Here is a 57,671-nt window from a genome sequence, read left to right on the forward strand (position 1 = left end):
GGTAGGTGGAGGCGCCCAGGGGGTGGGGGTCGATGCGGATGGTGCGGAACGCTGGGAAGATTTCCCGGCCTTCGCGTTGGATGCTGATTAGTGGCGTGCCGGTCCAGGCTTCAGCCTGGGTGGGGAGCAGGCTCGGGTGTTCTGGCGCTTCCACGCCTGCACCAAGGATCTGGGCTTTTTGAGCGCGAAGGAGTGAGTTCTTCGCGGGCGAGGGCAGCGTGCCCCCCTCCACCGTGTCCGCGTTGCCGCGCGTAGGGGTGCCAGCGTGACGGCCCAATAGGGACGAGAGGAATGCTGGTCCCCAGTAGCTGATGACCGGCAAACCATCACTTGGGCAGGACAGGACGAGGCTCGTTGCGGGGCGAGCGCTGGTCGCATCTGACGTGTGCGTGAGGTGGAGGGTGGAGGGGAGCATGTTCGCCTCTACTTGTTTAGTGGGTGTGTACTCGTCGTGTGAAGGCGCCTACTGCTGCGAGCAGACCTGCTGCCGTCAGAAGAATCGTCAGATCACTGCCGGTTTTTGCCAGGGATGGGGCGTTCGTGGACGAGGCCTTTGCTGGGTCTTGCCCTGCGCCCGGCGCCATTTTCTGGGGCGTCTTGTGGGGTGTTTTCTGGGCCGAATCTGGCGTGGTCTGTCCCTGTGAGGAGTGGTCGCCCTGTTTGGCGTTATTCGATGGCCCTTGACCGTTGGTCCCCGGCTTATTGGGCGAAGGAGTGTTGGGCTTGGAACCATCCTTCCCAGAACCGTCCTGGCCGGAACCGTTTTGCCCGGGATTATCTGGCTTGGGTTTACTCTGTCCGGGGTTATCCGGCTTGGGTTTACCCTGTCCGGGGTTGTCGGGCTTTGGTGTGTTTTGATCGTCCTGAGGTGGTGCCGGAGGAGCGGGGATCTCACACTGAAGGACAGTCACCTTCGCCAACTGGATGTCGGTGGCAGGAATTGCCGGTTTCGATGCTGCCTGCGCGCCACGCGGGATCCTGGGGAACACAACCTTGATGTACTTGGTGTCTGCAGGCAGGTCGTAAGCGTCAAAGGTGGTGCGGGCGTAACCGGGGTGGGGGTCGATGAAGTTATCCACGACCTTCATCGGCGCGGGTGTCCATGTGGTGCCATCTGGAGAACTCATCAGGCTGAAGTCGATCATTCCGGGGAAGTTGTCTCGGATGGAATAACCGCGGGTAATCCACCCGCCGTAGGAGTTGCTCACCTGGCTGGTTTTGCCGGGAATTGTTTGGTAGTAGGTCGTCAGGTGAACGTCCTTGGCGGTCGGCACTTCGTACACGAGGTATTGGGGGCCTTCAGCGTTATCTGCTACGGCAAGTCGGCTGTCTTCGTATCGAGGTTGGCCTCCGTAGAAGAAGTTGTTCTTGTTTTCGTAGTTGGCGCTGCCGCGGCTGAGGAATCGCAGTCCTTCTGAGCGTTCGGTGGGACGCAGGGTGTAGCTGTTTGTTGGGGCCTTTGGATCGAGGTCATCGAAGCGTACCTGAGGTTGGTCGGCGCGCTGATAGACGCGCACCCAGTCCACGAGGTAGCTGCTGTTTTGCTTGGTTTCTTGTTTGCGGTAGTCGACGTCTCCAACCCAGCCGTCTCCCACCTGGGTTTCAAGGATGGGGAACATGGGGCGGGTATGCATACCGTCAACGTTCTTGCCCTGCTCTGAGGTGAAGACTTTCTTTCCGTCGATGTACCAGGTGATTGCTTGGGGGTCCCATTCGACTTCGTAGACGTGGAAGTCTTGGCTCCATGCGACGGGGGAGAAGTTTTCTTGGCCGTGTGCGCTCTTGCTGACGCCAAGGACGCCGTAGTGGTTGGTGGTCCAGGCTCCCCAGGGGTTTTGTCCGAGGTATTCGAGGACGTCAATCTCGTCGTGTCCGGTTTCGTCTTGGGCGAGCATCCAGATGGCGGGCCAGATGCCCTTGGAGTCATTGACCTTTGCTCGGACGGCCATGCGCCCAAATTGGAAGGAGTATTTGTTCTTGGATTCCACGCGTCCCGATGACCACGTCACTTTGTGTGGGGGCGTGGCGGCATCGTACTGATCCCAGCCGACAGCGTCGATGAGCGCTTGTGTGCTGGGGTAGTTTGTTGAGGTGATGGACAGGTAGGAGCCGTCATTGTCTTTGTGGATGCTAACGGCGTCGCGGTTGTAGATGGCGGCGTGGTTCCACATCTTGTCGATGATGTTCCACTTGCTTTCGTCGACTGCGTCTCCGTTGAACTCGTCTTGCCATACGAGGGTGTCGTAGGCGCTGGTTGGGGGCGTGTACTCGGGTGCGCTTTCGTTAAAGTCGAGGCCTTCAGCCCAGATTTCCACTTCTTTGTACTTGGTGGGTTCGCCGTTGCTCTTATTGATGGTGAAGCGAATCGTGCGGCCGGTGATCTTTTGACCATCAAGAGTGATTTCGATGGGGTCGTTGCCGACCTGGATGTTACGTTGGCGGTAGATCTCGCGGCCGTTTCTTTGAGAACCTGCGGAGCGCACGTCAACGGCGATGCTGTCGTAGTGTCCGGGTTCTAGAGCGAGCACCACTCGTTTGATGGTGTAGGAATTGCGGTATTCAAACTGCAGCCACCGTTCCCCGAGGCTGTTATGGACGGCGTAGTTGTCGTCGATTTTTCCATCGCTGATGGCTGAGATATTCGTTGGGGTGAGGCCGTAGACGTAGGGGGTGTGCCCCAGGGCGATGTTGCGGCTTTCCGCGCGGGGAGGCAGTGTTTCTCCGTCCTTGGGGGTTGCCATGACTTCGATTTCTCGGAAGGCAACACCATTGGAGTACCCCGACCAGTTTCCGTTGAAGTTTCGGATGAAGTGGCCCTTTTGCCAGATGCGGACGTACCGGGCTGAGACCTTCCCTCCTTGAGGAAGGATGGTTTGGGGGGCCAGGTGGGTGGCCTGGGTTTCCTCGAAGTCAGCAGTATCCGAGATGACGGTAGGGTTGTCGAATGTGGGGGTGTCCGCTACCTCAACTTTGACGTTTTTAAAGGTTGATCCTGCGGCTTGGTAGCCGTTGTGGTGAAGGAGGATGCGTCCGATTTCGCGGGATTCTCCCAGATCGTATTGCAGGTAGACGTCATTCCAGGTGTCGAATCCGTTGTTATTGGCAGGGTTGCCGCTTTCGGCGCCTGCGAGGATCTTGGTGACGTTTGCGTCTTCACCGCTGTTGTTGGGGGTGAATCCTGTGTCTCCGTCTGTGGCAAAGTGCGGGTCTTTGATGGTGACGCGTGGGATGGTTGGATCGGCGCTTTCGTGTGTGAGGGTGGCATTCGAGGTTGGAGTGCGCCCTAGAAGCACGTTGATGAGCTGTGGCTCGTCGGCGTGTGCGGCGGGAGTAAGGAGGGGCATGATCAATGCCGTAGCGGCACATGCTGCCACATATTCTCGCCTGAGTGTGAACATGGTTTTCCTTTTGTCAGTGGGACAACGTTGTCCAGGTGTCCGCTGTAGCGGCATACCCTGAGCACAATGCTGTGGGGGCACAGTACTGTGGGTGCAAAATACCGTGGGGTGGTGAGGAGAAACATCGTCTTTCACCACTCTAGAGGTGACTTGGGAAGGATACCACGCCGCCTGCCACCATCCGCAAGTACTCCTTTTATTTTCCCGGAAATTCAGCGATTTTCGTGTTTGTGATTGACGTGGGAACGTTCCCATGAGTAACCTGTACTCCAATCTCACTTGGAGCCGTTGACGAATCGCACGATCCGACAATGACGTCACATGAGACATCCAATGACACACAGGCAGCGCACCCGCGCAGCACAACACCCTTCAAGGAGGAAGGCATGGCACGTTCACGAATTCTCTCGACCTCTGGTGCCCTCATGGTGGCAACAGCCCTCATGCTGGGCGCCTGCACCAACCCGGCAGCCAACGATTCGGCTACAGACACAGGGAGTTCCTCCGAACCAACCGTCAGCGGCGAATACTGGCCAGCCGCAACCGACAAGCTCGACGGCGTTGAACTGACCCTGTGGGCCGCTCAGACCTCCAACAAGATCCCCGCCAAGGTCGTCGAAGCCTTCCAGGCCGCCACCGGCGCCAAGGTCAAGGTCGACACCATCCCCGACAACTACGAGTCCAACGTCCAAACCAAGATCGCCACCGGCGACACCCCCGACATCATGTTCTGGCAGCCCGCCACCTCCACCCTTGCTGGCTTCGTTGCTCAGGACAAGCTCCAGAACCTCAAAGACATGCCGTGGATGGATGACTACGCGGACGGCATCGCCGATGCTGGTGGCAGCTACAACGGCGAACGCTACGCAGCACTCATCTCCTCCCCCGACGTGGAGGGCATCTACTACAACAAGAAGGTCTTCGAGGCTGCTGGCATCACTGAACTGCCGAAGAACTGGGCGGAGTTCATCGCCACCGCCGAAAAGATCAAGGCTGCTAATGTTCCCGGCGTGGCCTCTCCCCTCTTTGAGATGGCTGGCGACCAGTGGGGCACCCAGTGGGCCGTGAACGTTCAGCTCGCAGAAGCCGCCAAGGACGGCCTGTGGGACCGCATCAACACCGGCAAGGATTCCTTCGAAGGCGAGGACATCCTCGGGGCCATCAAGGAATACAAGTCCATGTTCGACAAGGGCCTGTACAACGCTGACGCCGGGTCGGCCACCTTCGATGATCAAACCAGCGCCCTGTGGGAAGGCAAGACAGCCATGATCATCCAGGCCAACGGCGCTTTCGGCCCCATTGCCGCCCTGGCCAATAATGACAAGAAAGCCCTGGACGAGACCATCGGCTTCTTCCCGATCTCCAAGGAAGGCAATATCGGCACCTCGATCCCCCAGCAGACCGGCGGCATCGTCCTATTCGCAACCGGTGACGCTACCCGCGAGGCCGCAGCCCGCCAGTTCCTCCACTTCTGGATGACCGACGGCTACGCCGAGTTCGTCAAGGACCAGAACATCGTCTCGGTCCTCAAGTCCGTCCCCTCCCCCGACTCCGTACCCCAGGCTCTGCTCGACTCGGCAGCATCCCTGGCCAACGCTGAAGGCTCCATGCAGTCCCAGGCCATCGCCAACCCTGACCTGTACCTCAACCTGGCCAATATGGTCAACGGCACGATGACCCCCGAGGAAGCAGCCAAGGCTACCCAGGATCAATTCGCTGAACTCGCCAAGGCCCAGGGCGCCGAAGGCTTCTGATACACCCGTTGGACGAGGGCGGGTGGTGAACCACCCACATTCACCACCCGCCCGAACCACATCAACGCACCCGGGCTCACGCCCACCCCCCTCCCCGCAAAGCTGCGGAAACACCTCGGCCTCGTCAAACCTGCGCACAACCCACAAAGGAGCGAGTATGAGCGTCACACCAACGAACGCCGGCCGCCTAAGGATGGAGTCGCAAAACTACCCGCTGCACTACCTCCTCCCGGCCGCCGCCATGCTGCTGGTCTTTTTCTTCGTCCCCACGGTGATGAACTTTATTTACGCCTTCACCGACTGGTCCGCATTCAAAAAAACCATCGCATTCAACGGCCTGGATAACATCTACTCGCTCTTCTCCTCCGGCGCCCTCCTGACCGACATTCGCATCACCATCACCTACGCGATCCTCGTCGCCGTCTTCCAAAACATCTTCGGCCTCGCCCTAGCCGTCCTCTTCGAGGAAGACACCACCCTCAACCGCCTGGGCCGCACCCTCTTCTTCATCCCGGTCATCATGTCGGCCCTGGCTGCTGGCTACATCTGGCAAGCCGTCCTCAAGACCGACGGCGTATTCAACCAGATCCTCAGCTATATCGTCGGCTACGACGTCGCCCTCCAATGGCTCGGCTCAACCACATGGACCCTCGTCATCATCGCCATGATCCACGCCTGGAAATGGATGGGCTTCTCCATGCTCACCTACCTGGCGGGCCTGAAAACCATTGACCACGAGATCCTCGAGGCCGCCGCCATGGACGGGGCCTCCCGCACCGCCACCTTCTGGCGCATTAAGTTCCCCCTCCTCGCCCCGGCCCTCACCTTCAATATCGCCACCGCCCTGCTGGGCTCCATGAACTCCTTCGACATCGTCCAGTCGCTCACAAATGGTGGCCCCGGTGGCTCCACGGAAATCCTCAACCTCTTCATCTGGCGCACCTTCGGTAAGGGCCTCTACGCCCAATCCACCACCATGAGCCTGGTGCTGTTCCTACTGGTCATGATCATGGCAATCCCCCTGATTACCGTGCTTCGTCGCAGGGAGAAGAAGATCCTATGATGTCCACACCAACAACCCTGGTATCCCGCGTTCGCTCAGCGCTGCCCTCTCGCTCCGCAGCAGGACGAGGCCGTCGCCCCGCCCCCACTGTCAGCATCGTCGGCAGCCAACGCTCCCTCAGCTCACGGATTCTTCACGCTATCCTCGTCGTTTTCGTCATTGTCACCCTGCTGGGTATCCCCCTGTGGATGGCGGTCATTACCGCCGGCAAGAGCCAGGCCGAGGCCGTCATCCCCGACCTCACCCTCCCCTCCGAATGGCATTTCCTGGAGAACTTCTCCACCGTCATCGTTGAAGGAAAAATGTGGAAGGCCCTGATCGGAAGCCTCCTGGTGACCGTGCCTTCGGTCTTTATCGCACTGCTGTTTGGCGCGATGGCCTCGTGGATTCTCGCCAGGCGCTCCTCACGTAAAGTCGCCGTCTTGTACTCGGTGATGATCTCTGGCCTGATCCTGCCGCCCTCAGTGGTAACCATCATGATGCTGCTACGCATGATGGGACTGGCGGGCACCGCAATCGGCATGATCTGCGTGTACGTGGGCATCTACCTGTCCATCGTCATCTTCTTCATCACCGGCTTCGTACGCACCATCCCCGTCTCCCTCGAAGAGTCGGCACGCATCGACGGAGCCCGGCCGCTGACCGTGTTCTTCACGATCATCTTCCCGCTGCTGCGCCCCACTCTGGCCTCAGCCACCATCCTCATTGTGCTCTACATCTGGAATGACGTGTTCTACGCGCTGTTCATCCTCTCGGGCAAGATGAGCACCCTGCCGCTGAACCTGTACAACGTCGCCAGCGCCGGCCTGTACCTGAACAACTGGCACCTGATCTTCGCCTACATCATCTTGATGACAATCCCGCTGCTGGTGATCTTCATCCTCGGTCAGCGCCGCATCATTTCAGGTATTACCGGCGGCGCAGTGAAGTAAGGTAACTCTGATACGCTCGCACCGAAGCTAGAGGGTTGAAGCTGGGCTGGCGCCACGTGCAGGAGGTGAAGCTGCGCTCCCCAGCTCATCCCACTACCCCACCACTCCCGCCGAACCTCGAACCCGGCCCTGCGGGTGACCTCGCCAGTCCCACCACCCCAATCCCCAACACCATACCGGCACCGCACACCCCAAGGAGACCCCGATGACACCATCCCGCGGGAAACGCCCCCCGGTCATCTCCGATGTGGCCGCATGCGCAGGCGTATCCGTGTCCACCGTGTCCCGCTACCTCAACGGGTCCAGCCACCTCAGCCCCGAAAGCGCCGAAAAAATCGCGCGTGCCATCGAACTGCTCGGATACCGACCAAACCTCGTCGCACGCGGACTCAAACGCTCCTCCATGCAAACCATCGCCGTGCTCTCAACCAACACAACCCTGCTGGGGTCTGCCGTGACCATCCAGGGCATCGAAGATGAGGCGCGCGCCCGAGGCTATTCGGTGATGATCTCTAAATTGGATCAGACCTCCCCCGCTGAAGTGCAAAAAGTGGTGGACACGGTGGTCGCCCTCAACCCCAGCGGCGTCATCGTCCTCAAGTACGATGCCACCGCCCAACGGGCACTCCACATGCTGTCGGCCGACCTGCCAACGGTTACCATCGGTGGGGCTGCAGAGGAAGCACGCGATCAGGTCTCCCTGTGCGAACGCGAAGGCGGGCAGGTGATGACGGAATACCTGTTGTCCCTTGGGCATGCTACGGTCCACCACATCGGGGTGCCGGTGCGCTCCGAAGGGACAAGCCGCACGGACGGCTGGGAGGCGGCCCTTCACGCGCGGGACCTGGCGGTGCCGCCGCCTCTGATCTGCGGGTGGGAGCCCTCTGCCGCCCGCCTGCTGGGTCGGGAATTGGCGGCCCGCGAGGACGTCAGTGCTGTGTTTGCCGGTAATGACGAGCTTGCTATGGGGCTGATCAGAGGGCTTCGCGAGGCAGGGCGCCCGGTGCCGGGGAGCGTGAGCGTCGTCGGCTTTGACGACCATCCTTTGGCAGATATCTGGGAGCCGGGTTTGACGACGTACCGTCAAGATTTTGCGGCTGCGGGCCGCGCTGCAGTGGAGTTGATGGTGAGCAGGGTTGAGGGACGCCAGAAGTCCGAGGAGCTGGCGCCGCGCCTGAGGGAAATTCGCGGTGTGCTGGTCGCTCGCGAATCTGCGCAGGCGCCCTCGAGTGCTGCAACGCCCTAAGGGTGGGGACGTGGCCGCAGCATGGAGGTTGAAGGTGTCGCGGCATGCATTAAGGATTTCGTGTGGCGAGAATTCCCTCGTGCGAAGGCCTTTAACATCAGTAGACTATTGCTTGCATTCGACTCACAAGAAATGAGGCTTCATCGTGTCTACTCCCTACATGCCTGAAGGTCAGGGTTACCCCCAGCAACCCAGCTACGCCGCGTCCGCCCTTGAGGTCGACACCCTTCGTTCGAACTCCACCATTGTTCTTGTTCTGGGCGTACTCGGCCTGGTTCTTATTGGCTGGTTTGGTTCCATTCCAGCGTGGATCTGGGGCAACTCGATCCTGAAGAAGGCTGAAGCTGCGGGCATTCCCGCAGATGTGGTTTCCAGTGCCCGTATCGGCAAGATTCTTGGCATCATCGGCACTGTCGTTGGCCTGGTTCTTCTGGTGCTCGTGTTCCTGTTCTTCGGAGCAATCATGGCTGCCGTGATGAGCGGACAGATTCCTACGAACTGACCAAGCACCTTCACTGTGCGGCCTCATCACCGCCGGGTGAAGACACAATCAGGGGGTGCGGCGCGTGTGCCGCACCCCCTGATTCTTCCCTGAGTGGCGGTTACATGGGGAGGACGGCGGCATATCCTTGTGTCATCCGCTTTTCGTTAAAGGACGTCATGATGTCAACCCCAAACCCGCAATTTGAAAATGACCCAAATGTGGGTCAGCCGCAATTCCAGCAGCAGGCACAACCCTCAGATCAGCCATATGATGCTGGCGCACAGCCTTACACAAGTGCTTCTCCCTACGATCAACAGCAGGGCTACGGATACCAGCAGGGATATGCCGGTGGCTACGCGCAGCAGGGTACTTATGCTCAGCAGAGCTATGGCTATGGCGCTCAGCAACCCTACGGCGCAGGTCTTGTTCCCAAGTCGAAGATTGCCGCTGGCCTGCTCGGCATTTTCCTGGGCGCTTTTGGTGCGCATAACTTCTACCTGGGTTTCTCCACGAAGGCAGTCATTCAGCTGCTTTTGACCATTCTCTCCTTCGGCACACTGATGTGGGTCTCGGGGATTTGGGGCCTCGTTGAGGGCATTCTTATTCTCACTTCGCAGCCTGGTACTCAGTGGCACCGCGATGCCCGCGGTGTAGAGCTGACCGACTGATCACTGCTCTGAACTCGGGGGGTGCGGCGCGTGTGCCGCACCCCCTTGTCGTATCACCCTGATTCCTTAAATCCTTTACAGTCTCATGCCCTGTAACACCCAGTGTTTTCAGCTGGCCGTCCCCTTTGCGGGAGGCCACTTGTCGCACACCGCCGCGCCCCAGCCGTGATGACGCCCGGATTTCGGGGTTTCCTCTGGCAGATTCACGGCAGCGATCATGGCGTTCCTGGGCTGCACTCACGGCTTTCCTGGGATGCGTTCATGGCTCTTCTCGCCCAGGGGGCTCCCAGCTGTGAGCCCAAACCTCCTCCACCTCTCCAAGGCCCCTTTTTGCGTTGAACGCACATGCGGGAACCCTCACCCTGAAAAACCAGCCCTTTGCCCGGCAAGCTAGGCTTGTTCTATGACTCCGCGCCCTCACTCTGCCTCCTCCGGTAATGTCCGCCGCCCCTCTCGCCCGAAGCAACGCCACTCGGGCAGCGACCAGGACCTCATCAATGAGGCAATCCGTATTGATTCTCGGCCCTACGGTTTCTACGGTGACCTGCTCGGAGACTGGGATTACGGAGATTTCATTCTCCACATTGACCGCATCCAGGCCGACCCTTACGCCCCGCCTTCAGCACTGCGCGTAACGGCATCGACCTCGGCCATGGGCCTGCCAGAATATGCCTTGAGCACCGCCGATCAACGCACGGCCACCGCCGATTACCTCGTGCGCGCATTCTCGAAGGCTATCGCCCGCAACTGCCCCTCACGCGCACTCCAGGTTGCTCGCACCGGCCAGGAGATTCTCGAACGCAGCGCCTGCACGGTTACCCCTCAGCATGTGGAGATCCGCTTCCAGCTTCAGCTTCCGGCGCGCGGGCGCACCATCATGGGGCGTGAAGCTGGGCGCCTGTTTGATGTTGACCTGCCTGACACCGTCATGGATACCCTCGACTTCGTGTCTGAGGAAGCCGCCGATCACCTGGCTGGTTTGACCGCTCACGTCCACGCGTATGAGGATTACCGCGCACTCTCTCAGTCTCTGACAGAACAGCAGTGGGTGGCTTTCGTGGCTGATGGTGCTGTGCTGGCCCGCCGCTCTGGAGTGTCTGAGCTGCCTCTCACGGATGCTGTACCGTTTGAGAGTCCTGAGTCCCTCACCGCGAGCGTCACCCTACCCCACGCTGGGACTGTGCGCGGTATGGCAATCCCTCCGGGCGTGACCGTGATTGCCGGTGGCGGCTACCACGGTAAATCCACGCTGCTCAATGCGATCCAACGCGGTGTCTACGCCCACGTTCCCGGGGATGGACGCGAGCTGGTTGCCACCACCGAGGCTGCCATGAAGATTCGTGCCGCTGACGGCCGTGCGGTCACCGCCGTGGATGTCTCCGCCTTCATCTCCCACCTGCCGGGAGGGGCGGACACTTCCCGTTTCAGTACGGAGAATGCCTCAGGATCAACCTCGCAGGCGGCTTCGATAATGGAGGCGGTTGAGGCTGGCTCTCCCTTGCTACTGCTAGACGAGGACACCTCGGCGACGAATCTACTGATCCGCGATACTCGTATGCGCGCACTCATTGCCGCCGAGAAGGAGCCCATCACCCCGCTAGTGGATCGAATTGGCGCGCTCTTTGCTGAGCGCGCCGTGTCCACCATCCTGGTCATGGGCGGCTCCGGTGACTACCTGGATGTGGCCGACACGGTGCTCATGTTGGATGAGTACCACTGCCTGGATGTCACCGCGCGTGCACGTTCCATCAGCACCGAGCTCCCCCGGGAACTCACCGCCCTGTCTGACTTCCCAGCCTCGCCTGGGCGCGTGCCCGTGCGCTCGCGTGGCGGCGGCGACAAGCCTAAGACGAAGGCCTCCGGCCTGGACACGATCATCATTGATAAGACCACTGTCGACGTGTCCGACATTGAGCAGATCGTTGATTCTGGTCAAACCGAGGCGATCGCCTGGATGCTGCGCGGCCTGCTCGAGGAATACGCTGACGCGCGCACTCCCCTGGCAGAACTGCTGGTGCGACTGGAACGCACCGTGAATTCTGAAGGCTTGGATGCGGTGATCAAGTTTGGTGCGCGCCCCTACCCAGCGTTTTTGGTGCGCCCGCGGCCGGTGGATTTGGCGGCGGCGATTAACCGTTATCGGGTCCTGAAGATCGCATGATCCCACAGAGCACGCATTTGTGGCGCGCAGGCTCATGCGCTCCCAGGTGTGCGCCCAGACGAAAACCTGTGTTCAGGCGCCTGTTTTGCCGCTGGGCGCACACCTCGGCGCCCGCGCTCCGCGCGCGGGCGCCTTCGCCCCGCCTAGTCCTCACACCCAACTGTGTCTTCAAGAGGCAAGTCTTCGCCTTCGACGGGAAGCCCTAGCCACCCCACGCGCTCCCGCATGTGATCCCAGGCCAGAATAGATGTCCTCGATGCCAGATCTCGCCTGGGCGCACACCTGGGCGCCTGCCCATCCCCCGCCTGCCCATCCCCCGCCTGCCCCATCTCGGCATCGGCACCCATCTCGACACCAGCCCCTCCCACCGCCCAAGTGCTGGCGCGCCCCGGCTCTCCCTCAAAGCCCTGAGCTTCAGAATTCCTGTCCCCCATCGCGCCACCGGCATATTTGGGGGAGCGATCAGGGCATCCCCCCATAGATCGCCACCACCCCCGCAACTGATGATGGTTATATGAATAGTTCACCCAGCATTGTCAGTCTGCGAGACCTCACCAAGATCTACGGTGAGGGTGACACCCGCGTTGTCGCCCTGGACTCCGTCAACGTCGACTTTGGCCGCGGCCAGTTCACCGCCATCATGGGCCCTTCAGGCTCAGGCAAGTCCACCATGCTCCACATGCTCGCAGGCCTTGACCACCCGACCTCAGGTACGGTCAGCATCGAAAACCAGGTCATCACCTCCCTCAAGGATGACGCCCTCACCACTGTGCGCCGTGATCGCATTGGCTTCGTCTTCCAAAGCTTCAACCTGGTCCCCACCCTCAACGCTCGCGACAACATCACCCTGCCCCTGCGCCTGGCAGGCAGGAAGGTTGACGAGGAATGGTTCAACGGCATTGTCTCCATCCTCGGTCTGAGTGACCGCCTCACCCACCGCCCCTCCGAACTCTCCGGCGGCCAGCAACAGCGCGTGGCTGTCGCTCGCGCCCTCGTGTCCAAGCCTGCGGTGATCGTCGCCGACGAACCTACCGGCAACCTCGACTCTCACTCCTCCCGCGAAGTCCTGAGCCTGCTGCGCCAATCCGTTGATGAGCTCGGGCAAAGCGTCATTATGGTTACTCACGATGGGGCCTCGGCCAGTATTGCCGACCGTGTGCTCGTTGTCCGCGACGGCCAGATCGTTGCCGACCTGGATGCCCCCTCTGAGGCATCCATTGCGGAGGCCCTCCGATGAGTGCCACCACTGACTTGATTGCGGCGAATGTGCGCAGCCACGCGCGCCGCTATGTCGCCACCGGTATTGCTGTGGCGATCTCTATGGCCTTCGTGTTGGTTTCCCTGTCGCTGACCTCAGCCCTGACCACGGTTCTGAGCCGGTCGATCACCGCCCAGTATCAGGGCGCTGCGGCTCTGGTGGGCGTTGATCGCACCATCGAATCCGATGAGCCCTTGGTCTTGAGTGACCTTCGCCCTGAGATCGAAAAGACTCCCGGCGTCGGCGCGATCGCTCCTATGAGCTTCAACTTCTACGAGTTCCACAAGGACTCCCAGCGTTCCCAGCGTCGGGTCTCCGCTGTCCTGCCTGACCCCTTCTTCCGCCCTACCCTGCGTGAAGGGGAGCTACCCACAACAAACAGTCAGGTGGCGATCGATGCTCAGCTCGCCGAGACTCTCAATCTTGCTGTGGGTGACACCGTTGATGTGCGCTCCGCGTACTCTTCTGACCGCTACCAGCAGGTGACCGTCACCGGCGTCGTGACGAGCCCCCTGTCGGCCATGCCTACTTCCTATGCGACTGAGTCCGCAATCAGTGCGGTCGTCGGCGAAGGAAGCCCCTTTGGCTACCTTGTGGCGCTGGACGCACAGGAGGGCGCTGCCACCCCTGAACAGCAAGAAGCCCTCGTCGCTGCCCTCAACAAGGCCCTGCCCGAGCACCCCGCCTTGGATATCAGCACCGGCGATCACGCCCGCGAGGAAGCCCTCAACTCCGCCAAACTGGACGCGGCTACCACCCAGGCGATCATTATGGTCTTCCCGGTGATCGCGATGGCCGTCGCACTCATTGTCGTCTCGACGACCTTCCAAGTGGTCCTCCACCAGCGCAAACGTGAGCTCGCCCTCCTGCGCACCTTGGGGGCCCGCTCCTCGCAAGTTCGCCGCATTATCATCGCCGAAACCCTGGTGGTTGGCCTCGTTGCTTCGCTCGTCGCTGTCCTCGTTGGCGCGGGACTGACGGCGGTTGGCCTGTGGGCGACCGGTTTAGCCTCGTCCTTCCTGGACGCGATCGGGATGATCTCCACCGCCAACGTGGGGATCACGCTGGCGCTCGGCACGCTGCTGACGCTGCTGGTGGGCGTGCGCCCCGCCCTCGGCGTTGCGCGCATCTCACCGATGGCTGCCCTGTCCCCCATTGACGAGGCCGCCGCCGTTTCTTCGCGCGCCTCGTGGGTGAAGTTCATCCTGGGTGGCCTGCTGACCGTCGGCGCGGGCGCGGGCATGTACATGGGTGTCCTGGCCGACTCCGAGAGCACGCGTTTTGGCCTCCTGCTGGGGGCTTCGGTGGTGGGCCTGGTTGGTTTCCTGGTGTTTATCAGCCCGCTGATGCCCGCCCTGACCCGCTCCTTTGGCTTGATGGGCCGCTCGATTGTGGGCACGATGGCGCGCGAAAACACGACGCGCAACCCCGGCCGCACCGCCGCGACGGGCGTCGCCATTGTCATTGGCGTGACTCTGGTGTCGACGATGCTGGTGGGCGCCTCCTCCCTGCGTGCGACCTTGGATGGCGAGGTTGACGCCCGCCGTCCGTTGGACTTGACCGTGCAGGTTCGCGAGGGTGAGCTGCCGTCTTCTGTGCGTTCGGCTGTGCCTGGTATTGCGGGCGTTGAGGCCAGCGTTGAGGGCTTGGCCTCGATGGGAGTGGTTGTTGAGTCGAGCATGCCGGAGGCGCAGCGCGCTGGGGCTGTGCGGTTGGGGATTGTTGGCCAGCCGGATCTGAATGTTGTGTCGCACTCGCCGATCACTCTGCTGGATGATGACAAGGTGCTGTTGCAGGATACTTTCGGTGTGGATGCCGGGACGGCGATGACCGTGTGTGTCGGTGATGAGTTGCAGTCCTGTGGCGAGTTCACGGCTGTCTTGTCTGAGACCACTCCCTATGCGGCGGTGATCAGCGAGAAGTCTCTGCTGGAGCTGGCTCCTGATGCTGTGGTTGACAGGGTGCATGTCAAGCTTGCTGAGGGCGCTGACGCGACTCAGGTTCAAAGCGACCTGGCCACCTTGGATGAGACGCTGCTGGTTGAGGGCGCTGCTCTTGAGCGCCAGATGTACACGCGCATGATCAACATTGCCTTGGGTATGGTCGTGGCGCTGCTGGGCGTGTCGGTGCTGGTGTCCCTGGTGGGCGTGACCAACACGCTGTCCTTGTCGGTCCGCGAGCGCACCCGCGAGAATGGCCTGCTGCGAGCTCTTGGTTTGAGCCGCAGGCAGATGCGCCGCATGCTGGCGTGGGAGGCGGTGTTTATTGCCGTGACGGCGACGCTGATTGGCTTGGTGCTTGGCGTGTTCTTCGGCTGGATTGGCATGTTGGCCTTGCCGGTGCAGGTGGAGACGCTCGTGATTGAGGTGCCGTGGCTGCAGCTTGCGGGCGTTGTGCTGGTGTCGGTGCTGTCGGCTGTGGTGGCCGCATGGTTGCCGGGGCGCCGGGCTGCGAGGACGTCGCCGGTGGTGGCCTTGGCTGATCAGTGACCTTGGTGGGGGTGAGGTGAGGGGAGGAGAGGCGTGCCTCTCCTCCCCTCACCGTGTCTCGGTCATGGTCGTCTGTTCTTCCCCTGTCCTGTCTTGGCCTCGCTCTGCCCTTCCCTGGCCTTCCTTCGCTTGTCTGGCCTTCCTTCGCTTCCTTGGCCTTCCTTCGCTTCTCTGGCCCGGCCTCATTCTTCGCTTGCTACAACTCCGTTCCTTGAGTCATGTGGCGTATTCGTACATCCTTTTGAGTTTCCAGAGGATCTGAAGAAGGTTGAGGCTTTAAGACAGGACGGGCGGCATCCGCGTCCTGAACGTCCTATGTCGCTGTTGAGACCTCTTGACAGCAGTATGTGGAACTATTGAGATAGCGTCGGGGTGGCACCAAGGTGAGGCATGTTCCTTGTGCTGCGGGGAATTAGACCTCAGACAGTACGGCTGGAGTCTCAGAACGAGGACTTTCCACCTGCGGCGCCGACACAGCGACACTGACACAACGACACGGGCACGGCGACAGTGACACGGGTAAAGAGAGTGAGCAGGTGATGAGCAATTTTGAATTTACTGCCCTTGGTACCTCCAGCTTCCTTCCTACGAAAACCCGTAACCACAACGGTTACCATCTGGCCTGGCAGGGGAAAGGGATCCTCTTCGATTGCGGCGAGGGCACGCAACGTCAGCTCACTTTCGCTGGGCTTGGTGTTCACAGCGTCCATGTCATTGCCCTGACTCACCTGCATGGGGATCATTGCCTTGGCCTTCCGGGAGTGTTGCAGCGGATTTCTTTGGAACAACCGCCGCATCCGGTGGTGGTGACCTTCCCGGCTGAGAGCCAGGAATATGTGGAGCGCTTGCACCATGCGAGCATCTATTACGACCAGGCGGAAGTCATCTACCGTCCGATTGAGCCCTCCGAGGAACCACAGGTGATCCTCTCTACCCCGCAGTTTGTCCTTTCTGCCGCACCCTTGAATCACCGGGTTCCTGCGGTTGGATACCGCGTGGAAGAACCTCCGGGGATCAGCTTTGACGGGCATGCCTTGGCCGAACGCGGCATTCGCGGGCCTCTGGTTGGCCAGCTGAAACGTGATGGCCGTATTGAGGTTGACGGCCGGATCACCACCCTGGAAGAGGTCTCCCGCCCACGCAAGGGGCGCTCTATGGCTTTCATTATGGATACTCGCCCATGCCGGGGCGCTGAGCTGCTTGCCCGCGACGTTGATCTGATGGTGATGGAAGCAACCTACGCCAATGACTGCGCTGCCCTGGCTGAGGAATACGGCCACTCCACGGCAGAGCAGGCTGCCCGCGTCGCAGTTGCGGCCAAAGCAAAAACCTTAGCCCTCACCCACTTTTCAACGCGTTACCCCAACACGGATGCGCATCTTGCGCAGGCCTGTGCCATTCACCCAAACGTGGTGGCGCTGTCGGATTTGGATCGAGTGCCGGTCGGGTTGCCTCAACGGGACAGTGCCTAGACATCCACACATGCCGCCCTGCCCTGCAAGGCGGCGATGTGCGGCATGACATCACTACGCTCAGTCCTCAGCCCCCACGGTATGCAGTTGCAGCCCCTCGGCTCCGGCGTGTGAGCCCAGGCCAATCTGGGGCCCTCAGAGCTGTTCACACGCCTGGATGCACACGCGGGAGCCTAGACTTTCCCCATGACTATTGACCCCACTGTTTCCACCCCGCCCATTGCAGCGCGCCGCCTGGGAACCCGCGTGCGCGACATTCACGGCGACTACTTCGACGACCCTTGGGATTGGCTGCGAGAGAAAGACAATCCTGAAGTCATTGCCCACCTCAATGCCGAAAACGCCTGGACCGACCATGTGTGCGCCCCCACCCTGGACCTGCAGCGCTCCCTGGTCGCCGAATTCAAGGCCTACACCACAGAGACCGATGTTTCGGTGCCCCTACGCGAAGGTGACTACTGGTACTACCGCCGCACTCAGGAGGGCCAGTCCTACGCCACCCACCATCGCCTTCACATGTCCCAGTGTGAGGCCTCCGGCGACAACGCAGACCTGCCTCCCGTCCTCACCCCCGGCCAGCCTCACCCCGGCGAGGAACTGCTGGTGGACGAGAACGCTTACGCCAAAGGCCAGGAGTTCTTCCGTCTCGCCACCCTCACCCCCAGCCCTGATGGGCAGCTCATCGCCTGGGCCCGCGACTTCTCGGGCGATGAACGCTGGACCTGGGTCATCCAAACCCCTGACGGCACCATCGTCGATGAAACGGTGACCGACACCGGCTACGGCCTGGCCTGGTCGGCTGACTCCTCAGCCTTTATCTACACGCGCCTGGATGAGGCGTGGCGCCAGTGCGAACTGTGGGTTCACCGCGTCGGCACCGACCCCAGCGAGGATCGCCTGCTGCTCTCCGAACCCGACGAGGCCTTCGACCTGTGGTTTGCCCCCTCCCGCGACCCCCGGTGGGTGGCGATCCACTCGACCTCCCCCACAACGGGTGAAGCCTGGCTGTGGTCCGCTCACGCGCCACTCACCGCCCCTGTGCCGGTGACCGGCCGCGAGCAGGGCGTCCTTGTGGGCTGCGAGCCCGCAGGCGACCACCTGCTCATCGTCCACTCGCGCTCCAGCCGCGAAGGCTCCGTGGCGGCCGCCCCCATCCCTGCCGACCTCGCGGCGCGCATGGCTGGCGAGGGCGCAGCGGTGGCCTCGTCAGCCATCAACACCACCCTCCCCGCCACCCCGATTGCGCCGCCCTCAACGTGGGTGAGCGTGCGGGAGCCTCGTGAGGGGGAACGGATTGCCGAGGTCGAAGCCTTCGCGTCCTTCATGCTGGTCACCATGCGTTCGGGGTCGCTCACCCAGGTCGCCTGCCACCAGCGCGCCACCAGGGCGGGCGCGGAGCCTGTGCCTGGCGGCGACCTGGAGGGCCTGTGGGATGAGGGTCGTTTCGTTGAGGTCGAATCCCCCGTCCGCACCCTCATTACCGGAGGTGGCGGTCGTTTTGAGGACACCTCCTTCACCATTGAGCATCAGAGCGTCACCGTGCCGCCCACCGCCGAACGCGTTGAGGTGGGCTCTTTTGAGCGCAGGGTGCTCAAGCGGCTTGAGGTGCCCGGATGGGATCCGGCACAGTTCGTGGAGGAGCGCGTGTGGGTGCCCTCGCGGGATAGTCGGGTGCAGATTCCGGTCACGCTGATCCGCCACCGCGACACCCTGCCCGACGGCACGAATGCCGGGTGGATTCACGGCTACGGCTCCTACGAGATCAGCTTCGACGCGGAGTTCGACATCCTGCGCCTACCGGCCTTGCAGCGCGGCATGGTGCACGCGATTGCTCATATTCGAGGCGGCGGCGAAATGGGCCGCGCCTGGTACGAGGACGGGAAGGAACTGGTGAAGGTCAATACCTTCACGGACTTCATTGATGTTGCTCAGTGGCTGCAGGCCTCGGGCTGGGTGGCTGAGGATCGTCTGATTGCTGAGGGCCGTTCGGCCGGTGGCCTATTGATGGGTGCGGTGACGAATATGGCGCCGCAGACCTTCCGCGCGGTGTTGGCGGGCGTGCCTTTTGTAGATGCGCTGACGACCATCCTGGACGCCTCGCTGCCGTTGACTGTGGGCGAGTGGGAGGAATGGGGGAATCCCATTGAGTCGGCGCAGGTGTATGCGTTGATGCGCTCCTACACGCCCTATGAGAATGTGGCCGAGGGCGTGGTGCACCCGGCGATTATGGCCACAACATCCTTGAATGACACGCGCGTGTACTACGTGGAACCCGCCAAGTGGGTGCAGCGCTTGCGTGAGGTGAGCGCCTCGGATCAGGAGGAGCGCCCGATTGTGCTGCGTACGGAGATGGTCGCCGGGCATGGTGGTCGTTCGGGCCGTTACGGCCGGTGGGAGGCCCGCGCTGAGGAGTTTGCCTTCGTCATGTCTCAGGTGGGGGTCACCGCGTAAGTGTTCCCAGGGAAAGAGGGCGCGGCGTTCCGTGTGGGATGCCGCGCCCTTCTTTTGTCTGCTGCGGCTCCCAGGTGTGCATCCAAGAGATGAAGCGCGGTAAAGGTGCGTGTCATGTCGTGGCGTCACAGGTGGGAGCCACAGGCGTCAGGATCGAGAGGGCAAGGAGGACTCACGGGGGTCAGAGGGGCAAGCGGAGCGCACTGCTGTAACCCTCCCACTGCGTTCACAGGTAGCCCCGCCTACACCTAACAGCTTGGGTTGACCACAGGTCGACGGCCCTCCGCATGCAGCGTCCGCTCTTTGCTCTGCACATCTGGCGACACCGCACTCCTGCCTGCCTCCGGACAAGAAAATCAGTCTCCGGACATAAAAAGGTGGCGGGGCGTGAAAGTGAATTTCACGCCCCGCCACCTGGACGCCTTGCACCGTCAGCGAGAAGCTATTGCGCCTCCTCAGCGCGGAGTGCCTCTAGTTTCCGCGACGGGGACCGGGGCCGGTCAGGCCTGGCACCGTCAACTTGGATCCAGTCAGGCTGGATCCAGTCAGGGGCCAGTCAGCCCGATACCAGTCAGGGGCCAGTCAGCCCGATACCAGTCAGGGGCGAGCCAGGCCCGGCTCCAGTCGGCATTTCAGCGGCGGCGGGTGCGCACCATCATGATGCCACCGATCACCATGAGCGCACCGGCCCCAGCGAGCATGCCTGCATCTACACCGGTATTGGCAAGTGCGCCCTGCTTGGTGTAGCCCTTCGGGGCGACGCCTGCCTGAGGCTTGCCTTCGGGCTGAGGCTTGTTCCCGGGGGCGGGAGCAGTGCCAGAGTTGTCCCCGGGTTGGGTGCCGCCGGGGGTGTTGCCTCCAGGGTTGTTACCTCCGGGGGTGTTGCCGCCGGGTGCGGGGTCCGTGGTCGGCGGCACGGGAAGGACAGGGGCGCCCAGGGGAGTGTCGTCACATGCGTCGCCGATGCCGTCCTTGTCGGTGTCGATCTGTTCGGGGTTGCGGTCGGCAGGGCAGTTGTCCTGCGCGTCGTCAATGAGGTCGCCATCCTTGGTGACGGTCACCTCGACGGTGCCGACGGCGGTGCGCCCGAACTTGTCGGTGACACGCACGGCCACATTACCGGTGAAGGGTGCTGTGTAGCGGTGTCCCTGCAGGGGGTTTGCTGCCTCGCCTGCGGGAACTTCGGAGGTGAGGTCGTAGGCGCCATCCCCGTCGACATCCCATTCGTACTTCATGAGGCTTCCCTCGGCTGCGAAGGAGCCGGAGGCATCGAGGACGAACTCTTCACCGACAGCGAGCACGTCAACGCTGCTGATGCGTGCCGTGGGCGGATCCACGATGAGCGGGCGCACGGTTTCGAGGGCGGTGACGTGTCCGCCTGTGGTGTGGGACAGGTTGGTTAGTGCGGGGCTGGTTTCGTTGTCGGGGTCGAGGACGAGGATTTCTGCGGTGTTCGCGGTGAATGCGTCCTGAGCGAGCGCTGCCCAGTCAAGGGCGTTGTTTGCGTCATTGTCGGCCAGTTCGCCATCGCCGAGAAGGAGCACTCGCTTGCGTGCGCCTGCGGTGAAGGGCATGGCGATAGCCTTTTTGAGGGCGTTGTAGACGGCGGGACCGCCAGCTTCGCCGTTCGCTTCGAGGCCATCAACCAGAGCGAGGAAGGCGTCGCGGTCGGCGGTGAACTCGCTGAGAACCATGACTTCTTCCAGGGGTGCTGCTGGGGCAGGCTGCGCGTTTTCAGCGGGCTTGTCGGCATTGCCAGCAGTGTTGGTATCGCTGGTGACGGTGGCGTCTGCGGCGGTGTCGGTGGCCCCCGGTGCACCGGGAGCCGGAGTGTCGTTGGTGTTGCCACTTGCAGCATCGCCGGACACAACAAGAGGTGTACCTACGAGGTCGTCAGTCTCATCGCTTTCCTCGGTGGAGGTCACGGTTGCTTCTGCCTCGGCGGGTTGTGCTGCTTCTTCACGGTCTTCTGCGGTAGTTGCCGAGCGGAATGCGCTTACCGAGCGGAAACCGGCAACCGTGCGAGGAACGGGTGCTGCGTTCGCTGCGGGCGCTTCTGCTTCTGCGGGGGCTGCTGGAGTTGCACCTGGCGTTGCTTCGGGGGTCACAGCGCCGGGGGTGACATCTGCTCCAGGAGTGCCTTCAGCACCAGGGGTTGCTTCCGCGCCGGGGGTAGTTTCCGCGCCGGGTGCGGGTGCAGGCGGCGCTACGGGCAGATCGCGGAAGGTCACGAGGGAGAAGCGTGCTTCCTTTCCGGCATCGGTAGCGGTGCGGGTGGCCTCGTCAACGACGCGGCGGATCTGCTTCTTGATCTGGTCGAGTTTTTCAGCGGTGGCCGTGGAGGTTTCGACGACGAAGACAATGTCCGAATCGCGCTTGGGGTTGCGCACGGAACGCACGTTGCTGGGAATGCCGATCTTCTGCTGGAGAAGGTTGGCGATTTCCGCGTGGCCGGTGATATTGGGGTGATACCAGGAGGAGTAGTCAGCTCCACCAAAGATCAACCCGAGAATACTCTGCTCCTTGGAGGTAACGGTGCCGTCATGCCCAGCCTTTCCTTCATCTTCAAGGAACTCATTCAGCCAACGAAGAGGATTGCGGGTATCCTGATCCGGGTCTGGTTCATGACCGGCAAAGTGAATCTCTGTCGGCACAAAGGTGACCTTCACCGTGTTGGCAGAATCGGCGTTCCACGTATCAACAAGCTTTTGTTGCTCTTGCGTAGCAAACATGCCGAACTCGCGAATCTTCTGGGCAGCAGGGAAAGTCTCTTTCCTCTTCTTCAGACTCCAGTCCTTATCCATACTGAGTAGCGGGTAGCCCACGAGGATAATCTGCGCATCCGACTCGAGTTTAGCCTGGGCAGCTTTGAGAACTTTCACGATGTTTTCGCGTGTTTCCGGGAAGGTTGTTTCAGCGAACGTCATCGCTTTTTTGCACGCGTCATAACCCGAGAGATACTTAGCGAAACAGCCCTTCACGATCTCTTCGAACTTGATGTCATTACCGCCGATGGTCAGCATGACGACATCCGTGGTTGGGTCAAGTGCTGGAATCTGCTTCTCAAGGACATTCTTCGTCACTGCACCTGATGCCGCCAGGTTATGCACGGTGGTATGCACACCTTGGGAGTTGAGCCAGTTGACGTAGGTGTGGCCCCAGTTGCGGGTGGAGCGATATGAACCCTTTGGGCCGTAGTAGGCTCCTGCGCCATTGCCGGCGGTGTAGGAGTCTCCGATGAGGGTGACTGTCAGGTACTTGCCGCTGTCGTCGGCGTGTGCGGGGAGGGAGAAGGTGCCCATCGCGGTAGCGACGGCTGCCAGCCCTGCCAGAAACTTCGTCGTTGTCTTGAACATGCGCACCATGCTAAAGGGCAAATTCATGCTCCTTTGACACGCTGTAAGGATTTGAAGACTCTGGTTCAGAAGTGAGTGATTTTTCTTTTCTGATCAGGTCATTTTTCAAGAATCGCGAGCGTGGGGGAGGATGCCTGCGGCATGGTTGATGACGGTCAAGAAGGCGGGAGGCGAAGGCAATTCTGACCATAAGTGCAGTATTGATGATGACATAGGGAAGCACCACCACTATCCTGCATGGCCTGTATTTTCCTACGAAAACCTTGACTTGCGGGCCTACAGGTAGAAAATCCTCACGCGCTTGAGATGTCCGATCGGCCCGCTTCCTTCGACCACTTGCGCGGGAGCATCAGAGACTGTCATAAATAATTGAAAACCCTGATGATCGCGCATTTGCGCACACCACTCAACACTTTGCGCACAGTTTTCCTCAATGCTCCAGCCCTGGTCCTCAGCCATCATTTTCAGTGGATCCGACGCATTCGCGGCAGCATCGACAAAGACACTGAACTCAATGTAGGCAGGCTCAGGCTTACTCATGACGCCACCATTGGGACGTTGCGCGCGATCAACAAGACCACCGGGAAGCTCTTCAGCAGTTCGGACAATAGGAAGATCCCAGAGTGCGGCCACATCATCGGGCGTCCCCCAGTAATTCTTGTCGCGTCCCCACTCCCACACGCCATAGCCCGCGCCCAGGGCGACGGCAGTAACAACAGCCACCACCAGTAGCTTCATTCGAGACTTTGGCACAGCTTCTCCTGGTCATCGGTCTGTGGATCAACGTCCGTCTAGTACATCACTGTTTCGACGGTGCTGCTTGTTCAACGCAAGACCCCTGCCTTCTGTTGCCCTGCGAGGCGGCGTTCGGGCACGCAGGATCTGGCGGAGAAAGAGCCTGCTCCCAGGTGTGCGCCCAAGGATTCTTTGTCCGGGCTGCACGCCCGCGTGTGCTGGGCGCACACGCGGGCGCCAGGCTCGACCGTTACCATGTCACTCATGACAATTCGGGCAGCGGTAGACGGTTCAGCTCTGGGAAATCCCGGCCCCGCCGGTTGGGCGTGGGTCGTATCCCCCACCTGCTGGGATGCGGGCGGCTGGGATCATGGCACCAATAACCTGGGGGAACTCACTGCCGTTCTTGAACTTCTGCGGGCCACGGAATCTGCAGGCCTCGCGGGCGAACCGTTACATGTCCTTGCTGATTCCCAGTACGCCATTAATGTCATTACCAAGTGGATGCACGGATGGAAGAAAAAGGGCTGGGTCAAAACCGATAAGAAACCCATCGCCAACCTTGAGGTCATTCAAGAGATTGACCGCCTCATTGCGGGGCGGCAAGTGACCTTCGAGTGGGTACGTGGACACACCGGCCACCCGATGAATGAACGTGCTGATGATTTGGCTCGCAGCGCGGCAGAGACGCATCAGAAGGGCGGCGTTGCGTCGGGCGGTCCGGGTTTTAGTGGCGCCTCCGCCCCAAATGACGCCTCCTCCCCAAATTGCGGTGCTCACATGACAGATCAGACAGGGTTCGAGGAGTCTTCGACTTCCACCCCTTCCTCACTGGCCCCGTCAACACCCCCCACTTCCACCGCGACCACTTCCGCCGCCGATATGGGCGCCCGGGTGTGCATCCAAGACGATTCTGCTGATTTTGAGGCTCCAGATGCCCTGGACTCACAGCCGGGCGCCCTCATCCCGGCTACCTCCAGCCCCAGCGCGCTCCCATGCCTTACCCGCAGCGAGGTGCTCGCCGCCCAAAAGGCCATCATCACCGCCTGGACAAGCGCCCTCCCCGATGAGGTCACCCCCTGGCTCGCCCCCGGCTTCGAGCGCATCTGGCCCAATGGCTCGGTCACTGACACCTTCTACGGGCCTTGCCCCCCTCATCTCAGTGTCAGCCGGATTCATACACGCACCGCTGGCTCCACTATGATCACCCGCTTTGAGCTGAGCTGGGGCACAGGCCGCTCTGTGGAGACCGGCCTGTGGATTCCCGGCGAGGATGGCCCTCGTCTGCTCCACCATCAATCCACGATCGTCTCGTCAGCTCCCCACTCTGCTGGGGCAGCTGATTCGTCTCCAGGGGATCGCTGACCTCCATGGCTTCCTCCTTCGCTGCGGATCTGCGCTCAGCTATTCGCGTCTCGTCACCCGCTGGCCTTGGCCTCTTCCCCCTTGGGGTCGCACTCGGGCTGCTCGTGATCCAGGCTGGCCTACCCTGGTGGGTGACGCCCGCCCTGTCGATTGCCGCGTATGCGGGTTCGGCCGAGTTCATTCTTGTTGGCCTGATGACGGCCGGGGCTTCTCTTGGCACCATTGCCGTGACAACGACGCTGGTGAACTTCCGTCACGTCTTCTACGCCTTCTCTTTCCCTCTGCATGCGGTGCGATCGCGCTTAGGGAAGACCTACGCGATGTATGCCCTTACTGACGAGGCCTACGCCCTGACTGCCGCGAGCGGCACCTTGTGGCGCTCGCGCGAGTTGCTGCTGATGCAGGCGGCTTTGCAGAGCTACTGGGTGCTGGGTGGCCTGGTGGGGGTCGTGATCGCGCAGGTGTTGCCGTTTGATTTGGTGGGTATGGATTTCGCGCTGTGTGCCCTGTTCATCACCTTGGCGTTGGATGCCTGTCGCACGCGCCGGGATGCAGCGAGCGCTGCCCTGGGGGCTTTGTGTTTCGTGGGCGCCTTGTGGCTTGCTCCTGATTCGCCCCTGTTTGTGGCGATGGCTGCCTTCGGGCTGGCTCTGATGGTGGCGATTATTGTGAGGAGGACCCAATGAGCCTGGGGTATATTCTTGCCGTCCTCGCCATTGTCTTTGTTATCGACTTTGCCTTGCGAGCTCTGCCTTTTGCCGCGCTTGAGCCTCTTCGCGAATCCTGCATTGTTCAAGCCTTGGCTCGGTGGATGCCAGCTGGGGTACTGGCCATTTTGGCGGTAGCAACCTTTGTGGGTGCTGCCTGGCCCGGGCAGGGCGTCAGCTTGAGTGAGGTAGATGGGGCGTCATCCATGCGGTGGGTTCCTGCGCTTGTGGCCACGGGTGCAACCATTGCTATTCACTTGCTGTCTGGCAGGCGCACCCTGTGGAGCGTGGGTGGAGGGACGGTGGGCTTCATGCTCCTCCTGCCGGTTTTCTCCTGACCCCCTTTTCCTTAGACCCGCACCCTGTAGTTCAACCGTCCCCCCACGCATCGAGTAAGTTTCGCGCCTTACCACGCACGTCAGTAACACTCGCTCCCGTCCCCTCAGGCATCGACCCGGTTCGATACTCGACTTCGTCGAGTTCCCACGTGTGCGCCCAGGCAGAAATACCTCATCGAAGCGCCCGATCCCCCTTGGGCTCACACCTGGGCGCCCGCCACTCACCACCACCCCCTCTCCACCCCGAATCGCCACGAAGCACCCCGGATTCACGCAGCAAGTTCCCACGTGTGCGCCCAGGGTCAAAACCCCCTCCAGAACAGGCGTTTCCCCCTTGGGCTCACACCTGGGCGCCGCCAACACGTATGCCCTGGCACCATCACGCCGAGGCACTACCCTTGATCCATGCGCACTTTGACCTACACCCAACACTCCTGCACCGTTCACGAGCACCGATGGGATGTCCCCCTTGACCACACGCGCCCCGTGGGCGCCGACAACCCCACGATTGAGATTTTCGCCCGCGAGATCATTCGCTCCGGCGGGGAGAAGCTGCCCTACATGGTGTTCCTTCAGGGCGGCCCAGGTGGCTCTGGCCCCCGCCAGGGCGATTGGCGTGACGGCTGGATTGGCCGCGCACTGGAGGATTACCGCGTCGTTCTCATGGATCAGCGCGGCACGGGCCAGTCCTCGCGCCTGGATGCTCAAACTCTCGCCGCCTTCCCTGATGACCAGGCTCGCGCCGATTATGCGGCTTTCTTCCGTCAGGATCAGATTGTCCGTGATGCTGAGGTGATCCGCGCCGACCTGTGCGGCGACGAGCCGTGGACGACCTGCGGCCAGTCCTATGGCGGCTTCATCACCATGTCCTACCTGTCCCTGGCGCCCGAGGGCATGAAGGCATCGCTCATTACCGGCGGCCTACCGGGTTTGGTGCATGTTGATGACATTTACCGGCGTACCTACGCGGCGACCGCCGCCCGTAATAAGGTCTATTTCCGTCAGTTCCCGGGGGATGAGCGTACTGTCCGTGAAATCGCGGCCCACCTGCGTGGCACCGAGGAGGTGTTGCCGACGGGCGAGCGCCTTTCGGCCACGCGTTTCCGCATGGTTGGCATGGGTTTGGGCACTCAAACCCGCACTGATCTGCTGCATTTCATGTTGGAGGGCCCGTGGGTGCACGTCAATGGTGAGCGTCGCCTCTCTACGAAGTTCCTCTCTCAGGTGGGCGCGGAGGTGGCGATGACGCCGATGTATGGCTACATGCATGAGTCGATCTACGCCGCTGCTACCCCCGAGCTTGCGGGCACGCGGACGAATTGGAGCGCCGACCGTCTGGCCGAGGAAGCAGAGGGGTTCGCGAAGGATGCTGACCCCCTTGACGAGTCGATGCCGTACTACCTGACGGGCGAGCATATGATGCGCGCCTTCTTCGCTGAGGATCCGCAGCTGAAGCCTCTTGCTGGCATGACGGAGATTCTTGCTCAGCGCAGCGAGTGGACCCCCGTTTATCTGCCCGAAGTTCTGACGAACAACACGGTGCCCGTGGCTGCGGCGGTTTACTACGACGACATGTTTGTGCCCCGTGACCTGTCGATGGATACCGCTGAGCTCATTGGGGCGCAGACGTGGGTGACCAGCGAGTACCAGCATGATGGCCTGCGCGCGTCGGGTGGGAAGGTCCTCGATCACTTGCTGGGCCTGCTGGCCGACTAAGCACGCTGGGGCGCGTGAACTGCGGCGCGCGGTGGCCTCGTCGGTTGGGTTCTGATTGACGAGGCCGCCGCCCTACTTCCTTGCGCTGTGGGCGCCGGTGGGGCAGGTCCGCGCGCCTGCGACATGCCTGTGGACTATTGTGTGTGTGAGTCGATTTGAGGAGTTCCTATGTCTTGCCCTACTGGCTGTTCTCATCCCTTTGCTGAGCGTTACGTGGAGTGGTTGGATGCGTATCCGCAGTTCAGCAATGCTGTGATTAATGGTGGTGGCATCCTCGTTTGGTATGCGATGCCGGATGTTGTTCGGTCCCGCGCGGTGCGCACGCTGCTGAAGGCGGGGATCCTCAGCGCGATGGTTCACCATGGGGCGCGTGAGGTCAGTAAGGTGTCTGACGAGGTGAAGGAGGCCGTCGAGGAGGCGCGCGAGAACGGTATCTCTGTGGCGCCTTTTATTGGTGCGGGCGTGGCGATGGCGGCTGTTGGTGGCGTCGCAGCAGTTTTCGGGGAGCGTTTCTTGTTCCGTCGTGGGGAGCGCCGCCGGGCGGAGGGCAGGGCGCTGGCTCATACGCGCCAGGCTGTTCCTTTGGCTCTTTTGGGGGTGCTGCCGGTGCTGCTTGACCGTTACATTGAGGGCGCGGAGTATGAGTACGTCCAGGAGGGCGAGGGCGGTTGTGGCGGTAACTGCGATTGTTCTTGCGGGAAGTGAGTGCCGATTCGTGGCTGCGCTTGCCTGAGGTGGCATGTGTACCTGAGATCTGGCAAGTTCCTTGGCACGTTCATAGGGAAGGCGCTGGGCGCGCTGCGCGCCTGTGAGAGGTTGATGGCTTGAGCGCCTGCCCGACCGGGTGTCCTCATGCCCTGCGGGCGCGCGCCCGCAGGGCATGTTTGTTCTCACGTGAGCCTCCCTCCTCAATCTCGGACTGAGCGGGTAGGCTGATGGTTGTCGATCAACCCCCTTTTTTATGTCGATTCAGGAGCGTGCGGGCGTGAGCAGGAAGCCGGTTTTTGAGGCCATTAACTGGAATCGTATTGAGGACGAGAAGGACCTGGAGGTCTGGGATCGTCTGACGGGTAACTTCTGGCTTCCTGAGAAGATTCCGCTGTCGAATGACATTGCCTCGTGGAATACGCTGCGCCCCGCCGAGCAGGAGATGACCAACCGTGTCTTCACGGGCTTGACCCTGCTTGACACTCTGCAGGGCACTGTCGGTGCTGTGAGCCTCATTCCTGACGCGCGCACCCCGCATGAGGAGGCTGTGCTGACCAATATTGCTTTCATGGAGTCGGTGCATGCCAAGTCGTATTCGTCGATCTTCTCGACCCTGCTGTCCACTGAGGAGATCAACGAGGCTTTCCGCTGGTCGGAGGAGAATGAGTCTTTGCAGCGCAAGGCGGAGATCATTAAGTCCTACTACGAGGGTGATGACCCGCTCAAGCGCAAGGTGGCTTCCACTATGTTGGAGTCTTTCCTGTTTTACTCGGGTTTCTACGCTCCTATGTACTGGTCGAGCCACGCTAAGCTCACCAACACCGCTGACCTGATTCGCCTGATTATTCGCGACGAGGCCGTTCACGGCTACTACATTGGCTACAAGTACCAGCTGGGTGTGGCCGAGTCGGAGCAGGCCCGCCAGGATGAGCTCAAGGATTACACTTTCTCACTGCTTTTTGAGCTGTACGAGAATGAGGAGCAGTACACCGAGGATCTTTACGATCCTCTGGGATTGACCGAGGATGTCAAGAAGTTCCTGCGCTACAACGCGAATAAGGCGCTGATGAACCTGGGTTACGAAGCGATGTTCCCCGCTGATGACACGAACGTGAATCCGGCGATTCTGGCTGCCTTGTCCCCCAATGCCGACGAGAACCACGACTTCTTCTCCGGTTCGGGCTCGTCCTACGTCATTGGCGAGATTGAGGACACCGAAGACGAGGACTGGGATTTCTGATCCGCTTCGCTTTCCTGCCGTAACTGCTCAGCCCTGGGGCGCGTCCACCACGTGACGCGCCCCAGGCGCATACCAGCCCCTTTCGTTAGCCTGAACTGTGCGAGCCTTGTCAATGGGTGACAGCTCGCCCATGGCTAGGAAAGGGGCCTCCCGTGTCATCATCGTCAGCGCCACCACCGGGGATGTCCTCCTCTGCTGCGCCTGCTGGGAACGCCGCCTCGGCCTCGTCGGTGGCTGACACGCGCTCGGCAATTGCCTCGCCCTCGACCGCCACCACCCGCCCAGGCGGTACGCGATCTTCCGTGATTCGCGGCGCGCGCGTGCTCATTACGGGTGCGGCCAGCGGCATGGGTGTGCTCTACGCAAGGCGGGCCGCCGCCGAGGGTGCTGCGGCGATCGCACTGTGGGACCTCAACGAGGCGACCGCCTCCGACCTCGCCAATCAACTGAGCGCGCGGGGAACGCAGGCATTGGCCGTCGGGGTGGATGTGTCCGACCGGCAGAGCATTCTGAGCGCGGCCGCGCGCACCCGCGAGTTCCTGGGCGAGCCCGACATCATCATCAATAACGCCGGCATCGTGTGTGGCACGACCTTTTGGGAGCACGATCCGGAGCGCGATATTGAGCGCACCATGCGGGTCAATGCGCTGGGGCCGATGTGGATTGTACGCGAGTTTATGCCCGCCATGATCGCCGATGCCGCCCGGCCCAAGAGGATCCTGAATGTCGCCTCAGCTGCGGGGACGCTGGCCAATCCGCATATGAGCGTCTACGCGGCCTCGAAGTGGGCGATGCTGGGGTGGAGCGAGTCGCTGCGCCTGGAGCTCGAAAGAGAGAAGCACCGTCATATTCGGGTGACGACGTTTTGCCCGAGCTACATTGATACCGGGATGTTCAAGGGCGTGCGCGCGCCCCTGCTGACGCCGATGATGACGCCACAGGTGGCAGTCGATGCTGCATGGCGAGGCATGTTGCGGGGTACTCCGGTGGTTTCCAAGCCGTGGACAGTGAAGCTGGGGATGGCAGTGCGGGGTGTGCTGCCGACGCGGGCGTGGGATTTCGTGGCGGATCGGATTTTTGGCGTGTATTCGTCGATGGATCATTTCACGGGGAGGAGTCAGGCGTGAGAAAGCTCAGAATGCGGGGGGATCAGCGCGTATTTGACGAGGCCAGCGCCGGTGGTCAGTCAGCGGGAAGCGGCGTTGCCGGTGGCGACGTTACGGGTGGCGACGCCGATGTTGCTGCTGGCCGTGGCGCTCGGGGTGAGGCTGAGGCCAGTGTTCCAGTCACGACGCGCCCTCGCTACCAGGACCTGTGCGAGCGGCTGACTGGCAGCGGGCCAGCACGTGAGCTCCTCTCCCCCATTGACGGTAGCGTCCTTGGTGTCGTCCCCACTCACACTCTTAAGGACCTGGAGGTCATCGCCGCGACGGCTCGCCAGGCTCAACGGGCGTGGGCGGCGACCTCGTGGGATGAGCGTGTGCGGATTGTCCGCGCCTTCTCGCGCATGGTCTTGCGGCGGCGCGCCGCGCTGCTTGACGTCGTGCAGGCCGAGACGGCCAAAGCGCGCATCCACGCGCTGGAGGAAGTGCTTGACGTGTCCCTGGTGGCGGCTCACTATGCGCGCGTGGCTCCGCGAGCGCTGCGGCCTCGTCGGCGCATGGGCGCTATTCCTGTGCTCACCTCGGCCCGAGAGGTGCGCCACCCCAAGGGCGTGGTTGGCGTGATTGCGCCGTGGAACTACCCCTTCACCCTGGCGGCATCAGATGCGATTCCGGCGATCCTGGCGGGTAATGCGGTCATCCTCAAGCCCGACTCGGCCACACCCCTGAGCGCCCTGATGGTGGCCACACTGCTGGAGGAGGCTGGCCTGCCTGCGGGCGTGTTCCAGGTGCTCAACGGGCCGGGCGCGACAGTGGGGGATGCCCTCATTGACGAGGTCGACTTCATGATGTTCACCGGTTCGACCGCGACGGGGCGGCGTATTGGCGCGCGCTGTGGGGAGCGCCTGATTGGTTTTTCGGCGGAGCTGGGCGGGAAGAATCCGATGATCGTTACCGCCGGCGCCAATGTGGAGGCCGCCGCCTCGGGTGCGGTGCGGGCGTGTTTTTCTAACGCCGGGCAACTGTGTATCAGTATCGAGCGCATTTACGTGTCTGAGGCAATTGTCGACGAGTTCGTTGAGGCTTTTGTGGGGAAGGTCTGCGGCTTGCGCCTGGGTGTTGGTGGTGATTGGCGTGTAGATGTCGGCGGCTTGATTTCCGCCGATCACCTGGTAAAGGTGCAGGCCCATGTTGATGATGCGGTGGCCAAGGGGGCGCGGGTGCTTGCGGGTGGGCGCGCGCGGCCTGATCTGGGGCCGACGGTGTTTGAGCCGACGGTTTTGATGGATGTGCCCGCGTCGGCGGCCATGTATGCGGAAGAAACCTTCGGACCGGTGGTGGCGATCTACCCGGTGGCCGATGTTGAGGAGGCCATTGAGCTGGCGAATGACTCGACCTACGGATTGAACGCCAGCGTGTGGGGGCGTGGGCGCCTGCCGTGGCTGGTGGCCGAATGGCTGGAGGTCGGCACGGTGAACATTAATGAGGGCTACGCCGCCACCTGGGCGACCCATGGCGCACCTATGGGCGGGTGGAAGGATTCTGGCCTGGGGCGTCGGCATGGGCGTGAGGGCATTGAGAAGTACACGGAGGTCCAGACCATTGCCCGCCAGCGGCTCATGCCGCTGGCGCCGATGCCGGGCATGAGCAATGAGGCCTACGACCGCGCGATATCTACGGCTGTGCGTGCGTTGAACTTCCTGCGCGGGGCGTGAGAGGAATCCACCATACTCGTCGTGGGCTGCGGGTCGCGGGCCTGAGCACACCTTAAAGCTCACACCCAATTCTGAGCCTATAGAACGGACCTACGCTCACCTGCGCTTCAACCCCCGCCCCTGACTCTTCCTCAGATATCGTCCGGGAATTCTCCATCGGCGATGAGTTCCCGGCCCCGCGCTCCCACGTGTGCGCCCAAGGCCAAACTCACCTCCAAGACCCCCATTTCCGCCTTGGACTCACACCTGGGAACCGGGGACATGAAACGGCCACTGGATCCTCCTTCTACCCTTGCGGTGTCTTAGATGCCCTCGGGAGCTTCCCTGCCGGGCGGGGCTCCACCAAGCTTCATTCCCGACCGCCCGCGCACCCGACCGCCCGCGCTCCCACATGTGCGCCCAAGGCCAAACTCACCTCCAAGACCCCCATTTCCGCCTTGGGCTCACACCTGGGCGCTAGAAAGGGAGGAGAACGGCCGAAGCGCAGAAGAGAGTAGAAAGTGAAGCGAACGGGGAAGAGCAGACAAGCGATCGAGAGAATTGTCGCAGTCAGACCGACTGGCTTCGCCCGAGCATCCCAACCAGCCCAGCCAGCCCCGGCAGCGCCAGCTAGATTGCTGCCGCTAACCCCGGGTCACAGCCCGAGGAATGCCTTAATCGCAGGCAGTTCTTCCTCCGCCTGGCGCATACCCGCAGCGTAGGAAGCTTCCAGCCGGTCGCGGCGCATTTCCGTACCTGACACGCTCATCTCACGGGGGTAGAACACGTAGGCACGCCCGGCATCTTCTAAGGCCTGAATGTGGCGACGTACGGCGTTGTAACGCGAAGGGCGCTGAGCGACAGCCTCGTAAATGGAGGGCAGGCGGGGGTAGGTTGCGCGCAGTGCGGCGCCGACGCTGGGGCGCAGCGGGCCTTTGACGTAGTCGCGTGGGCGGGTGAGGACGATGAGGTACTTGCGGTAGCCGTCGCGCATGGCGGCATCCAGGGCGATGCCGCCGTTGGGTCCGAGCGCGCCATCAACCCACACGTGCCCGTCAACGACCTGCGGCGGCATGAGTAGGGGCAGGGTGGAGGAGCCTCGGATGGCGCGCGCGACCTCGGTGTAGGTGGGCATGTCGTCCTTGCCGAGCCAGAGTTGCTTGTTGGCGGTGGCGTCGAAGACGCCGATGCGCAGGGTGGCGGGGTTGGCGTGGAAGGTCTCGAGGTCCAGGGGCAGGGTGCCGTTGGGCAGGCCGGTGTGCTGGTAGATGTATTCGGCGTTGAAGTAGCCGCGGCCGCGCAGGAAGTGTGAGGCGCCGCAGAAGTTGGGGTCGTCTGCAACGTCAACGAAGGCGGCTTTGGCGCGCCATGCGTCGCGGGACATGTAGTTTGCGGTGTGCGAAGAGCCTGCCGAGATTCCGCTCACATGGTCGAGGAAAATCCCTTCGCGGATGAGCAAGCTGACGAGGGCTGCGGTGTAGGAGCCGCGCATTCCACCACCTTCGAGGACGAGGGCGGTGTCGGTGATCGTTGAGTGGAGCTGCTCAGGCATGGCGTCCTTTTCCGCGGTACGAGGCCGTTGTTGTGCCTCTCCTTGCGGTGGCCGGGGGCGGTGCGCGGGGGAGGGGCTGCGTGTGTCAGTGCTATTCTTCCGTGTCTTTGCGTGTGGCGCACTCCAATTTGACGTTCATGGACGAAGCTCGGTATTGTTATCCAGCACGCGCGAGTGGCGGAATAGGCAGACGCGCACGGTTCAGGTCCGTGTTCCAGTGATGGAGTGGGGGTTCAACTCCCCCCTCGCGCACCATCAAAAACCGTTGGGATACCAACGGTTTTTTGTTGTCTGAGGCGCCTGCGGGTGCTGTGTGCTTCGTAAGAGTTTCCTAAGGCTCTGATGAGAATCCTCTTCTCACTCTGCCGTGACCTGCGTCTTCCTGCCATGCTGGTGGCATGAATACTTCACTTCGCCTGATGGCTCCTTTTGCGATTGCTGCTCTGGCCCTGGCGGCCTGCACCTCGGCGCCCTCCGCGCCTTCCGGGGACTCTTCCGCTCCCGCTGCTCCTGCCCAGTCGGCGGCTCAGCCTGCTCCTCAGGGGGATGATCAGGCTGCTCCTCAGTCGACTCCTGGTACTCAGACTCCTGCTCCGACGCAGGCTGTGATGGGCGCACTGCCTGATGCTGGTGTCGGCGCCATTGCGGCGGCGCTCGCCACCCAGCCTGGCACTGTCGTTGGCCTCGATGACGGGATCGATGACAATGGCGAGTGGGAGGTCGATATCCTTCCTGATGGGGCGAATAAGGCTGTTGAGGTCAAGGTCCTTAATGGTCAGGTGACGGGCACTCAGCCTGACACGGACGATGATGATGTCTTGTCCGTCCAGGGCATGACGGTGCCGATTGAGGCGGCTATCACCAAGGCTTTCACGATGCTGCAGGGCACTTTTGATAGTGCTGATCTGGAGATGCTCAATGGTGTTCCGACCTGGGTGATCGACATTGATCCTCCGAATATGGCTGACGATGATCAGAAGGTGCAGATCAACGCGGTGACGGGTGAGGCAGTTTTGGTCGCTGACTGAATTGTAGTGTTCTGGCGTTCGCCGGAGATTGTGGGGTTGATGTCTCAATGTGAGCCATTAGCCCCACATTTTTGTGTTGTGTCCTGTAGGTTGGAGGGGTAGTTTCTCAGTTTCATTGCAGTACGTGCGGTTTTCCGGTCGTTGCAGGGAGAGTGCGTCACTATCTCCTCTCCGATCCTGGGGTGGAGACTTCCGCCCTCTTCCCTGGGGGCAACAACAGACAGGAAATTCTCATGGCTACTGGTGTCGTGAAATGGTTCAACGCTGATAAGGGCTTCGGCTTCATCACTCCCGATGACGGTTCGGCTGATATCTTCGCTCACTTCTCCGCGATCGAGTCCACTGGTTTTCGCACCCTCGATGAGGGCGAGAAGGTGGAGTTCGAGGTGACCGAGGGTCCCAAGGGTCTGCAGGCTTCTCGCATCGTTCGCCTCTGACGAGGCCACCGCCGCTTTCCTTCCGCCCCTGACGCCGTCGCGGTGAATGAGGGTGGGGGTGGCGTGCACAGCATAGACGTGGGGGCGCTTCCATTGGAAGCGCCCCCACGTCTGTTTTCGTGTGTGGCTGTCGTTGCTGAGTGGGTTGAGTTCTGGGGCCTAAGTTCGGGGCCTCATTTCGAGGACCATAGCGTGATTGCCGGAGCGAGAGCATCTGAGTCGTGATCTCTTAATGGCTGGGCGAGTTCATTATCAGCTTCCTGGTTCCCGCGTGTGCGCCCAAGGGCTTTCTGAGGTCCAGGCGGGCGGAACTTGCTTGAGCTCACACCTGGGAGCGCAAGACGATCGCGCTGGCAGATCGCGCTGGGAGATCGCACCGTGACTTTTGTTGGAGTCTTGCTTGGCGCGTTCTTTCTCTTCGCACGACAATTCCCTGCTCAACACCCCTTTTCGCCCGCAATCGCCCTCGCCCTTCACTCCCCTAGACCCTCCATCCACAGCCATAATCCGCAGCATTGCAGGCGTTATCAGCTGTGCCATTGCCCACCTCGCCTACCATTAACCCCTTGGTAAGAGTAGAGTAGAGGTTGCTGAACAAAGTTTCTTAAATCTGACGAAACTGACAGCACTTCAATAGACACGCTGCCGTGCGAAGCACGGTTCGTGCTTCGCCAGCACGAACCGAAAGGAACATTCGCATGAATCACATTGTCGACTCCACCATCGCCCGCGCCACCTGGCAGCACACCGCTGACCGCGTCGCCCTGGCCGTCACCATCATCATGATCGCCACCATGGCCGTCTCCGCTGGCATCTACGCAGGCTCCATGGCCGCCGTCGCCACCGCAGCCACCGCAGCAGTGATTGCCCTGGCAGCCACCTTCACCCTTCGCGAGCCCATCGCCGCCCGCGCACACTGATGACATTCCGGGGCGCGCAAGGAAGCGCGCCCCCGCTCTGGTCGCGTAACACCTCAGGTGTTGCGCCTTTTTTATACCCACATCCAGACATAGCGGACACCCCGATCATCACCCCCACCTTCACGACGGCATACACCCCCGGGTGGATCAGCTCTCAAAACAGCACCTAACCCCTCTCCCGTTTCCCCTGAAGCAGGGCAGTGGCGGAAAACAACACCATGCCCATGTGCTCCCCTCCTCCTGGCCTCCCCGAACGCCTCGCCAAACCCCTCGCGAGAGTCCACACCCCCTCACGCCACCCCTTCCCGGAGCGGGGCCCGCATGGTTTCCTGCCGTCATGGGCACCGGCATCCTCGCAGGCCTCCTGCACACGCACGCCAACGTGATTCCCGGAGCCTCCGCCCTCGCCTCCACCATGCTCATCATCTGCTGGGTGCTACTCATCGGACTCACCCTCAGCTTCATCCTGCGCTGCCTCACCCAACCCGGCGTGCTGCGCGCAGCCCTCACGCACCCCACGCAAATCCCCTTCTGGGGCACCGTTGCAATGGGGATCCTCTCAGCCGGATCCTCAACCACCACCGTACTGCCCACCCACTGGCCAGGCACCGGCGAGATCGCCTGGCAGATCGACACCGTCACCTGGAGCGTCGGCACCATCATCGGCATCCTCTCCGCCCTCTACTTCGGAACCCGCCTAGTCGGCCCGAACCTCGGTGACCCCACTCCCGTGTGGGGCCTCGCCGTTGTGGGGCCAATGGTGTCGGCAACCACCGGGGCTCTGCTCGCGCAACATGTTCCCGCACACCTTGCTCCCTACATCCTATGGTGGCACTCAGCTGCTTCTTCCTCGCCCTGTCCCTGGGCCTGGTCATCTTCGCCTACGCCTACCAACGCCACTGGCGCACAGCTCCGGTCCCACTGGTGGCCTCGGCCTCCTCCTGGATTCCGCTCGGACTTGTTGGGCAATCCACCGCCGCCACACAAGCCCTCGCCCACACCGCCACCCCCATGACATCGCCCGAGTTCGCCCAGGCCCTCGCCCACATGGCGAATCTCTACGGCTACTCCATGTTCATTGTGGGCACGCCACTGATTGCTTGGGCCACCCTGGTCACGCTGCGCGGATTCCAACACCGTATGCCCTTCACACCCGGCTGGTGGGCGCTCACCTTCCCGATTGGTACCCTGGCCCTGGGTGCAACCCTGCTGGGGCGCGGCAGCGGATACACCGTCTTCACCGGCCTTGGCGTGACAGCAACCGTCATCCTCATTGGCACGGTTGCTCTGTGCCTAATGGCAAGCTCTCAAGCCGTCGGCAGAGCAGCCTTCCGCACAGCTTCCCACAGCTAAAACCCTCAGGCCGGGACCGCCAAAGCAAACAGTGCAGAAGTACGAGGCACCACAGCCAAGAAGTGGCTCTATCTCTGCTCCCAGCTCACCCCGCTCCCAGGTGTGAGCCCAAGCAGCTTCCACCCACCTGGACCTCAAAAACCCCGTGGGCGCACACGCGGGAGCCAGAAAGACGAAAGGCTGCCCACCCTACAAACGAATGCCTCAACAGAGAAAGGCCCTGTGTGGTGGACTCGCCAGAGTCCACCACACAGGGCCCACCTGCAGCAGCTATCCGCTCAGGCACACAATCACACGCACAGCCCAAGCATGAAGCTCAGCGCAGCGCCTCCATGACGCGCACACCATCAAGCACAGGCAGATACGGCAAAGGATCCACGCCCGCGCGCAACACATAGGTGGTCAACTGATCACGCACAACAGCCACCAGATCCCCAGGCTGCCAGGGCTTGGCAATGTAGTGATCCAGGCCCGCCACATTGAGAGCACGGATCGTATCCTCCTGATCAGCCTGACCAGTCACCAGCACCGTGCGAACATCCGCGAAACGCTCATCCGAAGCCAGCTCCACCAAGAAATCCACGCCGGTCTTACCCGGCAGGCGATGGTCCGACAGCACCACTGCCAGCTCGTCACCATCGGCATAGATCTCCTCAAGAGCAGCCCAGGCATCGTCAACGGTGTCAGCTGTCTCAAGGCGAATCTTGCCCCAGAAGCCTTCCAAGTCACGCTCAAGAGCCTCGCGGACTTCAGCCTCATCCTCAAGGGAGAGAATCGTCAGTGTCATTTCTGCGCCTCCTTCATTCTGTAGGGGTGAGCTTCACTCAGTAGGGGTGGTTGGTGTGGCGGGCAGGGTCGCATGAGCAGGAAGGGCCACAATCATTCGCGTGCGGCCGGGCGTTGAATCAACAGTAATCGAACCGCCCACGTCCTCCACGATGGAACGCGAAATCGCCATCCCCATCCCCAGGCCGTAGCGCACACGCCCCGCCTTCGTCGTGAAATGCGGTTCATAAATGCGCTCCAGGACGGATGCTGGAATACCCGGACCGTTATCGGTGATCGTCACCATCACCTGATCGCGGAAACACTCCACAGCAACGTGAATCAGCGGCTCATCCTCGCCGCGTGCAGGTGATTCTCCGCGCGCAGCAGCATCCTCACGCTCGTCATCGATCGCCTCAGCGGCGTTGACCAGCAGATTCGTCCACACCTGCTGGAGCTTCGCCGGGTGAGCCAGCACGGCTGGCACGTCCTCGTAGTAGCGCTCCACCTCAATGCCGCGCAGGCGGTGGTTCGTCAGACGCAGCACGTCATCAAGCCCCTCGCGCACGTCCACGGCCTTAAGGTCCTCACTGTCAGGCCGCGCGTAACCCTTGAGGCTGGCCGTCAATTCAATGACGCGCTCAGAGGCCGACAGGACCGACCGCAGCGAGGATCCCGCCCGCGCGCCAAGCTCCACAGCAGGCAGTTCCTTGCCGCGTCGTTTGGTGAGTTTACGGGCTTCCACAGGGTCTTCCACCCCCGCTTGGACGAGGCGCCGCGCGAGGGCGCGATCGCCGACGACCTCGTAAATCTGGCGGACGAGTTCGCGTTCTTGCGCGGTGGAGCGCACGGCTTGCGTGCGGGCCCGGCGCATGGCGGTGTGGGCGGCGGCCATGGCGGGCGTGGTTTCCAGCAGGGCATCGAGGTCTTCGCCGAGGTGCTCGGCGGCGCGCACGAGGGCGGTCACCGGGTTGTTGAGTTCGTGGGCGATGCCGGCGGAGAGCTCGCCAAGCATGGCAAAGCGCGTGCGTTCGACGAGCTCAGCGCGCGTGTTCTTGAGGTCCTCAAGGGTTTCGGCCAGGTGGGCGCGTTCTTCTTCGAGGTCCTCGGCGAGCACCGCGTTTTCCATGTGGAGGTCCTCAGCTCGGATGAGGCGCCGCGTGAGGGATTGGATGGCCAGGACGGCGAGCGTGCCCGCAACGGAAGGCTTTTCATCAATGACCATACGCAGCTGCTCGTTAGTCAGGCGCACCACCTGCGCGGGAGTGGTGGTCGTTGCGGTGAAGAACGCTTTCTCGTTGCGCGTGAGGGACACGAGGCCGATGAGCAGGCCCGAGGTCGCGTGGTGGAGCAAGAGTTCGCCGCGATCGGTTTCACGCCGCAGGCTCACTTGACCATCAAGCACCAGGTGCACGGCGGCAATCGAGGTGTTCTGACGGGTGAGATCAACACCCGCAGGAATGCGGATGCGTGGGCGACGCCCAATGACTTCTTCGACACCTTCAAGGAGTTCACGCACCATGTCGTACTCATCGGCGCCTAGGCCTTGGAGTAGCGGGCCTTGGACGGCGCGTTTTGGCGCGGGGCCAATGAGTTCAATAATGCTCTCGCGGCTGAGGCCTTCTTGAAGGAAGTAGGCCACCATCACCTGGTAGGCCTGGCCGAGGAAGAGCCCCAGGGTGCAGGGGGCGCGCATGACGGCCGCCAGGTGACCGGCGCTGGTCAGGGTTGCCAGGTCGGTGTGTTCATCCTGGTCGGTCAGGAGGATCCACTGTGTGTCTTGCAGGAGGGGCATGTGAGCAACCCCAGTGAAAGCCTCGTCGATGTTAGGCACCTCTGAGGACACCATGCCCAGGGCAACGTGGTCGGCGGGCAGGAGCGTGGAGTTCCACCGGGTAAGTTCCTCCCCGTCGGCCACGCAGACAAGGTCAATTTGGGGGAATGCGCGCTCCCAGTCGGCGACAATGCTCGACACAATGCCGCGCGAGTCGTCACCCACAAGGATGACGTGAACCTGGGAGAGCTTCACTCACACCACCCCCAGCAGGCCCCAGGTCAGCGGTGCGAAGATGGCGAGCAGGGCCACGCCGGTGACGCCGACGACCATGCCGACGATGACCATTTCGCGGGTGGGTGTGGTGCCGGTGGCGTAGGCGATAGCGTTGGGCGGGGTGGAGATCGGTAGGCACATGCCCAGCGAGCAGCCCAGGGCCAGGACGATTGCGACCTCGGCTTCGGAGGCGGCGATGGTGGTGGCCAGGCCGATACCCATGGGGATGAGCAGGTTGGCCGAGGCCGAGTGGGAGATGACGTTGGAGACAACCCAGCCGACGATCGCCAGGACGAGGACGAGGAGGGCGACGGGGATCGCTTCCCAGCTGATGGAGCCGATGAGGAACTTGTCCAGGCCGGTGTCTCCCACGCCCTTACCCAGGGCGATACCGCCGGCGACGAGCCACAGGACGGGCCAGTCGAGGGCCTTGACGTCGTCACCGTTCATGACGCCCAGCACCATGAGGGCCACGACGGGGAGGAAGCCGACGGTGTTGGAGGAGATGCCGTGGAAGGACTCGGTCATCCATAGCAGGATGGTCAGGCCGGCCACGATGTAGAAGATCTTGGCGTTACGGGAGTTGTCGAACTTGGCGGAGGTGTCGACCTCGAAGCTGGCGTCGCCGGGGATGTAGCGCCAGGAGATGAACAGCCACGACACGAGCAGGGTCAGCAGGGTCATGGGCAGTGCGGCGAGCATCCACTCGACGAAGGAAATGTGGATGCCTGCGCTTTGCAGGGCGCCGAGGGCGATGGCGTTGGGCGGGGTGCCAACGGGGGTGCCCATGCCGCCAACGTTGGCGGCAACGGGGATGGAGAGGGCGATACCGGTGCGGGCTTTGCCTTCAGGGAGGGCGATGATGACGGGCATCATGATGGCGAACATAGTGGCGGTGGTGGCCGTGTTCGACATGAACATACTCATGACGGCGGTGATGAGCATGATGCCCATGACGGTCATGCGTGGGTTGCCGAGGAAGGGGCGTAGGAGGACGGCGGAGAGGGCTCGGTCGACGCGGTACTTGGAGGCGCCGTCAGCAAGCATGAAGCCGCCGAGGAAGAGGATGATGACCGGGTTGGCGAGTGCGCCGAAGAAGACGCTGGCTTTGGGGGCTTCCTCGCTGACCGCCAGGAGGGATTGGTCAGAGACGAGGAGGACTTCCAGGAAGATGATGAGGACGGCCGTTGCGGCCAGGGGGATTGCTTCGGTTACCCACAGAAGGATGGCTGCGAGGAAGATGCCGAGCATGCGTGAGCCTGCTGCGTCCAGGCCAGGGACTTCCACGAAGAGGAAGGTCGTGAGGACGATAATGGTGGCGATGCGGCCGAACCATTGGATCTTGGTGACGTCAGGCTTTGCTCCCCCCTTCTTTGCCTTGCTGGGGCTTGAGGACGGGCGTGCAGCGACACGGATTCGTGTACGGGATGCAGGCGGAACCATAGAGTTGACACCTCACAGTGCTGGCCGGAGCGATGTGGTCAGAACGATGTCGATCATAGGCGAGTTCCCCGACAACCGGGAGCACAATTCACAGTTTTGAAACCTTCCCTGAGGTGAGCTTGTTCGCTTGCCTCTTTATTTCTGGGCTTTTGTAGGTCTTTCGTCGCAAGTTCTGAGGTGGGGCGGGAGAGTCCGAGTGGCCGACCTGTTTCGTAGCGGGTTCCCAGGTGTGAGCCCAGCGCGCTTTGGGGGTGTTGGGGGTAGAAAACTGCTCTGGGCTCACACGTGGGCGCAGGGGGCTCGTCACGCCGGGCGACGGCCCCACGCCGCAGTGCCTTGCGGACGTGGAAACCGTTCCGAGTGCTTCACTGCTCTGACTCCGGCGGTCTTCCCTGAGAGCACTCAGCTGTGCGCTCAGCGCGCTTTGGGGGTGTTGGGGGCGGATAGTTCTCTGGGCTCACACGTGGGAGCATGAAGGACAGGCACGTATCGGAACAAGCAGATCAATGCCACACCTCCACCGTTCTTTTTCTGGGCGCGCCCAGGTGTGAGCCCAGCCGTTTTTCGGGGCCGTTAGGGCGGAAAATGCTGTGAGCTCACACGTGGGCGCAGGGGCTCGTCACGCGGGGCGACGGCCCCACGCCGCAGCTCAGGAAGGACAGAGTTCTGGCGATGTCCGAAGGCGCGTATCCTGGCATGTGTGTCGACACCTTCGCAGTCTCAGGCTTCCTCCCAGGCTTTTGGCCTGGCCATCCTGGCCCATGTGATCTGGGGGTTCTTCCCCCTGTATTTTCGTGAGCTTGACCCGGCCCATCCCCTTGAGGTGATCGTTCACCGGGCAGTGTGGGGCCTTGTTGCCTGCGTTATCGCCCTTATGCTCTTGAGGCGTGTTGGTGGCTTGATGAGCGTGCTGCGTAATTACGACCTTATGTGGCGCCTGACCGCTGCAGGGCTGCTGATCATTGCGAATTGGACGACCTACGTCTACGCCGTGCAGATCGGACGGACGGTGGATGCGGCACTGGGGTACTTCATTAACCCACTGGTGACGGTTGCTTTGGGCGTCATCTTCTTGGGTGAGCGTATCCGGCCCCTGCAGTGGGCGGCGGTGAGCCTGGGGGCGCTCGCTGTTGTTGTGCTCCTCATTGGTGTGGGCTCCCTGCCGTGGATTTCCTTGGTTTTGGCTTTTAGTTTTTCCTTTTATTCCCTGGTGAAGAAGAAGGTCGCGTTGAAGGTGGGGCCGTTGGAGGGTATGGCCGCCGAAACGGCGGCCATGACACCGATCCTGCTGCTGTTCTATGCGTATCTTGTGGCGACTGGAATGACATCGTTCCATGTGTTGACTGGCCAGGGCGCCACCCCTGCGAGCATCGCGGCACATGCCGCGCTGCTCGCAGGGGCCGGTGTCTTGACCGTGATCCCTTTGATGCTTTTTGCGAAGTCATCTCAGCATTTGCCTTTGGGCGTGTTGGGGTTGATCCAGTATCTGTCTCCGTCTTTGCAGTTCATGTTGGGCGTGTGGGTGTTCCGCGAGCAGATGGAGCCTATCCGCTGGGTGGCGACCGGCATTGTGTGGTGTGCGCTGGTGTTGGTGACGACGGACTGGTTTGTGCAGGCGCGGAAGTTGCGTCGCCTGCAGGAGCACAGTGCTTAAGGTAAAGCTCTCCGGCATTGGCGCGCATTGCGCCCAGCCCTACGGCTCCGCGAATACAGGAACTGTCTGAGGTAGTGATCGTCGTCAGCGAAGCACCATGCGTGCCGACTACGCTGCACCACCACCCCCATTTGTCCGAACAAAGTATTCACATTCCTGTGACATTGCGCCTAGAATTGAGGGCGCACCTGTAATTCCTCCGCACACAAGGAAGTGTCGAATGCTTCGTATTGCTCTTATTGGCGCCGGCCGAATCGGCCAGGTCCACGCACGCTCCGTCGCCGCCCACCCCCATGCCCAGCTTGCCCTCGTTGCTGACCCCTTCCTCGAAAACGCACAGGCCGTTGCCGCAGCCTACGGCGCTCGTGCCAGCGATGACGTTGATGCTGTCTTCACCGACGATGAGGTTGACGCCGTCATTATCTGCTCTCCCACTCCCCTGCATGTCCCTCACATCCTGGCCGCCGCCCGCGCAGGCAAGCCCGCCCTGTGCGAAAAGCCGGTCGCCATGGAAACCGCTGCCGTTGAGAACCTCCGCGCCGATCTTGAGGGCCTTGACCCCGTTGTCATGCTCGGATTCAACCGCCGCTTCGACCCGTCCTTCCGTCACATTCACGACCAGGTCGAGGCTGGAGCCGTGGGCACCCTTGAGCAGCTCACCATCATTTCGCGTGACCCCGCCGCTCCCCCCAAGGAGTACATCGCTGTTTCTGGCGGCGTCTTCAAGGACATGACGATCCACGACTTCGACATGGCCCGCTACTTCCTGGGCGAAATTGTTGCCGTGTCTGCCGTTGGCCAAAACCTTGACCCGGAGCTCGCTGACACTGGCGACTTTGATGGCGTCATCATTACCCTTATCAACGCTGAAGGCCACAGTGCCACTATTACGAACTCGCGCCACTGCGCCTCGGGCTACGATCAACGCCTGGAGGCTTTCGGCACGAAGGGCGCGCTCTTTGCCGAGAACGTGCGCCCCACGACGGTGCGCTACTCCACCGCTGAGCACACCAACGCTGAGGACCCCTACCTGGACTTCTTCCTCCAGCGTTACGAGGCCGCCTACTCCGCTGAGCTTTCGGAGTTCATTGCGGCTATTACTGAAGGTCGTCGCCCCTCGCCTGATATTGAAGACGGTGCCGCCGCCTTGCGTCTGGCCGAGGCCGCCGAAGAGTCTGCGCGCACAGGAAAGGTTGTGCGTCTGGACTGAGGCGACCCGCACGGTAGTGCGCTGTGGCGCAGTGACATGGTGTGCTGTGCCGCCGCTGGGTGCCGCTCTGCTTGTCCCTCAATGAGGGGAAGTAGGGCGGCACCCTTTTATGCACCCTCTCGCATACCCCTCTGCCGCGCTCTGGGCTGAGCCCCCTGTGACAGCCCAGCGCCACGTGCGCCCACAGCCCAGCGCCACGTGCGCCCGCAATTCGTGCGCGTATGCACCTTCTCTACATGCCCACCTGAAGCGCGCCTCCACGCGCAGTTGTGCCCGCCGCCTGAAACCAGGCAGCGGGCACAACTCCCACAAGAAAGGATCTCCGTGATCCCAACAGACGCAACGCGCGGCTACATTCGCAGCCTGCGCTACATCTTCACGACGGCGCGGCCTTGGATTTCTCCACGGCGCAACGCTTCGTAGGTGTCGGCAACCTCGTCAAGGCTGACCTGTCGGGTGACGATGTCTTCGTAGCGGATGATTCCGGCTTCCGCTAACCGAATGACCTCAGGCAGGTCTTGACGGGTCAGCGCACCGTAGGAGCCCACAATGGATTGCGAGCGGCGCACGGTGCGGTTGATTTCCACTCCCGCTGTTTGAACGCCGGCCCCGAGGCCGATAGGCACCATGCGTCCGCCGTCTCGCAGCACGTTGAGGGCGGTTTCCCACGTTTGTGGCCGCCCCAGCACCTCGAAGGCAATATCCACGCCAAATCCGCCGGTGATCTCAAAGGCTCGCTCGCGCGCATTCTCGGTGGCGGAATTAACGACGGCGGTGGCTCCCAATGCCAAAGCGGCATCAAGCTTTTCATCCGAAATGTCAATAGCAATGACGTCCTTGGCGCCAAACGCCCTCGCCAATTGGATGACGTTGGATCCCACGCCGCCCGTTGCAACAACGGCGACAGACTGTCCGGCGCGCAGGTCAGCGCTGCGGCGCACCGCCCCGTAGGCTGTGAGCGCCGCGCATCCCAGGATGGCCGAGGCCACCGGGTCCACCGTGTCGGGCACGGGCGCCACGGAGGTGACGGGGATGACGCAGTATTCAGCCAAACCACCCATGGAGTACATGGCGATGGGGTTTCCATCGAGGTCGGCCAGGCGGGTTTCACCGTCGTAGAGCGTGCCTTTGAGGCGGTTCATGGAGAAGAACGGCCCGCAGAGGTCATCGCGGCCGGCGGCGCAGGCGGGGCAGTCACCGCAGGGCATGAGGAATGCTCCTGCGACGCGCTGCCCCACCTGGAGCCCGCTGTGTTCGGTTCCGGGTCCGAGCTCGACCACTTGGCCTGCGACCTCGTGGCCGAGCACGGCGGGAAGGGGGAAGGCGATGGCGCCACCGATCACGTGGAGGTCAGAGTGGCAAAGCCCGCAGGCGCTGACCTTTACGAGGACCTCGCCTGCACGCGGGCGCGGTGTGCGAATCTTGTGGATTTCCAGGCCCTTGTCGATGCTGGACAGGACGGCTGCCCGCATGGTCTCCGGCACGACAGGGGCGTTGTGGCTCATCGCTGCGGCCCTCCTTAGACGCCCAGGGAGTCGCGCAGGTACTTACGCGCGATGAGGGCGTATTCAAGGGGGTTGGCGATGGCCGGATCCTGTTCGGCTTCGACAAGGAACCACCCGTCGTAGTCCGAATCGACCACGGGACGCATGAGCGTTGCGAAGTCCGTGGGGCCGTCGCCGGGCACGGTGAAGGCGCCAGCCAGGATCGCGTCAAGGAAGCTGAGCTTTTCAGCGCGGGCTTTTTCGACGATCTCGGGGCGGATGTCCTTCAGGTGCACGTGGCCGATGCGCGGCAGGTAGCGGGCGATCACGTCTGCGGTGCTTTCGCCTGAGAACAGTAGGTGTCCGTTGTCGACCAGCAGAAGGAGCTTGTCAGGGTCGGTCATCGACATGAGGCGGTCGATTTCCTCGGTGGTCTGCACGCCGGTGCCCATGTGGTGGTGGTAGGCCAGGCGCAGGCCCTTTTCCTTGGCAATGTCGCCGAAGCGGTTGAGGCCTTCAGCGAGGCGCTCCCATTCTTCGTCGCTGAAGTAGGGTTTGTCGTCGAAGACTGACTTGTCGCGCATGCCCTGGATGGAGTGTCCCTGTTCGCAGATGTTCACGCAGTCTGCTCCGAGGGCCACCATGTAGTCGCAGAAGTCGATGAACTTCCGTTCCTCGTCCTCGTAGGGTTCGGTGGTCAGGAGGCAGCCGTGCCAGGCGGCGGCGATGCGGATGCCTCGTAGGTCGAGTTCGCGTTTGAGGACGGCGGGGTCCTTGGGGTACTTGTTACCGATTTCGGTACCTTCGTACCCGGCGAGCGCGACCTCGGAGAGGATCTGCTGGTAGGTGGTTTCGCCGCCGAGTTCGGGCATGTCGTCGTTGACCCAGGCGATGGGCGCGCAGCCTACGCGAATGGTGCTCATGGGGGTTCCTTTACTCTTCTCGCTGGAAGGACATGGTGGCTGCGTAGCTCTTTTCGGAGGGCCAACGCGAGGTGATGGCCTTCAGGCGCGTGTAGAAGCGCACGCCCTCGGGGCCGTGGATGTGGGTGTCACCCAGGAGGGAGGCCTTCCATCCACCGAAGGAATAGTAGGCGACGGGGGTGGGGATGGGGACGTTTACGCCGACCATGCCGGCCTCGACGTCGAGGGTGAAGCGGCGGGCCATGCCGCCGTCGTTGGTGAAGATGGCTGCGCCGTTGCCGAATTCGGAGGAGTTGACGAGGGCGATGGCCTCTTCGTAGGTGTCGGCGTGGACGATGGTGAGGACCGGGCCGAAGACTTCCTCGTGGTAGACGGGGGCGTCTAGGGGCACGCCGTCGAGGATGGTGGGGCCGAGGAAGTGGCCGTTTTCGTGGCCGGGGACGACGAGGCTGCGTCCGTCGAGGACGACGTCGGCGCCGCGTGCTTCAGCGTCGTCGATGAGTCCGGTGATGCGTTTCTTTGCGGCTGCGTCGATGACGGGCCCCATGTCGACGCCTTCGTCGAGGCCGTAGCCGACCTTGATTTTTTCGGCGTGTGCCTTGACGCGTTGGGCGAGGTCGGGGCCGATGCCTCCGACGGCGACGACGACGGGGAGGGCCATGCAGCGTTCGCCTGCTGCGCCGAAGGCTGCGGCGCTGATGTGTCCGGCGGCGAAGTCGAGGTCGGCGTCGGGTAGGACGATGGCGTGGTTGTTGGCTCCGCCGAGGGCTTGGACGCGCTTGCCGTGGGCGACGCCGGTGTTTTGGATGATGTGGGCGACGGGGGTGGATCCGACGAAGGAGATGGCGTCGATGCCGGGGTGGGTGAGGATGTCGCCGACGAGTTCGCGGTTGCCGGAGATGACGTTGAAGACGCCGTCAGGCAGGCCGGCTTCCTTGTAGAGCTTGGCGGTGAGGATGGCTGCCGAGGGCGTGGGGGATGCGGGCTTGAGGATGAAGGCGTTGCCGGTGGCGATGGCGACGGGGTGCATCCACATGGGCACCATGGCGGGGAAGTTGAAGGGGCAGATGCCTGCGACGACGCCGACGGGCTGGTGGAGGGTGTGGATGTCCACGCCGCCTGCGATGTCGAAGGAGTGTTCGCCCTTGAGGGCGATGTTGATGGCGGTGGCGAAGTCGAGGGTTTCGCGGCCGCGTTGGATTTCTCCGATGGCGTCGGAGTAGTTCTTGCCGTGTTCGGCGACGATGAGGCGGGCCATTTCGTCTTGGTGTTCGAGGACGAGTTCGCGCATGCGGAACATGATGGCGACGCGCTTGGAGAGGGGGACCTTTGCCCACTTCTTTTGGGCTTCGCGTGCGACTGCGACGACGTGGTCGAGGTCGTCCTTGGAGGCTTGGAGCAGTTGGCCTTCTACTTCGCCGGTGCCGGGGTTTTCGACGGGGAAGGTGCCGACGGGGGTGCCGTGGTAGGACTCACCGTTGACCCAATGTTCGATCGTCGTCATTGTCGTGAACTCCTTGTGGGGTTTCGCTGCGGCGGCATGGGGTGTGCGCTGGTGGGCACGCCTGTGTGCCGATTGTTTCCCATCCTAGTCCTCCCAGACGGCATTTGTCAGTACATATGGTGAATTTGTTCCGTCATTTACGAGGGCGGGGCGGGAGGCACCTTTCCACACCCTCTACCTACCTTCACCCGCCAAATAGGTGGCTTGTTGGTATTCCGGTGGCGGGTGCGTCGCCGGAATACCAACAAGCCACCGGTATACCCGGTATACGAGGGATGCCCGGTGGGCCAGGGTGACGGGCAAGTAGGCTGGGTTTATGCATGAATCCCTCCAGGCCCTGATCGCTCGAGTTAACAGTTTTGAGTTCGACTCCGTACCGCCGGAATCCCCCTTCTTTGTGTCCGACTCGGCGCGCGAAAAGTTCGAGGCCACCACCGGTGCGCCTCGTCCTTTCTATGGGAGCACCATCATTTACGACCTGGATGAGGCGGCGAAGCAGTGGATTGATGAGCTTGCCGAGCGGCTTCACTCTGAGTTAGGTGAGGGCTTGGCACAGCCTCTACCTCGCGAGTCCTTTCACCTGACTCTCCATGACCTGCGCGCTCACCCGCAGCTCAACGCGATCAGCGACACGCTCTTTTGGGACTCGCGTCAGGTGCCTGCCCTGCTTGAGCAGGCTCGCTTGTGCGGCCCGGTCTCCATGACGGTCAATGCTGTGTTCAACCTGATGAACACCAGTGCCGTCATTGGACTGGTTCCCGCCACAGATGAAGATTGCGAGCGCGTCCTTGCAGCTCGGACGGCGTTTGACTCCTGCGTCCCATCGGGGGCTTTCACACCCCACATCACGCTGGCCTACTACCGGCCGGATTCCCCTCGCCCGATTGACCCCTCCCACTATCGCGCACTCCTTGAGGAACTGACCGGCGCGTATGCGGGCAAGAGCATCACTTGTGAGCCCGAGAAGTTGGCCTACGCATACTTTTCTGACATGTGCACCTATTGGCCGGTGTACTGATGGGGCACAAAAGCGTCCTGTCAGGGTGTGCTGGCGGCGGCGGGTGTTCAAGGTATGCCAGCTGAATGCGTGCTGCTTGGAGCGTGTACCAGCAGGCCGGGTGGGGTGTGCTGGCGGCGGCGGGGTAGGCCCGGGCGTATGGACTGAGCGAGCGGTAGCGAGCGAGGGAATCGGGCGGGGCCGCCGCCAGCACCCGCCACCTCCTCAACTATGGGAGCCTCGTTGTACTTTCTGGGGGCTATGCGGTGTGCAAACTGCAACGCGGTGTGTACAACCGCAGAAACATCCATCAACGCGGAGCGCCCCGAATCAATAACCAGCCACGCCCCAGAGGACGCTCAAGCACAAGATCGGCGTTATCAAAACCAGTGGCCCATGGGCGCTTAATGCCCGTCATATCAATGTCATCAAGCCCAAGCTCGTAGTCGTTAGCATCGGGATAGGCATCAATTGCCGCTGATGAAAAACTCGTGTGCTCGTCAATATAGTCGCGTATCGCCTGTTCATCGGCGATGAAAGCGATGGCGTAGCCCCAACCACCCGGATAAGACTCAGCAAACATTTCCGCAGGCTTCACGCTCACCACCTCAGCACCCTCAGGCAAGGTGGTACCCGGAGGAATCATGAGGATCTCCTCGATATACTCCACATCGGCAGGATAGGGAGCCCCCTCCTGGTGAACAACAGACATACCAACCTCCGCTTGACTGTCACGCACACTTGTTTCATTCAACGAACATGAGGAGAGGGCGCCGAGCACCATCACTCCAACTAAAAGGCCGATGTAGCTGCGGCCAAAATACTGAGGCATTTAACGGCTCTTCACTTCCGACTCACCGACAAGATCAAACTCTTTTGCAATCCCTGCCTTGTGGAACTCTTGGAGCTGCTTGTCGCCAACGGTAATCGGTCCAATTTGAGTGGACTTACTTCCATCCCAGTTATAGCGGTCAGCAACATGCACTTTATAGTCAACCTCACTTCGCCACTCACTTGAGGTTTCATCTGGAGGATAGACCGTTACCGTCCCAGCGGTCGCGTACTGGAAACCACCCGTAGCGAAAAACCAATTCGGGTCATCTGATTTTTTGGCGTAGTGACTTTTCCAATCCGTGGTGAACGGGTATGTCACAGGCCCTGTCATGTCGGAGTCTTTTGCCGCTTGAATAGCTTGTGCCTTCGTTGAGTCGATCGTCATGTCACTGTCCGCCTTGAAACGCGGGAGATCGTCAAGCATTCGATCGACATTGATATCTGCGGGCGTGCCGGTGTTATCCAGGTAATGAGAGAGGTTCTTGGCAGCATCAGGCCACATTGGGGCCATAATGTCGGCCCCACTCGTGGCCATTTCATGCATGAAGTAATCCCCAAAGCCCGGTGATCTCTGACCATGCTTACCAGATCCTTCATTCTCCGAATCACCAGGGTATTGCCAGGGCGCGATCTTTGGTATCGGCGCGTTCTTCCCTGGAACGGGTTTGCCTAATCCACCCGGCTTGTTCGGTTCGCCTGCTCCGTTCCCCTCGTCGGAGTGTTGATTTCTACGGCCATCGCGGGCACCGCGTCGTGTCTTCCTTTGCCACCATGGTGTCTGATCCCCACGCTCGTCGGTGAGCCAACCTGTGCCTGCAGCTACCCCCAACCCAAGAAGCCCGGCAGGACCCGCCAGAGTCGCAAGACCCCACAGTGGCAGATCTTCTGCGCCCCACTGTCCTTCACCCTGAACACTCATGGCTGTCGCATATGTGGAGTCAACATCTTCCGCTTTGTCCATTGCTGTTTGAACTGCGTTACGGACAAGCTCAATCGTTTTCATGTCCTCCGCAACGGATTGTGCGCTCGATGCGAGCGTGGATGTCATCCGTGAAGTACCGGTTGACACGGAACCGTCAGCACCGATGACGAAACCGGACTGGTCTGCAAGGCGAAGCGCAGCGTCAACCGCTGAGCGTACCTGTGCCACTCCTTCCGAGGCTCGTACGGTTGCTGATATAAGGCCTTCAATTACCCGGACGTATCCATCGACAATGCGAATATGATCAGACAGCTGTTGACGCATTGCGTCAGCGGCCTCCCCTTGGGAAAGCATGCCATTCACTGCCTTCTCAAGAGAACGCTGTGCATCTTCCAGCGTCGCAAGGGCACGCCGATAGGTAGTGGCGGCGTCATCGATACGCATCGGCTCCCAGGTTGAGATCTCCGCCCATCCAAACACCATCACGCACCCCCTAAGCGTTGAGCAAGGCGGCTAAACATTTCTGCGTCCTTCGCAGTAACTGCGCTTGTCGATACAGAATGGGTAACAGATGAGAATGTTGATGCCATCTGTTCCTCAGTGGCCTGGGCTCTCCTTAAGGATTCGAGCACGCTAGCGCTGAATTGGCTGAGTTCTTCGATGAGTTTATCCATGCTCTGGGTCAACAGATCGTTCATTGCCGCAGCGCGTGAAGCTGAAAGGCTTCCACTCATTCCCGCTGCTACATCTGTAACGATCTGTGCCATTTTAAGTTGCGCTAGTTCTTCACTGGCGTTGTCAACCTTTTGCGAGAACCATTCCAAGTCACCATCGACAATACGGAGATCTTGCATATTCCAAGCTAACAACCGCAACCTGGGAAAACACCTAAAATTGACGACTCAAGTATCTCCTGAGGACATGACAACCCGAAGGAGGGTGCCAGTTTCACACAGTGGCGCCACTCTCCTCGCACTCCGTACACAGAAGAGCGAGGGAATCGGGCGGGGCCGCCGCCAGCACGCACCACCTCCTCAACTATGGGAGCCTCGTTGTACTTTCTGGGGGCTATGCGGTGTGCAAACTGCAACGCGGTGTATAGACACAGAGTGGCAAAAGCTGTGGCCCCACCCAAACGGGCGGGGCCACAGCCACCAGTCACAGACAACAGGCATTCACCTGCGCCGGAACTCATCTTCTACAGGCACTCACCTCTTACAGGTAATGCCTCTGCGGGGCACGGTCGCGCACGTAATCCTCGAAGGCGCTCTGCGTGGACTCAATACGCGACACCTGCGACACCGGCACATCCCACCAGGAGGAGCCCGGAGGGTTGGGGCCATATAGGTCGGTCTCAATATGAATCATCGTGGCCCGGTCGGAGGCTTCAGCCTGACGGTAGGCCTCCTTGAACTCCTCAATGGTGTGGACCTCGATCACGTCAATACCCCAGGAGCGGGCGTTGGCCGCAATATCCACATCAAGTTTGCGGCCATCCACCGTGTGGTCAGCTCCGGCGCCGCCCGCACGGTAGCGCGTGCCAAAACGCTGGGAGCCTCGCGACTCCGACAGGGCGCCAATGGAGGCAAAACCGTAGTTCTGCAAGAGCACGAAGATGACCTTCACTCCCTCTTGGGCGATGGTGGCCAGTTCCATGGGCAGCATCTGGTAGGTGCCGTCCCCCACAATGGACACCACCTGCGAGTCCGGCAGCGCCAGCTTCACGCCCAAGGCCGCTGGAATCTCGTAACCCATGCAGCTGAAGGCGTACTCCACGTGGTACTGGACGGGCGTGCGCGCCTGCCACAGGGCCTGCAGGTCACCGGGCATGGAGCCAGCGGCGTTAATGACCACGTCGTTATCACCCATCAGTTCATTGAGGGCACCAAACACGTCGGTCTGCGCGGGGATCGGGCCGTGGCCGGTGTGGGTGGCCTCGTAGACGCGCTTCTCCCACGCGGCCTTTTCTTCGGCAACTTCAGCGGCGTAGGCCTCGTCAACGTGGTAGCCCTCCAGGGCGGCGGTCAGTGCCGCGAGCGCCTCGCGGGCGTCGGCGACCACCATCTCCGCACCATTCTTCACCGCATCAAAGGCCTTGACGTTGATGTTGATAAAGCGGACATTGGGGTCCTTGAACTGGGTGTGGGAGGCGGTGGTGAAGTCCGAGTAGCGCGTGCCAATGCCAATCACCAGGTCTGCCTTGTCGGCAATGTGGTTGCCCGAATCGCCGCCGGTGGAGCCCACACCGCCAATGGAGCAGGGGTGGTCGAAATTGATGGCACCCTTGCCGGCCTGCGTGTCGGCCACGGGAATTCCCGTGGAAGAAGCGAAAGCCCGCAACTCCTCGAAGGCCTCGGAGTAAATCGTGCCGCCACCGGAAATGACCATTGGCCGCTTCGACGCACGGATCATCTCCGCCGCACGCTCAATGGCGGCCCGCTCGGCCGGGGTGCGACGCACATGCCACACGCGCTTAGCGAACATCTCAACGGGGAAGTCGTAGGCCTCGGCCTGCACGTCCTGGGGCATGGCGATGACGACGGCGCCCGTGTCGGCCGGGTCGGTCAGGGTACGCATGGCTTGCATGAGGGAGGGCAGGAGCTGTTCAGGGCGGTTAATCCGGTCGAAGAAGGCCGACACCGGGCGGAAAGCATCATTGCAGGTGGTGTCGAAGAGTACGGGGTTTTCGACCTGCTGAAGCACCGGGTCAGGAATGCGGTTGGCGAACTGATCGGAGGGGAAGATGAGCACGGGCAGGCGGTTGGTGGTGGCCAGGGCAGCGCCGGTGACCATATTGAGCGAGCCGGGGCCGATCGAAGCCGTGCACATCATGGTTTGCAGGCGATTGCGCGCCTTGGCGTAGGCGGCGGCGGCATGCACCTCGCCCTGCTCGTTGCGGGGCATGATGTAGGGCATGGAGCCACCGTCGGGCTCGGGGTCGATCTCGTTTTGCAGCAGGGCCTGGCCGATGCCGGCGACGTTGCCGTGGCCAAAGATACCGAAGGCGCCGGTGACGAGGCGCTGTTCAACGCCGTCGCGTTCGGAGTATTGGTTAATGAGGAATCGGATGGTGGCTTGCGCGACGGTGAGGCGCACGGTTTCTTGGCCGAGGCTGACGAAGGTCATGGGTGCTCCTGGTGGGCGGGTGGGTGGTAGTCCGTCTGGCGAGGCCGCCGCCGCGCCCTCCTTTGGGCGGTGACGTGGCCCCGCTGCCCCAGAGTGGGCTGGACCGTGGTGGGTGTGGGGTGGGAGGGATATTAGGGGTTCATGGGGGTCATGGGCAGACGCGGGTCGACCTCTTGGGTCTGCCAGGTTTGGCGCACCCAGGTGTGGTGGGGGTCGTCGGTCATGAGCCACACGGAGTCTTCGGCGGTCCGGCCATGACGTTGGTAGTACAGGTCGTAGCCGGGCGCTGCGACGGAGGGCCCGTGGTAGCCGTAGGGCATGATGACGATGTCGCCCGAGTGCACCTCGGTGCACACGTCAATGTCGTGTCCGGGTGAGGGGTAGATGCGTTGGAGGGCGAAGCCTTCGCGTTCATCGTGGCCGGGGCGGATTTCGTAGTAGTAGATCTCTTCGAGGATGCGTTCGAGCTCGGTGTGCTCGTCGTGCTTGTGGGGCGGGTAGGAGGACCAGTTGCCGCCGGGGGTGAGGACCTCGCAGGCCAGCAGGTGCGAGGTTTCCACGGTGTTGCCCAGGGCGTAGTTGTTGACCTGGCGGGAGGAGGGCCCGGCGCCGCGCAGGGTGGTGACGACCTCGCTGCGTGGGCAGTAGCGGACGGGCAGGTCAGCGGTGGCTTTCGCGCCGGGTAGGGCGAAGCGGCCGCCCTCGTGGGAGACGATGGTGACGTCGGCGCCGCGGGGGACGTAGAGGTAGTCGGTGATGTCGGTGAAGGGGCTGGTGCGCCCGTCCAGGGTGAAGCGTTCGGTGTTGACTTCGACTTCGCAGCCGCCGGTGAGGGGCAGGACGAGGTATTCAATGTCTCCACCGGGGATGCCGACACTGCCACCTGCGGGCAGGGTGAGGATGCGCAGCGCTGACCAGTCCCATCCGGCTTTTTCGGGGGTGAGGTTGAGGTCGAAGTTCGCGTCGGCAAGTTCTCCGGCGCGAATAACGTAGCGGCTGTCAGTCATGGGGGTCCCCTTCCGTGCAGGTGGTGTGGCTGGAGGTGCTGGCTGAGGTGTGTTGCGCGGGGGCGCCCTCGTTGCAGTGGTGGTGCGCTCGGGTGCACTGCGCGGACGAGGACGTCGCGCTGGGCGGGCGTGCGCGTTGGGGCGTGCTCGGCGTGAGGCGTTCGACGCGGGGGAAAACGTCGGGGTTGGCGTTAATGAGGTGGTCGACCTCGAATTCGGTGGGCATGGCTGTGGAGCATTCCAGGCGGGAGGCGACGATGGCTCCTGCGGTGGAGGCGAAGTGGATGACTCGGCCCAGGTCCCAGCCTTGCAGGAGGGCGTGGCAGAAGGATCCTCCGAAGGAGTCGCCTGCGCCGAGGCCGTTGAGGGTGTTGACGCGGGTGGCGGGCACGAAGATGCGTTCTTCGCGGGTTTTGGCCAGGGTGCCTTTGAGGCCTTGTTTGATGACGGCGATCTCGACGCCGCGTTCGAGGAGGGCGTCGGCGGCGCGCTCGGCCTCGTTGCAGCCCACGGCGATAGCGCATTCTTGGAGGTTGCCGATGGCGACGTTGACGTAGGGCAGGACGGCGTCGATTTCTTCGCGCGCGTGGTCTTCACTGCGCCAGAAGCGTGGGCGGTAGTCGAGGTCGAGGATGGTCCATTCGGGGCTTGAGAGGTAGGGGTTGTCGATCTCGCTGCTGTCGAAGAGGGCGCGCGCTTGGAGGGCGGCGTGGTGGGCGCTGCGGACGGGTTCGGCGCACAGGCCGGAGGCGGAGAACCAGAACACGCGGGCGCTGCGAACGGCCTCGAGGGGGATGTGGGTGGCTTGGAGTTGGAGGTCGGGGGCGGTGGGGTCTCGGTAGAAGTAGAGGGGGAAGTTATCGGGTGGGAAGATTTCGCAGAAGGTCACGGGGGTTGTGATGCCTTCGATGACCATGACGTAGCGGTCTGAAACGCCGAGGCGCCGCATTTCAGCGCGGACGAAGCGGCCGAAGGGGTCGTCGCCGACGGCGGTAATAATGGCTGAGCGTCTGCCCATCCGGGCTGCGGCGACGGCGACGTTGGTGGGAGATCCGCCGAGGAATTTTCCGAAGCTGTCGACCATTTCGAGGCCGACGCCCGCCTGTAGTGGGTAGATGTCGACGCCGCTTCGCCCGATGGCCAGCACATCTAGGTGCGTCGGGTGAGTGGGCATGGTGTTTCCTTCCACGACATTGGGGCGTTTGCACTGTGTCCTAGATTACCGCCCGCCCCTCGTTTTGTCAGTACAAATAGTCTGAATTGTGTGCTTTGCGCTACGATAGAGCGATCCGCTTGTTCTCCCAGGGGCCCATCATGAGTGAATCTCTTGCACCTTTTGCACTGACAATTGAGCTTGACCGCAACTCCCCCGTGCCCCTCTATGACCAGATTGCCAAGCCTCTGGAGGACCTTATCCAGTCGGGTGAGCTCGCTCCGGGCCGCCTCATTGAGGACGAGGTCTCTATGGCGAACCGCCTGCAGGTCTCACGTCCAACGGCTCGGCGGGCCCTGCAAGACCTCGTCAGCCGTGGATTGTTGACGCGCCGCCGCGGGATTGGCACGCGCGTGACCCCCACCCATGTGCGGCGCCCTTTGAGCCTGACCTCCCTGCAGGATGACCTCACGAAGGCCGGCTTTAAGCCGAGCACGGAGGTGTTGAATTACGAGGTGCGCCTGGCCAGCGCCAGCGATGCGGAGCACCTGGGATGCCAGGAGGGTGAGGAGATTGTCTCGATTGTGCGTCTCCGTCGCATTGATCAGCGTCCTTTGGCGATCCTGACGAATTTGATGCCAGCGTCGATTGCGCCCTCGATTACCCAGTTGACCTCCGGTGGCCTCTATGCGGCTTTTGCTTCTTTGGGGATTCATCCGAGTTCGGCGCAGCAGTCGATTGGTGCGCGTTTTTCTCAGCCGGAGGAGGCGGAGCATTTGGGGATTGCGCACCCCTCGCCCGTGTTGACGATGCGTCGCACGGCCTATGACGCCTCGGGGAAGATCGTGGAGTATGGCAATCACGTGTACAACCCGGAGCATTACTCCTTCCACCTGAATCTGACTTCTGAGTGAAAGCTTGCTGGGAAACTTCCAAATTCCGAATTTGTCCTAACAAAGCCTTGACATAGG

The 57,671-nt window shown here is 61.8% G+C and carries 44 protein-coding genes, 1 tRNA gene and 1 pseudogene; 29 read left to right on the forward strand and 17 right to left on the reverse strand.

Annotated elements, in window-relative coordinates; genetic code table 11:
• Both HWX48_RS09640 and HWX48_RS11365 read right to left on the reverse strand, forming a co-directional pair.
• Positions 1-415, reverse strand: a 415-nt coding sequence (locus HWX48_RS09640; RefSeq protein ID WP_217701618.1) for a hypothetical protein, incomplete at its 3' end; no start/stop codon positions are given.
• 16 nt (positions 416-431) lie between these two features.
• The gene (locus HWX48_RS11365) at positions 432-3,398 is read right to left on the reverse strand and encodes a family 16 glycosylhydrolase (protein WP_175957036.1); all 2,967 of its coding nucleotides are present in this window, start codon (positions 3,396-3,398) and stop codon (positions 432-434) included.
• A 386-nt stretch (positions 3,399-3,784) separates the two neighbouring features.
• On the opposite strand from HWX48_RS11365, the gene HWX48_RS09650 reads away from it, so the two are divergent.
• The 11 genes from HWX48_RS09650 to HWX48_RS09700 all read left to right on the forward strand — a co-directional run bounded on the left by HWX48_RS09650 (position 3,785) and on the right by HWX48_RS09700 (position 19,376).
• Complete coding sequence (locus HWX48_RS09650) at positions 3,785-5,152, forward strand: ABC transporter substrate-binding protein (protein ID WP_175957037.1); 1,368 nt, start codon at positions 3,785-3,787, stop codon at positions 5,150-5,152.
• A gap of 157 nt (positions 5,153-5,309) precedes the next feature.
• A complete protein-coding gene (locus HWX48_RS09655; RefSeq protein ID WP_175957039.1) occupies positions 5,310-6,215 on the forward strand; it encodes a carbohydrate ABC transporter permease in 906 nt (301 codons plus the stop codon).
• On the forward strand, positions 6,212-7,147 hold the full coding sequence (locus HWX48_RS09660; RefSeq protein ID WP_217701619.1) for a carbohydrate ABC transporter permease: 936 nt from the start codon (positions 6,212-6,214) through the stop codon (positions 7,145-7,147). The genes HWX48_RS09655 and HWX48_RS09660 overlap by 4 nt, the downstream gene beginning before the upstream one ends.
• Before the next feature lie 205 nt (positions 7,148-7,352).
• Positions 7,353-8,393, forward strand: coding sequence for a LacI family DNA-binding transcriptional regulator (locus HWX48_RS09665; RefSeq protein WP_175957040.1), 1,041 nt, complete (start codon positions 7,353-7,355; stop codon positions 8,391-8,393).
• A gap of 145 nt (positions 8,394-8,538) precedes the next feature.
• Positions 8,539-8,895 carry a hypothetical protein gene (locus HWX48_RS09670; RefSeq protein ID WP_175957041.1) on the forward strand — a complete coding sequence of 119 codons (357 nt, stop codon included), beginning with the start codon at positions 8,539-8,541 and terminating at the stop codon, positions 8,893-8,895.
• A 161-nt stretch (positions 8,896-9,056) separates the two neighbouring features.
• Positions 9,057-9,545, forward strand: coding sequence for a TM2 domain-containing protein (locus HWX48_RS09675; protein ID WP_217701620.1), 489 nt, complete (start codon positions 9,057-9,059; stop codon positions 9,543-9,545).
• A 403-nt stretch (positions 9,546-9,948) separates the two neighbouring features.
• Positions 9,949-11,706: an ABC-ATPase domain-containing protein gene (locus tag HWX48_RS09680; protein WP_175957043.1), complete on the forward strand. Its 1,758-nt coding sequence runs from the start codon at positions 9,949-9,951 to the stop codon at positions 11,704-11,706.
• A 514-nt stretch (positions 11,707-12,220) separates the two neighbouring features.
• Positions 12,221-12,943, forward strand: coding sequence for an ABC transporter ATP-binding protein (locus HWX48_RS09685; RefSeq protein ID WP_175957044.1), 723 nt, complete (start codon positions 12,221-12,223; stop codon positions 12,941-12,943).
• The gene (locus HWX48_RS09690; protein ID WP_175957045.1) at positions 12,940-15,453 is read left to right on the forward strand and encodes an ABC transporter permease; all 2,514 of its coding nucleotides are present in this window, start codon (positions 12,940-12,942) and stop codon (positions 15,451-15,453) included. Before HWX48_RS09685 ends, HWX48_RS09690 begins: the two co-directional genes overlap by 4 nt.
• Positions 15,454-15,992: 539 nt before the next feature.
• The gene (locus tag HWX48_RS09695) at positions 15,993-16,925 is read left to right on the forward strand and encodes a ribonuclease Z (RefSeq protein ID WP_175957046.1); all 933 of its coding nucleotides are present in this window, start codon (positions 15,993-15,995) and stop codon (positions 16,923-16,925) included.
• Between the two features lie 186 nt (positions 16,926-17,111).
• Complete coding sequence (locus HWX48_RS09700) at positions 17,112-19,376, forward strand: S9 family peptidase (protein ID WP_175957047.1); 2,265 nt, start codon at positions 17,112-17,114, stop codon at positions 19,374-19,376.
• A 632-nt stretch (positions 19,377-20,008) separates the two neighbouring features.
• Here HWX48_RS09700 and HWX48_RS09705 read toward each other — a convergent pair.
• Together HWX48_RS09705 and HWX48_RS09710 are read right to left on the reverse strand one after the other, a co-directional pair.
• Entirely contained in the window at positions 20,009-22,759 is a 2,751-nt protein-coding gene (locus tag HWX48_RS09705) for a GDSL-type esterase/lipase family protein (RefSeq protein WP_175957048.1), read from the reverse strand.
• Between the two features lie 249 nt (positions 22,760-23,008).
• Positions 23,009-23,485: a hypothetical protein gene (locus HWX48_RS09710; RefSeq protein ID WP_175957049.1), complete on the reverse strand. Its 477-nt coding sequence runs from the start codon at positions 23,483-23,485 to the stop codon at positions 23,009-23,011.
• A gap of 237 nt (positions 23,486-23,722) precedes the next feature.
• Here HWX48_RS09710 and HWX48_RS09715 point away from each other — a divergent pair, with 237 nt between their 5' ends.
• From HWX48_RS09715 to HWX48_RS09750, 8 genes are all read left to right on the forward strand, one after another.
• The gene (locus HWX48_RS09715; protein WP_254873061.1) at positions 23,723-24,832 is read left to right on the forward strand and encodes a ribonuclease H; all 1,110 of its coding nucleotides are present in this window, start codon (positions 23,723-23,725) and stop codon (positions 24,830-24,832) included.
• 5 nt (positions 24,833-24,837) lie between these two features.
• Positions 24,838-25,518, forward strand: a complete 681-nt coding sequence (locus HWX48_RS09720; RefSeq protein WP_175957050.1) for an AzlC family ABC transporter permease — start codon at positions 24,838-24,840, stop codon at positions 25,516-25,518.
• On the forward strand, positions 25,515-25,877 hold the full coding sequence (locus HWX48_RS09725) for a branched-chain amino acid transporter permease (RefSeq protein WP_175957051.1): 363 nt from the start codon (positions 25,515-25,517) through the stop codon (positions 25,875-25,877). Before HWX48_RS09720 ends, HWX48_RS09725 begins: the two co-directional genes overlap by 4 nt.
• Positions 25,878-26,282: 405 nt before the next feature.
• Positions 26,283-27,593 (forward strand): alpha/beta fold hydrolase, encoded by a 1,311-nt coding sequence (locus HWX48_RS09730; protein ID WP_175957052.1) that lies wholly within the window; start codon positions 26,283-26,285, stop codon positions 27,591-27,593.
• Between the two features lie 168 nt (positions 27,594-27,761).
• Positions 27,762-28,298: a hypothetical protein gene (locus HWX48_RS09735; RefSeq protein WP_175957054.1), complete on the forward strand. Its 537-nt coding sequence runs from the start codon at positions 27,762-27,764 to the stop codon at positions 28,296-28,298.
• A 280-nt stretch (positions 28,299-28,578) separates the two neighbouring features.
• Positions 28,579-29,541, forward strand: coding sequence for a class 1b ribonucleoside-diphosphate reductase subunit beta (gene nrdF / locus HWX48_RS09740; protein ID WP_175957056.1), 963 nt, complete (start codon positions 28,579-28,581; stop codon positions 29,539-29,541).
• A 152-nt stretch (positions 29,542-29,693) separates the two neighbouring features.
• Positions 29,694-30,668 (forward strand): SDR family NAD(P)-dependent oxidoreductase, encoded by a 975-nt coding sequence (locus tag HWX48_RS09745; protein WP_217701621.1) that lies wholly within the window; start codon positions 29,694-29,696, stop codon positions 30,666-30,668.
• A complete protein-coding gene (locus tag HWX48_RS09750) occupies positions 30,665-32,359 on the forward strand; it encodes a succinic semialdehyde dehydrogenase (protein WP_175957058.1) in 1,695 nt (564 codons plus the stop codon). The genes HWX48_RS09745 and HWX48_RS09750 overlap by 4 nt, the downstream gene beginning before the upstream one ends.
• Positions 32,360-32,993: 634 nt before the next feature.
• Here the strand turns inward: HWX48_RS09750 and HWX48_RS09755 are convergent.
• Positions 32,994-33,890 (reverse strand): patatin family protein, encoded by an 897-nt coding sequence (locus tag HWX48_RS09755; protein ID WP_175957060.1) that lies wholly within the window; start codon positions 33,888-33,890, stop codon positions 32,994-32,996.
• Positions 33,891-34,058: 168 nt separating this feature from the next.
• On the opposite strand from HWX48_RS09755, the gene HWX48_RS09760 reads away from it, so the two are divergent.
• From HWX48_RS09760 to HWX48_RS11310, 6 genes and pseudogenes are all read left to right on the forward strand, one after another.
• Positions 34,059-34,145, forward strand: a tRNA-Leu gene (locus HWX48_RS09760).
• Positions 34,146-34,288: 143 nt separating this feature from the next.
• On the forward strand, positions 34,289-34,918 hold the full coding sequence (locus HWX48_RS09765; RefSeq protein ID WP_175957062.1) for a PepSY domain-containing protein: 630 nt from the start codon (positions 34,289-34,291) through the stop codon (positions 34,916-34,918).
• A 233-nt stretch (positions 34,919-35,151) separates the two neighbouring features.
• Positions 35,152-35,355: a cold-shock protein gene (locus tag HWX48_RS09770; RefSeq protein ID WP_175957064.1), complete on the forward strand. Its 204-nt coding sequence runs from the start codon at positions 35,152-35,154 to the stop codon at positions 35,353-35,355.
• A gap of 698 nt (positions 35,356-36,053) precedes the next feature.
• Positions 36,054-36,275, forward strand: coding sequence for a hypothetical protein (locus HWX48_RS09775; RefSeq protein ID WP_175957066.1), 222 nt, complete (start codon positions 36,054-36,056; stop codon positions 36,273-36,275).
• 226 nt (positions 36,276-36,501) lie between these two features.
• Positions 36,502-37,071 (forward strand): annotated as a pseudogene (locus HWX48_RS11305) (hypothetical protein); the annotation flags it as partial.
• A gap of 29 nt (positions 37,072-37,100) precedes the next feature.
• On the forward strand, positions 37,101-37,628 hold the full coding sequence (locus tag HWX48_RS11310) for a hypothetical protein (RefSeq protein ID WP_254873062.1): 528 nt from the start codon (positions 37,101-37,103) through the stop codon (positions 37,626-37,628).
• Positions 37,629-37,944: 316 nt separating this feature from the next.
• On the opposite strand, the gene HWX48_RS09785 is transcribed toward HWX48_RS11310, so the two are convergent.
• From HWX48_RS09785 to HWX48_RS09795, 3 genes are read right to left on the reverse strand one after another with little or no spacing between them, the layout of a single operon-like run.
• Positions 37,945-38,415: a response regulator gene (locus HWX48_RS09785; protein WP_175957067.1), complete on the reverse strand. Its 471-nt coding sequence runs from the start codon at positions 38,413-38,415 to the stop codon at positions 37,945-37,947.
• Between the two features lie 33 nt (positions 38,416-38,448).
• Positions 38,449-40,422, reverse strand: a complete 1,974-nt coding sequence (locus HWX48_RS09790) for a sensor histidine kinase (protein ID WP_175957068.1) — start codon at positions 40,420-40,422, stop codon at positions 38,449-38,451.
• Positions 40,423-41,886, reverse strand: coding sequence for a DASS family sodium-coupled anion symporter (locus HWX48_RS09795; protein ID WP_175957072.1), 1,464 nt, complete (start codon positions 41,884-41,886; stop codon positions 40,423-40,425). It abuts the gene before it with no gap.
• Between the two features lie 700 nt (positions 41,887-42,586).
• Between HWX48_RS09795 and rarD the strand changes: the two genes are divergently transcribed.
• Together rarD and iolG are read left to right on the forward strand one after the other, a co-directional pair.
• Positions 42,587-43,540 carry an EamA family transporter RarD gene (rarD, locus tag HWX48_RS09800; RefSeq protein ID WP_254873063.1) on the forward strand — a complete coding sequence of 318 codons (954 nt, stop codon included), beginning with the start codon at positions 42,587-42,589 and terminating at the stop codon, positions 43,538-43,540.
• A gap of 220 nt (positions 43,541-43,760) precedes the next feature.
• Entirely contained in the window at positions 43,761-44,750 is a 990-nt protein-coding gene (iolG, locus tag HWX48_RS09805; RefSeq protein WP_175957074.1) for an inositol 2-dehydrogenase, read from the forward strand.
• Positions 44,751-45,118: 368 nt separating this feature from the next.
• Here the strand turns inward: iolG and HWX48_RS09810 are convergent, their stop codons facing one another.
• Genes HWX48_RS09810 through HWX48_RS09820 form a run of 3 tightly spaced genes read right to left on the reverse strand, consistent with a single transcriptional unit; the run spans position 45,119 to position 48,661 of the window.
• The gene (locus HWX48_RS09810; RefSeq protein ID WP_175957076.1) at positions 45,119-46,255 is read right to left on the reverse strand and encodes a zinc-binding dehydrogenase; all 1,137 of its coding nucleotides are present in this window, start codon (positions 46,253-46,255) and stop codon (positions 45,119-45,121) included.
• 14 nt (positions 46,256-46,269) lie between these two features.
• Entirely contained in the window at positions 46,270-47,157 is an 888-nt protein-coding gene (gene iolE / locus HWX48_RS09815) for a myo-inosose-2 dehydratase (RefSeq protein ID WP_175957077.1), read from the reverse strand.
• Between the two features lie 10 nt (positions 47,158-47,167).
• Positions 47,168-48,661, reverse strand: a complete 1,494-nt coding sequence (locus HWX48_RS09820; RefSeq protein WP_175957080.1) for a CoA-acylating methylmalonate-semialdehyde dehydrogenase — start codon at positions 48,659-48,661, stop codon at positions 47,168-47,170.
• A gap of 316 nt (positions 48,662-48,977) precedes the next feature.
• Between HWX48_RS09820 and HWX48_RS09825 the strand changes: the two genes are divergently transcribed.
• Complete coding sequence (locus tag HWX48_RS09825; protein WP_175957082.1) at positions 48,978-49,679, forward strand: hypothetical protein; 702 nt, start codon at positions 48,978-48,980, stop codon at positions 49,677-49,679.
• 289 nt (positions 49,680-49,968) lie between these two features.
• Here HWX48_RS09825 and HWX48_RS09830 read toward each other — a convergent pair whose 3' ends face one another.
• From HWX48_RS09830 to iolC, 6 genes are all read right to left on the reverse strand, one after another.
• Entirely contained in the window at positions 49,969-50,490 is a 522-nt protein-coding gene (locus HWX48_RS09830) for a hypothetical protein (protein ID WP_175957084.1), read from the reverse strand.
• Positions 50,491-51,900 (reverse strand): BMC domain-containing protein, encoded by a 1,410-nt coding sequence (locus tag HWX48_RS09835; protein ID WP_175957085.1) that lies wholly within the window; start codon positions 51,898-51,900, stop codon positions 50,491-50,493.
• Complete coding sequence (locus HWX48_RS09840) at positions 51,897-52,268, reverse strand: hypothetical protein (protein WP_175957087.1); 372 nt, start codon at positions 52,266-52,268, stop codon at positions 51,897-51,899. Before HWX48_RS09840 ends, HWX48_RS09835 begins: the two co-directional genes overlap by 4 nt.
• Before the next feature lie 361 nt (positions 52,269-52,629).
• Positions 52,630-54,540: a 3D-(3,5/4)-trihydroxycyclohexane-1,2-dione acylhydrolase (decyclizing) gene (gene iolD / locus HWX48_RS09845; protein ID WP_175957088.1), complete on the reverse strand. Its 1,911-nt coding sequence runs from the start codon at positions 54,538-54,540 to the stop codon at positions 52,630-52,632.
• 131 nt (positions 54,541-54,671) lie between these two features.
• Positions 54,672-55,547, reverse strand: coding sequence for a 5-deoxy-glucuronate isomerase (gene iolB / locus HWX48_RS09850; protein ID WP_175957090.1), 876 nt, complete (start codon positions 55,545-55,547; stop codon positions 54,672-54,674).
• Complete coding sequence (gene iolC, locus HWX48_RS09855) at positions 55,540-56,721, reverse strand: 5-dehydro-2-deoxygluconokinase (RefSeq protein ID WP_175957092.1); 1,182 nt, start codon at positions 56,719-56,721, stop codon at positions 55,540-55,542. Before iolC ends, iolB begins: the two co-directional genes overlap by 8 nt.
• 140 nt (positions 56,722-56,861) lie before the next feature.
• Between iolC and HWX48_RS09860 the strand changes: the two genes are divergently transcribed.
• Positions 56,862-57,614: a GntR family transcriptional regulator gene (locus tag HWX48_RS09860; RefSeq protein ID WP_175957094.1), complete on the forward strand. Its 753-nt coding sequence runs from the start codon at positions 56,862-56,864 to the stop codon at positions 57,612-57,614.
• Positions 57,615-57,671 lie beyond the last annotated feature (57 nt).

It is taken from the genome of Schaalia sp. Marseille-Q2122 (genome assembly GCF_903645355.1).
Lineage (GTDB): Bacteria > Actinomycetota > Actinomycetes > Actinomycetales > Actinomycetaceae > Pauljensenia.

Bases quoted from the DNA above. Each gene is read 5' to 3' on its own strand.
- HWX48_RS11365 (WP_175957036.1), bottom strand. From the start codon at position 3,398: ATGTTCACACTCAGGCGAGAATATGTGGCAGCATGTGCCGCTACGGCA.
- HWX48_RS09650 (WP_175957037.1), top strand. From the start codon at position 3,785: ATGGCACGTTCACGAATTCTCTCGACCTCTGGTGCCCTCATGGTGGCA.
- HWX48_RS09655 (WP_175957039.1), top strand. From the start codon at position 5,310: ATGAGCGTCACACCAACGAACGCCGGCCGCCTAAGGATGGAGTCGCAA.
- HWX48_RS09660 (WP_217701619.1), top strand. From the start codon at position 6,212: ATGATGTCCACACCAACAACCCTGGTATCCCGCGTTCGCTCAGCGCTG.
- HWX48_RS09665 (WP_175957040.1), top strand. From the start codon at position 7,353: ATGACACCATCCCGCGGGAAACGCCCCCCGGTCATCTCCGATGTGGCC.
- HWX48_RS09675 (WP_217701620.1), top strand. From the start codon at position 9,057: ATGTCAACCCCAAACCCGCAATTTGAAAATGACCCAAATGTGGGTCAG.
- HWX48_RS09680 (WP_175957043.1), top strand. From the start codon at position 9,949: ATGACTCCGCGCCCTCACTCTGCCTCCTCCGGTAATGTCCGCCGCCCC.
- HWX48_RS09685 (WP_175957044.1), top strand. From the start codon at position 12,221: ATGAATAGTTCACCCAGCATTGTCAGTCTGCGAGACCTCACCAAGATC.
- HWX48_RS09690 (WP_175957045.1), top strand. From the start codon at position 12,940: ATGAGTGCCACCACTGACTTGATTGCGGCGAATGTGCGCAGCCACGCG.
- HWX48_RS09695 (WP_175957046.1), top strand. From the start codon at position 15,993: ATGAGCAATTTTGAATTTACTGCCCTTGGTACCTCCAGCTTCCTTCCT.
- HWX48_RS09700 (WP_175957047.1), top strand. From the start codon at position 17,112: ATGACTATTGACCCCACTGTTTCCACCCCGCCCATTGCAGCGCGCCGC.
- HWX48_RS09705 (WP_175957048.1), bottom strand. From the start codon at position 22,759: ATGAATTTGCCCTTTAGCATGGTGCGCATGTTCAAGACAACGACGAAG.
- HWX48_RS09715 (WP_254873061.1), top strand. From the start codon at position 23,723: ATGTCACTCATGACAATTCGGGCAGCGGTAGACGGTTCAGCTCTGGGA.
- HWX48_RS09720 (WP_175957050.1), top strand. From the start codon at position 24,838: ATGGCTTCCTCCTTCGCTGCGGATCTGCGCTCAGCTATTCGCGTCTCG.
- HWX48_RS09725 (WP_175957051.1), top strand. From the start codon at position 25,515: ATGAGCCTGGGGTATATTCTTGCCGTCCTCGCCATTGTCTTTGTTATC.
- HWX48_RS09730 (WP_175957052.1), top strand. From the start codon at position 26,283: ATGCGCACTTTGACCTACACCCAACACTCCTGCACCGTTCACGAGCAC.
- HWX48_RS09735 (WP_175957054.1), top strand. From the start codon at position 27,762: ATGTCTTGCCCTACTGGCTGTTCTCATCCCTTTGCTGAGCGTTACGTG.
- HWX48_RS09755 (WP_175957060.1), bottom strand. From the start codon at position 33,890: ATGCCTGAGCAGCTCCACTCAACGATCACCGACACCGCCCTCGTCCTC.
- HWX48_RS09765 (WP_175957062.1), top strand. From the start codon at position 34,289: ATGAATACTTCACTTCGCCTGATGGCTCCTTTTGCGATTGCTGCTCTG.
- HWX48_RS09770 (WP_175957064.1), top strand. From the start codon at position 35,152: ATGGCTACTGGTGTCGTGAAATGGTTCAACGCTGATAAGGGCTTCGGC.
- HWX48_RS09775 (WP_175957066.1), top strand. From the start codon at position 36,054: ATGAATCACATTGTCGACTCCACCATCGCCCGCGCCACCTGGCAGCAC.
- HWX48_RS11310 (WP_254873062.1), top strand. From the start codon at position 37,101: ATGGTGGCACTCAGCTGCTTCTTCCTCGCCCTGTCCCTGGGCCTGGTC.
- HWX48_RS09785 (WP_175957067.1), bottom strand. From the start codon at position 38,415: ATGACACTGACGATTCTCTCCCTTGAGGATGAGGCTGAAGTCCGCGAG.
- HWX48_RS09795 (WP_175957072.1), bottom strand. From the start codon at position 41,886: ATGGTTCCGCCTGCATCCCGTACACGAATCCGTGTCGCTGCACGCCCG.
- iolG (WP_175957074.1), top strand. From the start codon at position 43,761: ATGCTTCGTATTGCTCTTATTGGCGCCGGCCGAATCGGCCAGGTCCAC.
- HWX48_RS09810 (WP_175957076.1), bottom strand. From the start codon at position 46,255: ATGAGCCACAACGCCCCTGTCGTGCCGGAGACCATGCGGGCAGCCGTC.
- iolE (WP_175957077.1), bottom strand. From the start codon at position 47,157: ATGAGCACCATTCGCGTAGGCTGCGCGCCCATCGCCTGGGTCAACGAC.
- HWX48_RS09820 (WP_175957080.1), bottom strand. From the start codon at position 48,661: ATGACGACGATCGAACATTGGGTCAACGGTGAGTCCTACCACGGCACC.
- HWX48_RS09825 (WP_175957082.1), top strand. From the start codon at position 48,978: ATGCATGAATCCCTCCAGGCCCTGATCGCTCGAGTTAACAGTTTTGAG.
- HWX48_RS09830 (WP_175957084.1), bottom strand. From the start codon at position 50,490: ATGCCTCAGTATTTTGGCCGCAGCTACATCGGCCTTTTAGTTGGAGTG.
- HWX48_RS09840 (WP_175957087.1), bottom strand. From the start codon at position 52,268: ATGCAAGATCTCCGTATTGTCGATGGTGACTTGGAATGGTTCTCGCAA.
- iolD (WP_175957088.1), bottom strand. From the start codon at position 54,540: ATGACCTTCGTCAGCCTCGGCCAAGAAACCGTGCGCCTCACCGTCGCG.
- iolB (WP_175957090.1), bottom strand. From the start codon at position 55,547: ATGACTGACAGCCGCTACGTTATTCGCGCCGGAGAACTTGCCGACGCG.
- iolC (WP_175957092.1), bottom strand. From the start codon at position 56,721: ATGCCCACTCACCCGACGCACCTAGATGTGCTGGCCATCGGGCGAAGC.
- HWX48_RS09860 (WP_175957094.1), top strand. From the start codon at position 56,862: ATGAGTGAATCTCTTGCACCTTTTGCACTGACAATTGAGCTTGACCGC.